Source organism: Corynebacterium sp. p3-SID1761, from assembly GCF_055862885.1.
This window is the reverse complement of sequence record NZ_JBSQBJ010000015.1, coordinates 1-49,888: the sequence shown is the minus strand read 5'-3', so window position 1 is coordinate 49,888 and position 49,888 is coordinate 1. Positions and strand designations below refer to the sequence as shown.

Annotated in this window: 41 protein-coding genes and 2 pseudogenes; 27 read left to right on the top strand and 16 right to left on the bottom strand. The window is 58.8% G+C overall.

Annotated elements, in window-relative coordinates; all coding sequences use genetic code 11:
- On the top strand, window positions 1–1,022 hold a 1,022-nt coding region (locus tag ACWXWJ_RS08060), incomplete at its 5' end, for a TIGR00730 family Rossman fold protein (protein WP_473964081.1).
- 66 nt (window positions 1,023–1,088) lie between these two features.
- Here the strand turns inward: ACWXWJ_RS08060 and ACWXWJ_RS08055 are convergent.
- Window positions 1,089–1,691 (bottom strand): DJ-1/PfpI family protein, encoded by a 603-nt coding sequence (locus ACWXWJ_RS08055; protein WP_293791716.1) that lies wholly within the window; start codon window positions 1,689–1,691, stop codon window positions 1,089–1,091.
- Complete coding sequence (locus tag ACWXWJ_RS08050) at window positions 1,684–2,688, bottom strand: NAD(P)/FAD-dependent oxidoreductase (protein ID WP_293791715.1); 1,005 nt, start codon at window positions 2,686–2,688, stop codon at window positions 1,684–1,686. Before ACWXWJ_RS08050 ends, ACWXWJ_RS08055 begins: the two co-directional genes overlap by 8 nt.
- Window positions 2,689–2,736: 48 nt before the next feature.
- Between ACWXWJ_RS08050 and ACWXWJ_RS08045 the strand changes: the two genes are divergently transcribed.
- From ACWXWJ_RS08045 to ACWXWJ_RS08030, 4 genes are all read left to right on the top strand, one after another.
- The gene (locus ACWXWJ_RS08045) at window positions 2,737–3,240 is read left to right on the top strand and encodes an FBP domain-containing protein (protein ID WP_473964080.1); all 504 of its coding nucleotides are present in this window, start codon (window positions 2,737–2,739) and stop codon (window positions 3,238–3,240) included.
- A 160-nt stretch (window positions 3,241–3,400) separates the two neighbouring features.
- On the top strand, window positions 3,401–3,691 hold the full coding sequence (locus ACWXWJ_RS08040; RefSeq protein WP_293791712.1) for a hypothetical protein: 291 nt from the start codon (window positions 3,401–3,403) through the stop codon (window positions 3,689–3,691).
- Window positions 3,692–3,914: 223 nt separating this feature from the next.
- Window positions 3,915–4,505, top strand: coding sequence for a hypothetical protein (locus ACWXWJ_RS08035; protein WP_293791711.1), 591 nt, complete (start codon window positions 3,915–3,917; stop codon window positions 4,503–4,505).
- 261 nt (window positions 4,506–4,766) lie between these two features.
- A complete protein-coding gene (locus tag ACWXWJ_RS08030) occupies window positions 4,767–5,117 on the top strand; it encodes a transglycosylase family protein (RefSeq protein WP_293791710.1) in 351 nt (116 codons plus the stop codon).
- A 28-nt stretch (window positions 5,118–5,145) separates the two neighbouring features.
- On the opposite strand, the gene ACWXWJ_RS08025 is transcribed toward ACWXWJ_RS08030, so the two are convergent.
- Window positions 5,146–5,913, bottom strand: a complete 768-nt coding sequence (locus ACWXWJ_RS08025; RefSeq protein WP_293791709.1) for a PaaI family thioesterase — start codon at window positions 5,911–5,913, stop codon at window positions 5,146–5,148.
- Window positions 5,914–6,198: 285 nt separating this feature from the next.
- On the opposite strand from ACWXWJ_RS08025, the pseudogene ACWXWJ_RS08020 reads away from it, so the two are divergent.
- The 3 genes and pseudogenes from ACWXWJ_RS08020 to ACWXWJ_RS08010 all read left to right on the top strand — a co-directional run.
- A pseudogene (locus tag ACWXWJ_RS08020) lies at window positions 6,199–6,846 on the top strand (HNH endonuclease family protein); the annotation flags it as partial.
- A gap of 156 nt (window positions 6,847–7,002) precedes the next feature.
- Window positions 7,003–8,166 carry a cystathionine gamma-synthase gene (locus tag ACWXWJ_RS08015; RefSeq protein WP_473964079.1) on the top strand — a complete coding sequence of 388 codons (1,164 nt, stop codon included), beginning with the start codon at window positions 7,003–7,005 and terminating at the stop codon, window positions 8,164–8,166.
- 12 nt (window positions 8,167–8,178) lie between these two features.
- Complete coding sequence (locus ACWXWJ_RS08010) at window positions 8,179–8,604, top strand: hypothetical protein (protein WP_473964078.1); 426 nt, start codon at window positions 8,179–8,181, stop codon at window positions 8,602–8,604.
- A 9-nt stretch (window positions 8,605–8,613) separates the two neighbouring features.
- Here the strand turns inward: ACWXWJ_RS08010 and ACWXWJ_RS08005 are convergent, their stop codons facing one another.
- Both ACWXWJ_RS08005 and ACWXWJ_RS08000 read right to left on the bottom strand, forming a co-directional pair.
- A complete protein-coding gene (locus ACWXWJ_RS08005; RefSeq protein WP_293791704.1) occupies window positions 8,614–9,618 on the bottom strand; it encodes a flagellar basal body-associated FliL family protein in 1,005 nt (334 codons plus the stop codon).
- Window positions 9,619–9,774: 156 nt separating this feature from the next.
- Entirely contained in the window at window positions 9,775–10,782 is a 1,008-nt protein-coding gene (locus ACWXWJ_RS08000; protein ID WP_473964077.1) for a hypothetical protein, read from the bottom strand.
- 146 nt (window positions 10,783–10,928) lie between these two features.
- Here ACWXWJ_RS08000 and ACWXWJ_RS07995 point away from each other — a divergent pair, with 146 nt between their 5' ends.
- Window positions 10,929–11,705: an SDR family oxidoreductase gene (locus ACWXWJ_RS07995; RefSeq protein ID WP_473964076.1), complete on the top strand. Its 777-nt coding sequence runs from the start codon at window positions 10,929–10,931 to the stop codon at window positions 11,703–11,705.
- Between the two features lie 27 nt (window positions 11,706–11,732).
- On the opposite strand, the gene ACWXWJ_RS07990 is transcribed toward ACWXWJ_RS07995, so the two are convergent.
- Window positions 11,733–12,050: a YbjQ family protein gene (locus ACWXWJ_RS07990; RefSeq protein ID WP_448307946.1), complete on the bottom strand. Its 318-nt coding sequence runs from the start codon at window positions 12,048–12,050 to the stop codon at window positions 11,733–11,735.
- A 277-nt stretch (window positions 12,051–12,327) separates the two neighbouring features.
- Between ACWXWJ_RS07990 and dcm the strand changes: the two genes are divergently transcribed.
- Complete coding sequence (gene dcm, locus ACWXWJ_RS07985) at window positions 12,328–13,575, top strand: DNA (cytosine-5-)-methyltransferase (RefSeq protein ID WP_448307947.1); 1,248 nt, start codon at window positions 12,328–12,330, stop codon at window positions 13,573–13,575.
- Here the strand turns inward: dcm and ACWXWJ_RS07980 are convergent.
- The gene (locus tag ACWXWJ_RS07980; protein ID WP_448307948.1) at window positions 13,555–14,325 is read right to left on the bottom strand and encodes an Eco47II family restriction endonuclease; all 771 of its coding nucleotides are present in this window, start codon (window positions 14,323–14,325) and stop codon (window positions 13,555–13,557) included. The two genes, dcm and ACWXWJ_RS07980, sit on opposite strands and share 21 nt — an antisense overlap.
- 78 nt (window positions 14,326–14,403) lie before the next feature.
- On the opposite strand from ACWXWJ_RS07980, the gene ACWXWJ_RS07975 reads away from it, so the two are divergent.
- A complete protein-coding gene (locus ACWXWJ_RS07975) occupies window positions 14,404–15,234 on the top strand; it encodes an NAD-dependent deacylase (protein ID WP_448307949.1) in 831 nt (276 codons plus the stop codon).
- Between the two features lie 16 nt (window positions 15,235–15,250).
- Here the strand turns inward: ACWXWJ_RS07975 and ACWXWJ_RS07970 are convergent, their stop codons facing one another.
- Both ACWXWJ_RS07970 and ACWXWJ_RS07965 read right to left on the bottom strand, forming a co-directional pair.
- Window positions 15,251–17,650, bottom strand: coding sequence for an acyltransferase family protein (locus ACWXWJ_RS07970; RefSeq protein ID WP_448307950.1), 2,400 nt, complete (start codon window positions 17,648–17,650; stop codon window positions 15,251–15,253).
- Window positions 17,651–17,759: 109 nt separating this feature from the next.
- Window positions 17,760–18,171: pseudogene (locus tag ACWXWJ_RS07965) on the bottom strand (gamma carbonic anhydrase family protein).
- An 89-nt stretch (window positions 18,172–18,260) separates the two neighbouring features.
- Here ACWXWJ_RS07965 and ACWXWJ_RS07960 point away from each other — a divergent pair.
- The gene (locus ACWXWJ_RS07960; RefSeq protein WP_448307951.1) at window positions 18,261–18,770 is read left to right on the top strand and encodes an NAD(P)H-dependent oxidoreductase; all 510 of its coding nucleotides are present in this window, start codon (window positions 18,261–18,263) and stop codon (window positions 18,768–18,770) included.
- Window positions 18,771–18,776: 6 nt separating this feature from the next.
- Here the strand turns inward: ACWXWJ_RS07960 and ACWXWJ_RS07955 are convergent, their stop codons facing one another.
- Complete coding sequence (locus tag ACWXWJ_RS07955) at window positions 18,777–19,130, bottom strand: hypothetical protein (RefSeq protein ID WP_293791693.1); 354 nt, start codon at window positions 19,128–19,130, stop codon at window positions 18,777–18,779.
- Between the two features lie 134 nt (window positions 19,131–19,264).
- On the opposite strand from ACWXWJ_RS07955, the gene ACWXWJ_RS07950 reads away from it, so the two are divergent.
- The 3 genes from ACWXWJ_RS07950 (at window position 19,265) to ACWXWJ_RS07940 (ending at window position 21,260) form a co-directional block, all read left to right on the top strand.
- Entirely contained in the window at window positions 19,265–20,236 is a 972-nt protein-coding gene (locus tag ACWXWJ_RS07950) for an NAD(P)H-dependent flavin oxidoreductase (protein ID WP_473964075.1), read from the top strand.
- 117 nt (window positions 20,237–20,353) lie between these two features.
- Entirely contained in the window at window positions 20,354–20,737 is a 384-nt protein-coding gene (locus tag ACWXWJ_RS07945) for a DUF488 domain-containing protein (protein WP_473964074.1), read from the top strand.
- A 205-nt stretch (window positions 20,738–20,942) separates the two neighbouring features.
- The gene (locus tag ACWXWJ_RS07940) at window positions 20,943–21,260 is read left to right on the top strand and encodes a GlsB/YeaQ/YmgE family stress response membrane protein (protein WP_473964073.1); all 318 of its coding nucleotides are present in this window, start codon (window positions 20,943–20,945) and stop codon (window positions 21,258–21,260) included.
- A 41-nt stretch (window positions 21,261–21,301) separates the two neighbouring features.
- Here ACWXWJ_RS07940 and ACWXWJ_RS07935 read toward each other — a convergent pair whose 3' ends face one another.
- Window positions 21,302–21,631, bottom strand: coding sequence for a hypothetical protein (locus tag ACWXWJ_RS07935; RefSeq protein ID WP_473964072.1), 330 nt, complete (start codon window positions 21,629–21,631; stop codon window positions 21,302–21,304).
- Window positions 21,632–22,117: 486 nt separating this feature from the next.
- On the opposite strand from ACWXWJ_RS07935, the gene ACWXWJ_RS07930 reads away from it, so the two are divergent.
- On the top strand, window positions 22,118–22,786 hold the full coding sequence (locus tag ACWXWJ_RS07930) for a DNA-3-methyladenine glycosylase I (RefSeq protein WP_473964071.1): 669 nt from the start codon (window positions 22,118–22,120) through the stop codon (window positions 22,784–22,786).
- 8 nt (window positions 22,787–22,794) lie between these two features.
- On the opposite strand, the gene ACWXWJ_RS07925 is transcribed toward ACWXWJ_RS07930, so the two are convergent.
- Window positions 22,795–25,131 carry a 2,4-dienoyl-CoA reductase FMN-binding domain-containing protein gene (locus ACWXWJ_RS07925; protein ID WP_473964070.1) on the bottom strand — a complete coding sequence of 779 codons (2,337 nt, stop codon included), beginning with the start codon at window positions 25,129–25,131 and terminating at the stop codon, window positions 22,795–22,797.
- 352 nt (window positions 25,132–25,483) lie between these two features.
- Between ACWXWJ_RS07925 and gltB the strand changes: the two genes are divergently transcribed.
- The 5 genes from gltB (at window position 25,484) to ACWXWJ_RS07900 (ending at window position 33,614) form a co-directional block, all read left to right on the top strand.
- Entirely contained in the window at window positions 25,484–30,091 is a 4,608-nt protein-coding gene (gltB, locus tag ACWXWJ_RS07920) for a glutamate synthase large subunit (protein ID WP_473964069.1), read from the top strand.
- Window positions 30,092–31,630, top strand: coding sequence for a glutamate synthase subunit beta (locus tag ACWXWJ_RS07915; protein WP_473964068.1), 1,539 nt, complete (start codon window positions 30,092–30,094; stop codon window positions 31,628–31,630).
- Window positions 31,627–32,322 (top strand): LysE family translocator, encoded by a 696-nt coding sequence (locus ACWXWJ_RS07910; protein ID WP_293791679.1) that lies wholly within the window; start codon window positions 31,627–31,629, stop codon window positions 32,320–32,322. Before ACWXWJ_RS07915 ends, ACWXWJ_RS07910 begins: the two co-directional genes overlap by 4 nt.
- Before the next feature lie 20 nt (window positions 32,323–32,342).
- Window positions 32,343–32,723, top strand: coding sequence for an RNA-binding S4 domain-containing protein (locus ACWXWJ_RS07905; protein WP_293791678.1), 381 nt, complete (start codon window positions 32,343–32,345; stop codon window positions 32,721–32,723).
- 78 nt (window positions 32,724–32,801) lie between these two features.
- The gene (locus ACWXWJ_RS07900) at window positions 32,802–33,614 is read left to right on the top strand and encodes a VOC family protein (protein WP_448307960.1); all 813 of its coding nucleotides are present in this window, start codon (window positions 32,802–32,804) and stop codon (window positions 33,612–33,614) included.
- 4 nt (window positions 33,615–33,618) lie between these two features.
- On the opposite strand, the gene ACWXWJ_RS07895 is transcribed toward ACWXWJ_RS07900, so the two are convergent.
- Entirely contained in the window at window positions 33,619–35,739 is a 2,121-nt protein-coding gene (locus ACWXWJ_RS07895) for a M13 family metallopeptidase (RefSeq protein ID WP_473964067.1), read from the bottom strand.
- 219 nt (window positions 35,740–35,958) lie between these two features.
- Between ACWXWJ_RS07895 and ACWXWJ_RS07890 the strand changes: the two genes are divergently transcribed.
- From ACWXWJ_RS07890 to ACWXWJ_RS07880, 3 genes are all read left to right on the top strand, one after another.
- Complete coding sequence (locus ACWXWJ_RS07890; protein WP_473964066.1) at window positions 35,959–36,771, top strand: hypothetical protein; 813 nt, start codon at window positions 35,959–35,961, stop codon at window positions 36,769–36,771.
- Complete coding sequence (locus ACWXWJ_RS07885; RefSeq protein WP_448307962.1) at window positions 36,764–37,732, top strand: PrsW family intramembrane metalloprotease; 969 nt, start codon at window positions 36,764–36,766, stop codon at window positions 37,730–37,732. The genes ACWXWJ_RS07890 and ACWXWJ_RS07885 overlap by 8 nt, the downstream gene beginning before the upstream one ends.
- A 123-nt stretch (window positions 37,733–37,855) precedes the next feature.
- On the top strand, window positions 37,856–39,277 hold the full coding sequence (locus ACWXWJ_RS07880; RefSeq protein WP_473964065.1) for a glycoside hydrolase family 25 protein: 1,422 nt from the start codon (window positions 37,856–37,858) through the stop codon (window positions 39,275–39,277).
- Window positions 39,278–39,569: 292 nt separating this feature from the next.
- Here the strand turns inward: ACWXWJ_RS07880 and ACWXWJ_RS07875 are convergent, their stop codons facing one another.
- The 3 genes from ACWXWJ_RS07875 to ACWXWJ_RS07865 all read right to left on the bottom strand — a co-directional run bounded on the left by ACWXWJ_RS07875 (window position 39,570) and on the right by ACWXWJ_RS07865 (window position 46,702).
- Window positions 39,570–43,037 (bottom strand): arabinosyltransferase domain-containing protein, encoded by a 3,468-nt coding sequence (locus tag ACWXWJ_RS07875; protein ID WP_473964064.1) that lies wholly within the window; start codon window positions 43,035–43,037, stop codon window positions 39,570–39,572.
- 158 nt (window positions 43,038–43,195) lie between these two features.
- A complete protein-coding gene (locus ACWXWJ_RS07870; protein ID WP_473964063.1) occupies window positions 43,196–45,295 on the bottom strand; it encodes a galactan 5-O-arabinofuranosyltransferase in 2,100 nt (699 codons plus the stop codon).
- 48 nt (window positions 45,296–45,343) lie between these two features.
- Window positions 45,344–46,702 carry an NYN domain-containing protein gene (locus tag ACWXWJ_RS07865; protein ID WP_473964062.1) on the bottom strand — a complete coding sequence of 453 codons (1,359 nt, stop codon included), beginning with the start codon at window positions 46,700–46,702 and terminating at the stop codon, window positions 45,344–45,346.
- A 166-nt stretch (window positions 46,703–46,868) separates the two neighbouring features.
- On the opposite strand from ACWXWJ_RS07865, the gene ACWXWJ_RS07860 reads away from it, so the two are divergent.
- From ACWXWJ_RS07860 to ACWXWJ_RS07850, 3 genes are all read left to right on the top strand, one after another.
- Window positions 46,869–47,243: a GntR family transcriptional regulator gene (locus tag ACWXWJ_RS07860; RefSeq protein WP_293791666.1), complete on the top strand. Its 375-nt coding sequence runs from the start codon at window positions 46,869–46,871 to the stop codon at window positions 47,241–47,243.
- Window positions 47,240–48,190, top strand: coding sequence for an ATP-binding cassette domain-containing protein (locus ACWXWJ_RS07855; RefSeq protein ID WP_473964061.1), 951 nt, complete (start codon window positions 47,240–47,242; stop codon window positions 48,188–48,190). The genes ACWXWJ_RS07860 and ACWXWJ_RS07855 overlap by 4 nt, the downstream gene beginning before the upstream one ends.
- A 107-nt stretch (window positions 48,191–48,297) precedes the next feature.
- Entirely contained in the window at window positions 48,298–49,593 is a 1,296-nt protein-coding gene (locus ACWXWJ_RS07850) for an ABC transporter permease (RefSeq protein WP_473964060.1), read from the top strand.
- The last annotated feature ends 295 nt before the right edge of the window (window positions 49,594–49,888 follow it).

The following is a 49,888-nucleotide window of genomic DNA, read 5'->3' as shown; positions in this document are numbered from 1 at the left end:
TGCGGACACACTTTTCTTTACTTAACCCGTTGATTCGAACAGATTGTCCTAAACTTGCACGCATGCCTTCTTCTGATATTCATGTCAGCGCTGTTGTAGTGAGAAATTCGCGAGGAGAAGTTCTATGCGTGCGTAAGAAGGGCACTGCGTTATTTCAATTTCCGGGTGGCAAGCTCGAGTTTGCGGAGTCCTCGCTTGATGCGGTGATACGGGAAGTCAATGAAGAGCTGGGGATTTCGCTTGATGCTGCTCTCTTGGTTCCGATGGGAACATACCGTGCAGTTGCGGCTAACGAAGCCGGTAGCGATGTTGTTGCCGATCTTTTTTACTATTCAGATTCGGTAGAGCCCGTGGCAGCTGCAGAAATTGCTGAGTGTGCATGGGTAAACCCGTCTGTGTCGAACGTTAAACTGGCACCGCTTCTGAAGGATGAAGTGTTTCCGGAGTTGATTGCTAATCCTGTGCGTTCTGTAGCCGTATTTACAGGGGCGAGCAGTGGTCGCAACCATACCAATGCAATTCTTGCTGAAGCCCTAGGGGCGGGTCTAGCTGAGCAGGGCGTACGGATGATTTATGGCGGCGGCAGAGTCGGCCTTATGGGTGCTGTGGCGGATGCTTGTCTGGCTAACGGTGGCTGTGTAATCGGTGTGATGCCCCAGAATCTTGTCGATGGCGAACTTGCACATCCGGGTCTTTCGCACTTTGAGATTGTTGACACGCTGTATCAGCGTAAGCAACGGATGAGTGACCTGGTTGATGCCTATGTGTGTTTGCCTGGTGGCGCTGGAACGTTAGACGAATTTTTTGATGCGTGGACAGCTCAGCAACTCGGGCTTCATCGCAAGCCCATTGCCCTTTTTGGTTCAAGTTTCTGGGCGCCTACGGTATCGATGCTCAAGCATATGGCAGACGAGGGATTTATTCGTCAAGATGATGTCGACACGCTTATTGTTGCCGACACCGTTGATGAACTTCTCGTCGCGCTCAATTCTTGGGCTGCGCCGTGCCCCAAGTGGAATTAGTTTCTAAATTGTATTGCAGTAGGTACCGAGTAAAGCGATCTTTGTTGGCGTTTGTTGGGTTGAACGTTATACCGTGAACGGGTCGTGCTCGGGGTCGCTGTTAACTTGAATCTCTAGGTCATGGGCGATCTTCTCCGCAAGTGGAGCGCCGAAGAAGTGGGAGACGAAGGCGACGGCCATATCTATACCCGCTGCCACACCGGACGACGTCCAGCGATCTCGGTCGTGTACCCACCGGGCAGAGTTTTTCCAGTCGATGTCCTTGCCGAAAGACGTGGCCCAATCAAACGCAAGTTTATTGCTGGTGGCGGCGTATCCCTCCAGCAAACCAGCTGCGGCTAAAACAGCTGAACCCGTGCATATGGAACAGACAAGCGAGGTGCAGCTCGCCATTTTGTAGATGCGGGCCAGGAAATCCGCATTCTTGACGAGCGCTCGCGTTCCCTGACCACCGGGGACCATAACGGTGTCGCACACGAGGGAATCGAAGGTTGTGTCGGGGAGAATCTTCACACCTTGGGAGCTGGCTACAGGTTCTCCATCCGCGGATACAAACTTCACTTGAAGGCCAGGAACCTTGGAGAAAATCTCGGCAGGGCCGAAGACATCCAGCAGCTCAAATCCGTCGAAAACAATAAACGCTACCTGTTGTGGTTGTTCGTTATCCATGAGCCTGCCCTTGAATCTGCTGTAGCTCTTCGTCCAATAAGGACTGATCGATCGCAATTGCGGTGGCCACACCTGTGCCCATCGCCTGAGAAACTTGGTCGGGAGAGCTGGTGACATTGCCGGCTGTCCATAGTCCGGCTTTAGAGGTCTTGCCATTGGGGTGTCTAACTACCCAGCCGTTTTCGGATTCACAGTCAGCTGCTCGCAGCAGTTGATCGTTTGGATGGAAATCCGGGCCGGTGAAGCACGCCTCGAAGGCGCGGGTTGCTGAGGCGGAGTCGCCAGCTTCGTTGGGATCGGTGGTGCTCACCAGCACTCCCGTTTTCGATTCTGGGTCGGGCTGCACGCGGGAGACGGGGGCGTCCATAAGAACAACACCGCGCTTTTCGAACAGTGCGCGATCAGCTTCGCTAAGGGAAAGGCCGTTAGTGAAAAACGTGACGCGATCGGTCCACTTGCGCAACAAGTGCACCATGCGCGTCGTGAACCCGAGATTCCTTCCGCCGATGACGGCAAGGTTGCGCCCTCGGACCTCGTATCCGTGGCAATAGGGGCAGTGGAAAACTCGTGATCCCCAAAGCTCACTGAGTCCCGGGACGTCCGGCAGTTCGTCGGTAATGCCCGTCGCCATGAGTACTTGTCGAGCCGAAAACTGTCGTCCCTCAGCCGTAGTGGCCGTCCATGCGTTGCCTGTTTGCTCGAGAGAGGTGACCTCATCTTGGGTTACTTCACCGCCGAAAGTCATGAATTCGCTGCGCCCTTGGTCTAGTAGCTCCATTGGGTTAGCCCCGTCACGGCCCATAATGCCGTGAGAGTGGGCGCTGAAGCGGTTACGCGGTTTTCCGTTGTCGATGATTCGTACGGTTCGCTGAGCTCGGGCGAGGGTAACACCCGCCGCAGTGCCCGCAAACCCTCCGCCGATGATGAGTACGTCGAGTGGTTCAGTTATATCGCGTGTTATGATCTGCTCCCTTCGAGTATTGTTACACCTGGTCATCGTACCTGCATGTTTGGTGCAATTTGCGCGACGGAAAGGTGGAGTATCGTGCAGCCCTACTCTGAAAAGGCGATTCGGAAGAGCTTTATCAACTGCTCTAAGGGTGCCGCTGCGCGCATCAACATTCCGGCACACGTTCTGGGAGCGGACTGGGGGAGCCAGGTGTTTGTCAGCTGGACTGACCCCAAGGCGCCCCAGCGGGCATACCTCGTCGCGGAGACCGCGCAGGGTTTGCAGGGCCTCACCATGGAGATCCGTAAGGCCCCGGCAAGCGGCGGCGCACGTATGTGCCAGATTTGCCGCACGCTGCACCCCTCGAGTGGCGCCTCGCTGATGTCGATTACTACTACGAAGTCTGCACAGGATAACTACGGAAGCATCGGCACATACATGTGTAGTGACTTGGCGTGTGTGGATTATATCCGAGGGGCGAAAACTCCGGACGGAACCACGCAGATGACGGAGACGCTAACGGTGGAGGAAAAGGAAGAACGCGCACTCACCAACGTTCGTAGCCTTATCACCAGTGTGGAAAAACGCCTGAAGAAGTAATCCGGTGACCAGCGCGCACTGCTTCTAATCAATATTTAATGAAAACGTATTGACAACGCAGCAGGTGGAGTGCAGTATAGAAAGCGTCGAAGCAACCTACTGGCCCGCCTAACCCTAGGGAATTGGCTCCATGGTTGCCCTCAAATAAAAGGAGTTCATAATGAGCTGCACCACCCACGCCGACCACGATCACAAGCACGGACCGAACTGCGGCCACGTTGCCGTTCCGCACGAGGATCACGTTGATTACGTACACGATGGTCACCTGCACCGCGAGCACGATGGCCACTACGACGAGTGCGAGACCTCCGAGCACCACGTCCACGAGGGGCACGACCACCAGCACGGCCCTAACTGTGGCCACGTTGCCGTTCCGCACGGTGACCACGTCGACTACATCCACGACGGCCACCGCCACGCTCAGCACGGCGACCACTGGGACGATCACTAAACCAACCCCTCGTAGCAATGTTCGTTGTTGCGTAGTGAGATAGCGGCCGCACAAGTATCTACGGCACTTGCTGTATCTACTGTGTGGTCGCTTTTTCTTTGTGACGCCCAGCCTCCCCGGCCGTGCATAGTCCTTTGAGCCTTCACGGTGATAAAGGACGTGACTACCCAATAGTCACTCGGGTAACATTGGCCACCTAAATCGCCGGTGAAAGGAGTGTCGGGTGACCTACCCGCAAGGAAACGACGATCAGACGCGCATGTTCAACACGCAAGGCAACGGTGGCTATGGCGGTAACTATGACCGGGGCTATAGCAATCAGAACTACAGTAACCCGAACTACAGCAACCCGAACTACTACAACCAACCACAGCAAGATCCTCGCGAGGGGCTACTAGCCGGTCGTTACGACGGCAAGAAGGTTGCGATGAACCTCATCGTTCTTGCCGTGCTGGCTGCCGCGGTCACCTTTGCTGCGGTGTTCATCGTGGACCTTTTGGTGGGCTTTATCCCAGGTGAAGCGTCTTCGGGCGTAGGTCCCGCCGTACTGACTGGCGTGATTGCGGGCGTCATCGGTGTACTTGCCGGACTGCTGTACATTCCAGTTTCCGGCACAGGTAACGAGCATCTCTTTGGCATGGCGGTGATCGCGCTAGCCGCCGTTGCTGCGATTGCGTGGGTGTTGGCCGGTGGCTTGCTCAGCGGTGATTGGGGGACGTTGGTCACGCTGACAGGCATTGTCTGCACCGCAGCCATTGCCTATGTGGTGCCGACACGCATCGAGTCGGCAGCGGTGTACGGGCCGCGTCGCTAAAAGCCCTCGAGCAGTGAACTACAACCCCCGGGATGTCCCGGGGTTTCGTCGTGAACAGGGGCGGAAAGCCAGGTTTCGGGCAAATGCAGGATGATGGTGCAGATTGATAAGGAGTACCTGAGTATTCGTTATCAATTCGAGATTTTTTGCTGATTTAGGGCTTTTTCGTTTGACGTACCCCCGGGGAGGGTGCGTAAGTTAGCGACCTCAGTGGCAGATTGCCTCTAAACGAAAATCCCCTAAAAAGGAGTGTTCGACTACATGAAGAAGTCCGCGAAGACCGCTTTTGCCCGTATCGGTATGGCCGCAGGCCTGATTGCCGCCCCGGCTGCCGCAGCTGCAGCCGCTGCTCCGGCTGCAGAAGCCGCTCCTGTCAGCGCCTGGGATCAGGTCGCGCAGTGCGAGTCCGGCGGCAACTGGAAGATCAACACGGGCAACGGCTACTACGGTGGACTGCAGTTCAACGCACAGACCTGGGCTGGCTTCGGCGGAACGAAGTACGCACCGACGGCTAACCAGGCCACGAAGGCACAGCAGATCGAGATTGCCGAGAAGGTGCTGGCCAAGCAGGGTGCCGGCGCATGGCCCAACTGCGGCAAAGTGCTGGGATAACCAGCGACATGCCTGACCTGGGCGGGCGCTAAGCGTCCAGGTATTTTTCGGGAATATCCAGAGCCACCAAGTCCTCCCGGGACTTGGTGGATTTTTCTAGCGCAACCTTAACGACATGGCGCATCTGCTCCTCCGGGTCGGGGATGCGCCTCTGCTCGGACATGAGGACAGTCAGGATCTCCGGCTGATCCTTGAAGCAGTGCCACACTACGGCGTTGGCCAGCGATTCCAGCACCAAGCCCCGTGGCTGCAGAGCCTGCTTGGGGCGCTCGGCGCGCTTTCCGCCACCGCGAGGGCGCACGTGAAGGTCTTGTTGGCCGATACCAACGACGGAGCCATCTGTGTTGTAGATGATCGAGGTGTATGGCACATTGCAGTAACCATCTTCTTCGACGGTGGCGATAATCCAGTTGATCAGTTCGGGGCTGAGTTCTACGTCCATGTATGCCCCGCTGCGGCCTGGCTTGAGGAATTGGAAGGTGCCGGTGCGCGTCCACGCCTCATATTCGGTGCCAAGGCGGCGGGCGATAAGGGTGCCGAACAGCACGTCGGTCATGGAAAATAGCGTGCCGCCGAATGCTGCTCCGTGCATGTTCGCGTTCCACCAGCGTAGGTTCAGCACGATGCGTGCGAAGGACCAGTCGTCCGAGACGCGTGTCATCTTAATGCCGGAAAACAGCAGTGGTGGCCAGAGGTTCATCATTCGCCGCATGCGGTTCGGCTTCTTTGTCATCTTGTTGACGAAGCCCGGAACTGCTTTCATCTGTGCTTGGTAAATCTTCTTAAGTGGTTTCATGATGCGTTTATGCTACCGCGCCCGGTCACGGTGGGCAGGTATAAAAGTATTCTCTTTTTGTGACGCCACTACGTTCGCGCCGGGTCGCACGCGTGTTCGAAATTATAGGCGGATGCCAAACGGGTCTGTCTGGAGCGATTGCTAGCGTGATGAACCATGAGCAATAGGTTGAGTGGCGTCGGATTGGCGCTGATTGCGGGAGTGAGCCTGCTGCTAGGCAGTTGTGCAGAGGGAGCGGAGTTTCTAGAGGGCGCAAGTTCGGCGTCACAAACTTCGCACGCTCCCATAGAACAACCTGCCGAAACGGTGACAGCCGAGCCGGAGCAGCCGCAACAACCGCAAGAGCCGACACAATCAGAGCAACCGGTCACGCCCGAACGGTCGCTTCACCAGCAGAACATGCTCGACCTTCTGGAGACGTTGGCGGTGAAGGGACGTGCGCCGAAGACGGGTTATAGTCGCGACCAATTTGGCCAGCGCTGGAAGGATATCGACCGTAATGGTTGTGATCAGCGCAACGATATTCTTGCCCGCGACCTCACCAATGTGGAAGCTCCGAAGGGTTGCCGGGTGCAAAGTGGGGACTTGCAGGATCCCTACACCGGCCAGCTGATTCATTTTGTCCGTGGGCAGAACACCAGCCAGGCGGTGCAGATCGACCATGTGGTGGCGCTTGCCGATGCGTGGCAGAAAGGAGCGCAGCAGCTCACGCCGGAACGGCGCGAGGAATTCGCCAATGATCCGTTGAACCTGCTGGCCGTGGACGGGCCGTCCAATATGCAAAAAGGCGCTGGTGATGCCGCCACGTGGCTGCCGAAAAACAAGGGATTCCGCTGCACTTATGTCTCTACCCAGGTGCGGGTAAAAGCGGAGTATCAGCTGTGGGTCACCCCGGCGGAAAAGGAGGCTATTCAGCGCGAACTGGGGCGTTGCTAATAGAGCGCGGGCATCGCGACTGTGAGTTTCGATCTATCCATTATTGCCGCTAACTAGACTGCTTGGTCTATACTTGTTGAAACATTGCGCGCTGAATCGTCAGACGCAGCGCCACCTAAGCACTGACAAGCGATAGTTCGAAGAGGAGTTTCCATGGCCCACAACACAGATGCCATCCATGCAGGGTACGAGCCCGACGAGTTCATGGGCTCCATCAATATCCCGATCTACGCATCCACCACCTTCGCCCAGAACGCGCCGAATAACCTGCGCGGCGGATACGAGTACGGACGAGTAGCTAATCCAACCGTGGACTCGCTTGCCCGTACCATCGCAGCCCTTGAGGGCGGGGAGTTCGGCCGGGTGTATGCCTCTGGCATGGCCGCAACTGATCACCTTTTGCGGGTTTTGCTACGCCCCGGCGATCACTTGATTATGGGACACGACGCCTACGGTGGCACATACCGCCTGATTGCGACCGCTTTCAAGGACTGGAACGTGGACTTCACCGTAGTGGACACCACCGACGCAGAGGCAGTGCGCACCGCGCTGACCCCGCAGACGAAGCTGGTGTGGTTGGAGACTCCGACGAACCCGCTGCTCGCTGTGTCCGACATCACCGCCATCGCCGATGTTCTCGCCGATGAATATGGCGGCGACGCCCCCACACGCCCGAAGCTGATCGTGGATAATACCTTCTTTAGCCCCTACCTGCAGCGACCTCTAGACCTGGGGGCGGACGTGGTGCTGCACTCGACCACAAAGTACATTGGCGGACACTCCGATGTGGTGGGTGGCGCGATTGTAAGCAATGACGCGAAACTGGATGAAGATCTGGAGTTCCTGCTCGGTGGAGCCGGCCCCATCGCCTCGCCTTTCGATGCCTATCTCAATGCCCGTGGTTTGAAAACCTTGGGTGTTCGCATGGATCGTCACTGTTCGAATGCACAGTCCATTGCGGAGTACCTCGACGAACGCGCGGAGATAGCGACCGTTTTGTACCCTGGCCTGCCACAGCATCCGGGTCATGAGGTGGCCAAGCGCCAGTCCACGGGTAAGGGATTCGGCGGAATGATCTCCGTTCGTTTCCACTCGGAGGAGGCAGCGTTGAAGTTCTGCCAGTCCACCAAGTTGATCTGCCTGGCTGAGTCGCTGGGCGGAGTGGAATCTCTGTTGGAACACCCGGCGACTATGACTCACCAATCGGTGGCAGGGTCGCAGCTGGAGGTTCCCCGCGACCTGGTTCGCATCTCCATCGGTATTGAAGATCTGGAGGATCTGCTCGCAGATATCGCACAGGCTCTGGAGCAGCTCTAAACTATTGGACTTATGAGGATCCTTTCTTCTTCCAAGTCCCTAACCGCACTAGTCACCGCAAGCACCATCACCCTCGGCGCGGTCAGCGTCGCCGGCGCTGCCCCGGCGCAAGCGATCGCACCGTCGGAGGGCAGGGGTTCCAGCACCGCCCCGATTACTCAGCCGGTCGACCCGGATCACAACCCCACAAATCCGCAGGCAACCAACGAAGGTTCGTTGGCCAGCAGTGTGGAGTCGGCGAACCCGGGCGCAGAATGGCTGCTGAAGACCTTCCCCCTGGGTAGCACTGACCCGGCAGGTTCTTTGGGCAAAGAAGCGCCGCCGATCGCAGGCATCCTAGCCTGGGTCGGCGGCATCGTTGGCGCAGCTGCGCTGGGTGCTGCAGCGGTTGGCGGCTACCAGTACGCCGTGCAGCAGGGCTGGATCAAGCCACTCTAAGAAGTCTTATCACTTCTTGTACCCCAGCTGCTCCATCAGCTGCTCGGCTTCTTCGGTGTCGCCACCGAAGAGTTCAGACTCCATGGTGATGTGCTTGTCCTTATTGATGACAAAGACATAAATCTTGGCGGTTTCTTCGATGTAACCCGCGAATGCGTTCGGGTCATCGTTGATAATTGTCGCATTGTGGTCTTTGAGATCCTTTGCCTGCTGATTGGCGTACTCCGTGTCATCAACGAAGTCCACCGACCAATAAGCCCAAGGGCTGTCCTTTACGCCCTTACACTTCGAGCCCTTAACCTCGCGGTTGGACTTGGAGCTGTAGTCGTAGCGCAGGTTGAAAGTGCCAGTCTCGCACTTGTTGATCAGGTCGTTGATCTTTGTAGGCATTGCGCCCTTGTACGGCTCGGTGAGAGAATCGTCCGGGCCACCAATGTCGCCGCGTTGTGCCACAGTCGACGTAGCGGCACTGGAGCTGCTTGACGAGCTACTGGAAGAACTGCTGGTCTCCTCGGCGCCGTTTTCCTCAGAACTTGTCTCCGAACCCGGATCTTCCTCAGCGGTTGTGGTCTCGGATTCCTGTGCGCTGGTGTTTTCATCGCTAGAACCGTCATCCTTGGTCACGAAGAAGTAGCCACCTACTGCTAGGCCGATGACAAGGACGAGCGCAGCGATGATGCCAACGACCTTTCCGCCGCCTCCGCCGCCACTCGGGGTCTGGCCATAGGCGGTGGGCTGACTACCGGCAAAAGGATTCTGCCCCGGCTGGCCGGAAAAGCCGGGCGCAGCTTGGTTGCCTTGGTTACCCGGGGTGCCTTGTGAGCCGTAACCGTTCTGAGAAACGGGCTGGCCATAGCTACCGGGTTGGCCTGGCTGTTGGCTCTGTGGCTGTGCTTGGTTTTGGTTCCACTGGGTCGTCTCATTCGACGCGTTGGAACCGTTGCCGAAGGGGTTAAAGTCGCCATTGTTCTCACCCGGATTGGGGGTGTTACCGAAAGGGTTATTGTTCGTCATGTGGGTTAAATCCTTTAGACCTCATAGAAACGTATCAACCTTGTGGTCGCGCCTTTTTCAGCGCGTTCAGTAGTCGAATGCGTTTGGCTGCGTGCGATGTTCCGCGCTGGCGAACATCAGAGAGATAGGGGTAAACAACGGGGGTACGCGGAAGCGTTAGTTCTTCTTGTAGCCCAGTTCCGTCAGGACCTTTTCCAAATCGTCCTTCTTCTTCAGGGGCATCTTGGTCTCCATGACGATTCCCTTGTCCTTGTTGATGACGAAGACAATCGGCGAGATATCGCTTTCCAAGTATCCCGCGAAGTTATTCGGGTCATCGGACCAGATTTGCGCATCGTGGTTCTTCAGGTAGTCGATCTCATTCTTTGCGAACTTGGGATCGTTGACGAAGTCGACGAGCTTGAATTCCCAAGCGGTGTACCAAACGCCGTTGCACCGCATTCCGTCGACCTTGCGGTTGTTCTCTCGTGCAAGCTCAAAGCTTCCGGATTTGCAGTCTTGAACCATGTCCTTCATCTTCGCGGGCATCGCATCGGCGTACTTCTTCAGCATCGAATCATCCGGCCCGCCGATATCGCCACGCTTTGCCGGTTCTTTTGTGGAAGACGTCGAGGACTCAGAAGACTCAGAGGAAGACGACTCACTGCTGGACTCGGAAGAGCTGGAGGACGTCTCCTCGCCGGTGTCTTCTGACGAACTGGAGGTTTCAGACTTCGCGGTGTTTGAGTCGTCGCCACCATCGTCCTTATTCAGGAAGAAGTAGCCACCGATGACGAGACCGATGACGAGAAGTGCGGCGACGATGATGCCGATGATCTTGCCGCTGTTCCCATTGCCGCCGTTTCCACCGGAGTTATTTGGCTGGCCATAAGCGCCATAGGGCTGAGAGTTGAAAGGATTCTGAGCCTGCTGACCTGGCTGACCCTGTTGGCCATAGTTTGGCTGACCATATGACTGTTGGCCCGGCTGACCCTGTTGCCCATAACCCTGCTGGCCGTAGCCTTGCTGACCATACGGCTGTTGGCCTTGGTTCTGTGCTCCCGGGTACTGCTGTCCACCCTGAGGCTGCTGACCAAATGGGTTCTGGTTCGAGTTTTGGCCAGGGTTGTTCTGGGGGTTGTTGCCGGGATCCGGGAAGCCCCCGCCATTGTAATTGTTAGACATGGCAGATCCTTAGGGTTAATTAAACGCTACTTATTACCCAAGAGGTTAATGCATAGGTTAGAAACCCGCATTGCGTTGAATGAATCCCTAACACCCGTTATGGAATAACGCTTTCCCGGACTTTTCTAGCAGCTACATTGGAGCCTATGACCACTAACAATGCAGCATCCACGATCACCCCACCGTCTCACACTCGCATCGCTGTCGTGACCGGAGCCAGCGCAGGAATTGGCGAAGCTACTGCGAAGCTTTTAGCTGCAGATGGTTGGTACGTCATTCTGGCGGCTCGTCGCCTAGAAAAGCTCGAGGAAGTTGCGCAAGGCATCGCTCAGGAGGGCGGCAAGGCAACGCCTCTTGCGCTCGATGTGACGGATAAGGCGTCAATAGATAATTTCACCGCCGCCCTGGCTGAGCTGACGGGCTCCAAGCTGGATCTGCTGGTCAACAACGCGGGTGGCGCTCGCGGACTAGATCCGGTTCTCGAAGCTGACCTGGCGGATTGGCGCTGGATGTTTGAGGCGAATGTGATGGGCACGCTGGAGGTTACCCGTGCGCTTTTCGATCAGTTGAAAGTCGCAGAGGCGCCGCAGGTGGTCAATGTTGTTTCCGTTGCAGGTCGCGGCGCATATCGCGGTGGTGCGGGCTACAATGCCGCCAAGTTCGGACAAACTGCGCTGACCGACGTAATGCGCATGGAGTTCGCCGAAACGGGTGTGCGTGTGTGCCAAGTCGATCCGGGGCGGGTTGCCACGGACTTCAGTCTGAATCGCTTTAAGGGAGACGCCGAGCGAGCCGCAGAGGTATACGCCGACAAAATAAACTTGCAGGCCGAAGACATCGGCGAGGCTATTCGTTGGATTGCGGATCGTCCCCGCCACATGGACGTCGAATCGATTATGATCCGCCCGCTCGACCAGGTGTAAGCCCGGCTCGCACCGGGTTAAACGTCCTTACTGAAAAGTGACGGCAGTGCCGGTTGCGCTGACCATCACCATGCCACCCTGCCCCAGGGTTTCGTAGTCCACATCCACACCGACGATGCCGTGCGCGCCCATCTCCAGGGCGCGATCCACCATTTCCTTCAACGCGGTCTCGCGAGCCTGCAGGATCTCGCCCTCGTAGCTGGAGGAACGGCCACCGGTGAGGTTGCGGAAGCCCGCGCCGATGTCCTTGAACATGTTGATGCCGGCAACGGTCTCGCCCGAAACGATGCGCAGGTACTGGGCGATGCGGTGCCCCTCGACGGAGTTAGTGGTGGTGACGATCATGGTGTGTTGACCTTTCTGCGATTCTCTCTTAGTGGCTCTGTCCTCGTGACGCCCACATTTCCGCGGGCGCGCCTATGCCACCGACTATAGAGGACTGTGGTGGCGTTACGCTCTCAAAAACGTCACTTGGTGGTGGGGTGTTTTGTGAAGTAGCGACTCAGGGCGCGATTGGTCGATAGGTGATAGGGAATTTTCTGACGTCGACATTTGCTCGAAGGAATGTTGTTTGACTAGGGTTATGGTAACCATTGCATAGGTGAGGATGGGCAGACAGAGAATGAGCTTGATCCAGATTTCGGAAGCTGCAGCCAAGTTGGATGTGTCGGTGGACACCATTCGACGCTGGGAGAAAAAAGGCCTAGTGAAGGCTTATCGGAATGCCCGCGGACAACGAGAGTTCGACTTCGATGAGATCGAGCTACTGGCTAAGAAACTAAGTGGGGAATCTACTGGTCGGGGTTTTCAGGTCTTTAGGAATAGCCCTACTGGTCGAACTGCGATTGACCTTTTCGCTGGTGCTGGCGGTACGGCGTTAGGGCTAGAGAACGCCGGTTTTGAGCACGTCCTGGTAAACGAAATTGATAAGTGGGCGGCGAGCACCTTGCGGGTTAATCGACCGAATTGGAATGTCGTCGAGGGGGATGTTCACGAGCTCACTTTTGCAGATGAGTTTCCCGATCTCGACCTCGTAGAGGGAGGTTTCCCTTGCCAGGCATTCAGTTATGCAGGAAACAAGAAAGGGTTTGCTGACACACGCGGCACGCTTTTCCATGAGTTTGCGCGGGTTGTGGATGAAACACGACCTAAGGTAGCTATGGGTGAGAATGTTCGAGGACTTCTCCGACACGACAATGGGCGAACCTTGGAAACAATGATCGGGATCCTGCAAAACTTGGGCTACAAGGTGGCATACAAATTGTTGCGTGCCCAGTACCTAGATGTTGCGCAAAAGCGCGAACGGCTCATTTTGCTTGCGGTACGTGGCGATCTCGATATGCCGATACTTTTTCCGAAAGAAAAGAACTACACGCTTTCCCTTCGGGAAGTAATCTTTGATGTGCCAGCAGGGCCTGGGATGGAATACAACGACTGGAAATATGAGGTCATGGCACGAGTTCCGGAAGGCGGGAACTGGCGTGATCTTCCTGATGCTGTCCAGCGGTCTTATATGAAGGCTAGTTACTTTTTGGGAGGCGGTAAGACCGGGATGGCGCGCAGACTTTCCTGGGATGAGCCTTCTCTGACACTGACCTGTAATCCAGCTCAAAAGCAGACAGAGCGGTGCCACCCGACAGAAACTCGACCTCTGAATGTCCGTGAGTATGCCCGCATCCAGTCATTTCCTGACGAGTGGGATTTCCAAGGAAGCGTTTCGCAACAGTATAAGCAAATCGGGAACGCTGTACCGGTAAATTTGGCTTATCATGTTGGCGTAGGAATTCAAGCAATGCTCGATGGCCGAATTCCCGAAGGGTATGAAGAAGTGCAGCCTGTAGGAAAAGTTTTAACGACCGTCACCAATTAGAGCGGAACGAGCTGGAAGGCTCTGCTTAATAGACTGGTCGATATAAACATTCGTAATGAGGTTCGTTTTATCGATACCGCTTTCCTTGGATTCATCCATAATTTTTCCAAATACTTTTGGTAACGCATGAAGTAGCTGATTGAGAGCATCTGGTTCACCGGTAACAAGATGGTAAGCGGTAGTGCCATCCATGCATCGGACATAGGGAAGGGGACTTCGTCCGGACACCTTCCATGGACGATCGTATGCTTCTTGGGTCTTTGGAACGATTTGGATTAGGTAGGCAACGCACTGAGAACTGCCGCCACGCGAGTTAACCGCGTCTTTTAGTTTGTCCCATGTTTTTGCCTCATCAGATGCTTTGATGGTGTTGTAACGCATTTTCACTTCCGCTACAACATTGCGGTCGCCGGCAAGAGTGACCTTGTCATTTGAGTAAATGTCAAAAACTCCGCCATTGGCGCCGGAATCTGTCCATCCAGCGACTTCACCAAGAATGGCTTGATGGAAATTACCAATCGCGTTCTGCAGAGTTTTCACAACGGAGACATCGTCGGCAATGCGAATGACGTCTTTGTAAGGTAGATCTAGGAAGGAGCTCAGCGCGATAACGAGGGTAGGGTCTGTCTGAAGGTTTTTCTTTTGTTTTGCCTTCACACGCTTAATTATGCCCGCGAAACTCTTACGGGCAATGGTTTCTACCTGCTCTTCTGAAATCCAATCAATAGTCCAGCTAGCGGAATCTGTCACAACTACCTCCGATCCTCTCTCTTAGTTTAGTCGTTCTAGTTTGATCATGAGAGCCCATTATCCCGCTAGCCTGGGGGCATGGTCACAGTGATTACCAGCCCAGAATCCACCGCCGGGAGGGTCCATCCATTGCAAAAAGAGGATCTCCCGGAAGACCTCGTTGCGGTAGTCCGCGCAGCGAAATATGTAGAAGTATTCACCGGTGCGGGCATGTCCGCCGACTCTGGGCTGGATACCTTCCGCGATGCGCAGACCGGCATTTGGTCACATGTTGACCCACAGGCAATGGCCAGTTTGGATGCCTGGGCAAAAGATCCCGAGCCCATGCTTGCCTGGTACCTCTGGCGGGCGGTGCTTTGCCGCCGCGCCGACGCAAATGCGGGGCACCGAGCGATAGGTCAGTGGGCGGAACGAGGGGGCGTCACCGTACACGTAACCACCCAGAACATCGATGACCTGCACGAGCGTGGCGGCAGTAAGAATGTGGCGCACTTACATGGGAGCCTGTTTCGCTATCGCTGCAGCATTTGTAGCAAGCCCGCGCGGATGCCGGAGCTGCCCACAGAACAGATTGAGCGCGCAACACCCCCGACGTGCACGCTGTGCGGAAATCCGGTGCGCCCAGGCGTGGTGTGGTTCGGCGAGCCACTACCGCACCGGGAATGGGAAGCCGCGGAAGAGGCCATGCGGATGGCGGATTTGGTGGTGATTATCGGAACGTCCGGAGTGGTCTGGCCGGCTGCGGGGCTCCCCAGTATCGCAGCTCAGCGTGGCACCCCAATAGTGGAGATCTCTCCTGCGCGCACCGACCTGACGGATATGTGTACGTGGTCGCTGCGCACTACCGCGGCGAATGGGGCACCATTGCTGGCGCAGGCAGCCGAAGAAGCTAGAGGATCCGGCGACTAGCCCCGCTAATCCTCAGCTAGTTCTGCTGGTTCTGCGGGTTCGGCGGCTGGGGCTGCTTGGGCTTGAGCCCAACATTCATTGGGGGGATCTTGTGGTTCGGGTCGAACATCTGCGCTTCCATCTCCGGGGCGAGGGTCTCGGCGAAGATGTTGTTGAAGTGGTGCGCATCGCGGTAGACCGCCATGTTGCCGATGATGGACGGGCACCAATCCTCGCGGCAGATCGCGGCCGTCAGATCCATGAGGGTCACGTCCATACCCTTGTACGCCTCGATGGAGGGATCCACAGGCAGCAGGGAATCCCAGACGCTCTGGCCGCACTCGGCGTTGATGGCCAGCACCTCGTCGAAGTTCGGGCGGCCGGGGTTGGCCAGGCCGGGGAAGTCCTCATTCTCCGCAACCTCGCCTTGCTTGCCTTCCATCATCTCGGCAACGCAGGCGCGCATGTCGCGAGGTGCACCCTTGTCAGTGGTCTGCCACGGGTTATCGCGCATCAGCCAGCTGTGGATGCCCTGGTCCGTGAAGCTCTGCACTAGGTCCTTGTACTCCTGTGGCACCTGCTCCGGGCCAGCGCCGCCGATCGAAGTTGGGCGCGTACCGGTCATGAAGATGCCCTCTGTCGGCGGATTCTCCTTGATGTAGTCCACGACCTTCTCCGACCAACTGATACAGGAGGGGTACTCTTCGCCATTGACGCGCGTGATCTTGGCGTTTACCGGGCAGCCCATCTTCAGCAGCGGGATCATCTTCACGTGCCGGTTGCGGCCCACGATGTCCAGCGCCGGAATGTAGTGCTCGGAGTGCGAACCACCGATGACGTAGATCGTCTTATCGGAGTGAATATCGCCATAGGCGCACTCTTCATCGGAGCGGTTGTAGTTCTTCTTCAGAATCAGCGCATCGCTATCGAAGCCGATCTGGCACCCATCCGGTTGAGTCTGCGGCAGGAGGGAGTGGAAGTCCTCTAGCGGCGGAACCAGCGGCATGTTCTCCGGTACGGGGGCGTTCACCAGGAAGCTTGCCGCGCCTGGGTAGATGGCCTTGTCCTTGGCTAGATCCCACAGCTGTTCGCTGTTTACATCTTCGCGGTGTTGTAGATACTGGGGCGACGCCACCACAGCGCCAGCGATAACCAGAATCAGAACGGCGTAAACAGCCTTCGGCCAAGCGGACAGGGACTTAGCCCAGTATCGGGGACTAAACAGAATCCAGCTGCGCTCGGGCTTCTTACCCTGACGTAGCGGACGCTCCACCAGCTTGTTGGAGATCCAGGCCAAAACAACGCTGCCGGCGATCACCGCTGCGCCGAGGGCAGGCGTGACCTTGGGAACGTTGAAGTAGTAGACGCACAGCACCAAGATCGGCCAGTGCCAGACATACAGCGCATAGCTGATACGTCCCAAGAATTGGAATGGGCGAGTCAGCAGCAGTCGAGTAACACCTACCGGCTCGCCGGAGTGGCCGGCCAGTACAACCAGCAGTGCGCCGATGAGCGGAACGAGTGTCCACGGGCCGGGGAACTGGTCAGCACCGTCCAGGAACAGGCCGGTGCTGATGATCATGGCCAGACCCACAATGCCCATGATGGTGCGCGTCCAGCGACCCATGGGGCGCAGGACAGGATTGCCGTTCTCGTCGCGGCGCAGCAACAGCATGCCGAGCAGACCACCCAGACCGATCTCCCAGAAACGGCTCAGCGTGGAGTAGTAGTTGATGGTCTGGTCTTCCATGTGGAAGTACGTCGCGTAAGCGAACGAAAGCACAGTGGCAGCAGTTAAGACAACCAACAGTGCCTGGCGGGCGTACTTCCTGAAAATCAGGGCAAGTAGAGTCACTACCAGGAGAGATCCGACGTAGATCTGCAGCTGTGCGGACATGGACCACAGGTGTTGGAACGGGCTGACTGTGGTGCGAACGGAGGTGTACTCACGGCCGGAATATGCAAGCTGCCAGTTGATGTAGTAGCCCAGGGAAGCCACTGCATCCTTTGCCATCTGCACATGCACAAGCCGGTTCATCAGCAGCAGCGATGCCGCCAGCACGCTGGCGACAACCACCGCAAGCAGCGGGAAGAGGCGTCGAATAATACGAATCAGGGACTGCAGGAACGTGAGTCCCTTCGGGTTCTGTGCATTGCGCAGCTGGCTGCCGAAGAAGAAGATGCCGCCGAGCAACAGGAACACGTCCACACCAGAGCTGACCTTGCCAACAAAAACGTGGAAGATCACGACCAGGCCGATGGCTAGGCCACGCAGTCCCTCGATGTCGTAGCGCATCGTGGAAAGACGTGCGCCGGATTTACCGGAAGTGCCCGCTTTAGCAGCTTTCTCCGAGCCGCGGGGCTCCGTCGGTTTCTTGATTTTTGTGGAGTTCGACTGTTCGGTCGAATCGTCCGTCGAAGATTTTCCCTGTTCCATAACTTGGATAAGTCTATTGACCAGCGGGATAAAATTCGAAACGACTCACCCGGCGAGCCTAAAGGGAAGGCGTTAAGAGCCTCACAGTTTGTTATAGGTGCGTGGCGTGTTAGTCGAAGTACACGTCTTCCAGAGATAGCGCTTCAGCCGGATTTGCCTGGTTGCGCGCCGTTTCTACGTAGCGTGCCGCGTGGGCAATGAACCCTTCTCGCTCTTGCTCGGAGAGTTCGCGCCGTACTTTCGCAGGCAGGCCAGCTGCCAGGGATCCGGCGGGAATTTCTTGCCCTTCCAGCACCACTGCGCCCGCGTTCCACATGCATCACCGAGTTGTCTTGAACGTTTGTGCGCTCGCCAATGCGGATCGCTCCGACATCACCGCGCAGAACGCAGCCATAGAACACCGAGGAATCCGCCCCGATTTCCACATCTCCAATGATGGTCACGCCAGGGGAGATCATTGCGCTGCGGTGGATCCTTGGCGCCCTGCCCTGAAACGGAAGGATAAGCGGTGCTGCATTCATGTTTCTCATCCTAACTATTTATTGACGCCCCCACGCCCCCTTTCCCTGAATAGTCCACGCGGAATCACAGGATCTGTAGCGTTGGCGTCATGAGCGAAAACCCTGTGACCGCTAAGTCAGTAACAATCCTCGTCGTCCACCACAGCCCGACTGAAAAAGCTCAGAAGTTGGCAGACACAGTACTTTCGGCGGCGCGCGCCGCCGCCGACGAGGTGAATACAGAGCTCGACGGTGCTGCCGTGGAAATCGTGGAACGGCAAGCTCTAGAACCGGACGTGGAGGAGCTGCGCGGGGCGGATGCTGTCATCTTGGGAACCACCGCCAACTTCGGCTATATCTCCGGTGCACTCAAACACTATTTCGATACGGTGTATGTGCCCGTGCTCGAAGAGAAGAAAGCCACTCCGACTAGCTGGTGGATCCGCGGAGGCTACGACACGACAGGCGCGGAGAAGGCGATGCGCTCCATCCTCACAGGATTGGAATGGGACACAGTCGCCGAACCCGTCGAGTTCACTGGAGAAATTGAGCCCCATCTGGCGGAGCTGGAGGCGATGGCTCAAGCTGTGGTGGGCCAGGCGGTGGCGTCACAAATGTAGGCGCCTTTAACGCAGGTCGGATAGAACACAAGCGGCACCGGCAACCGCGGTGGTGACGGAGAGAACCGCAGGCCAGGGACCGATCTTCTTGGCGAGTGGGTGGGAGAGGCCAAACGCGGCGATGTATCCGGCAGTCAGCCCTGCAGCTACGCCCGCGCCTGCCTTCGCGTTCCACGAACGGGCAGCGTAACCGCCGGCGGCGGCCAGAATTACACCACCGAGGGGGCGGATGCCGGTCTCGCGGGCTGTCAGCCAGCCACCGATAAGGCCAGTAATGACGACGGATGCGGTGTTGACTTCCTTGGCGGGCTTCAGGGTGGAAGTGGGCTTAAGTTTATTCAGCGTGTTCTTCTGTGCCATGCTTTCCACCTTACGCGCGAGACTCTGTGAAGTTTTCGGCAATAACACAGAAGGACGACTAGGGTGGTGGCGGACAGATTATCCATGCCATGAGTCCAACGCCATGAGTCCAACGTCATGAGGAGGAAGATTTCATGATTGAACGCCTCGATACCCGACTGACCAAGCTCTGGGGAATCGACAAGCCAATCATCGGTGCTCCAATGGCGGGGCGCTCAGACGGCAATCTGGCTGCGGCCGTGAGCCGAGCTGGTGGCCTGGGAATGTTTGGCGTAGGCGCGGGCACTAAACCCGAGTGGATTCTGGAAAATGCACGCATCGCCGCAGAAGCCGGGCCTTATGGAATTGGCCTGATGGTCTGGGCGCTGGAAGATAACCCCGCGCAGTTCGACGCAGTGCTGGAGGCCAAGCCGACAGTAGTGAGCCTCGGCTTCGGCGATCCGAAGCCCTATGTGGATCGGGCCCACGAGGCCGGGATCTCCGTCGTCGCGCCGATCAACACTATGGCGCAGCTCCGCCAAGCACTGGCGGCGGGAGTCGACGCTATTTGTGTGCAGGGTACGGATGCTGGCGGTCACACCGGGCGTATCGGCACCCTGCCACTGATCCAGATTGTGTTGGAGTACATGCAGGTCAACGCTCCGGGTGTGCCGATCGCGGTTGCAGGTGGCATTGCTACGGGCCGAGGCGTGGCATCCATGCTGGTCGCGGGAGCGGATGCGGCGTGGGTCGGTACGGCACTGTTGGCTTCCCCAGAGGCTGCCGGTGCGCCGGAACTGCGGCAGGCTGCGATTAAGGCCACGGCCAGCCGGACCGTGCTGACCGACATCTACGACCGCGCCGAAAAGCAAAAGTGGGATACGGAGCAGTGGCCCACCCGCACCGTGCGCAATGCATTCGTCGACGTGTATCGCCCGCTGTCCGAAGCAGGGGAGGTTACCGACGAGGAACTGGTCGCGGCCCGCGCCGAGGGCGGAGACTTTGCAGGCGAGTTGAAGCTGCACGCGGGGCAAGGTGTGGAACTACTGCGGGCAGAGGTGCCTGCCGGTGAGGTCGTGCAGGGTATGTACGACGAAGCGCTGCACTGCCTCGGACGTTTCTCCTAAAACGTAAGCCCCGAAGCTAAACCTCGGGGAGCCCCAGAAAAAATCTTGGTGCTCGAGCTGGAGAGCTCTCGAAACTTCAAAAGTCTCAAAAGCTTCAAAGTCTAAGGAGGAAACCGCATGGACATCGACCGCGTATACAACTGGCGCGACCGACAGCGCCAAGGTCTGTATTTAGTGGACCGGTTGTGGCCTAGGGGCGTCAAGAAAGAAAGCCTAGATTTGGCCAGCTGGCCGAAAGAACTAACGCCCAGCAGCGACCTGCGCCGAGAGTTCCACAATGGCTTGAGCTTTGCCGAGTTCCGTGAGAAGTACGTGGCGGAGCTGGAGGAACGGAAAGTCGCAGGGGAGCTGGACGATGCCCTGGCCGAAGTGCGCGACTACCAGAAGCGGGCGACCGATGAAGGCGCTCCGGAGCTCCTGCTGCTGTATGCCGCGAAAGAAAAAGAGCACAACCATGCGGTTGTGCTCCGAGATTGGCTGGCGCCCCAGCTGGAAAGCTAAGGCGCCGGCTAACTAGCCGGTCGCGCTAGAGGCGCTGGCGGGAAGCCACAAGCGTTACGTCGTGCGTAGCTATTGACCAGGTCGCGGACAGCCATGTAGTGGGCACCGTTGTGGCGGTAGCTGCGTTAGGGAGCCCTGTGGGTTGTCTTCGCAACTTATCGATTAGCCATGGAGGAATGCTGGGAAAGTCGGTACTGTCGGGTGCATGACTACTGAAATCCTCGCCACAAATTCTTTCCTGCTTGCAGAAGGCTCTGCTGTCCCGCCGCTGGGCATGGTCGGGTGGGTCGTTATCGGTGGCCTGGCTGGCTGGATCGGTTCCAAGATCATGGGTACCGACGAGCAGATGGGCTTCTTCCTCAACATCATCGTCGGTATTATCGGTGGCTTCCTGGGCGGTTGGGTCCTCGGCCTGCTGGGTATCGGCAGTGGTGGCTGGTTCTGGAGCTTCCTGACCTGCCTGCTGGGTGCCTGCCTCCTGATCTTCATTGTGGGGCTTGTTACGGGCAAGCGAGGGAAGTAGGAACCTCCCGGATTAAAATCGGCACCGGCGACAGGCTGGTGCTAGAACAAACGTAAGACTGATTGCGCACCTTCACTGAAGCGTGCGCTTTCGTTTTCTAGGCCGTGGCCGAGCCATAGGACAAGAAGCAGAATGATCAGCGCGCAGATAATAAAGATCAGCGTGCCGATGAAAAAATAGGAACGGAAGAGGCCGATTTTGGCTTCTTCCTTTAGGGGCGCCTCGACGGACGGTCGGGCGTCCTTTTTGTTGATCTTCACGGCGGGTGCGCCCGATGCGTCTACGAAGCCGCCGTGCTGGACAGAGACAGCTCGTAGCGTGCCAGTATCGCGTTGCTGGTCTGCGTTACCAGCGTCGGTATGGCGTTCCATCGTTTCCTCCGGTTTTAGTATCCATGTGGTCGTGCGGCGTTAAAGCGGCAGAGTTCCAGGCTCTACTTCTGTGGTGCGAGCCGCGCGAGACCTCTGCGAGATACATGCAGGACTGTGTGGAGTCCTACAAGTACCTAAAAAGCGAGGAGGGGTAGGAGTCGAAAATTTTGGGTTGCTTTAAGTTTAGTATCACTGTCTCAACCTGCCGGAACTATCCCCGTTCCTGGGGGTGTAATGCCAGGTACGGATATCGTGTTCCACCCCCAAATAAGGGTTATTCACAGTCCGGGGAAATGTGGATAACCTCACCCTGTGGGAGGGGTGGAAGCCAACTCGCACAGAGCCTGTTCCGAGATTGAATTACAGTGATGAATGTCTGTCAGCGTTGAATTTTTACCAGCGCTCCAAGGCGCACAGCAAATCACTTGCCACATACTTCCCACCCCATGATCGCCTTGTTCGAGAAGGGGATCCGAAAGGAATTTAATGGACGGTACACGCCAGCTCCTAACGACCAGCACTGGTCAGCTTGTGGACGAATCCGGCGTTGCGCGCCCACCATGGGCGTATCGCAGCGAGATTGAGATGGATTACTACGACAACGAGTGGGGTCGCCCGGTCATCACCGAACACGGTCTGCTGGAGCGTATCGCCCTCGAAGGTTTTCAATCCGGACTGTCCTGGGCCACGATCCTTCGCAAGCGCCGGGATTTTCGCTCTGTGTTCTTTCTTTTTGACGCCCAGCGTATCGCTGAAATGAGTGAGCCCCAACGCCGTGCTGCCCTGCAGGACGAGCGTTTGATCCGGAATGCCCGCAAGCACGAGGCTCTATATGAAAACGCCCGGGCGACGATGGAGCTCCGGCGTGCGGAAGAGTATCAGGTGCTACCGGAAGACTCCCCGGCGCGGGAGGTGCTGGGCGGTGCAGCAAATAGACTAGCCCCTGGCCTCCCGGTGCTGATGTGGTCATTCACCCCAGCCGAGCACACTCGGCCACGGACGTTGGATGAGATTCCCTCGACATCGCCGGAGTCTAAGGCGCTAGCAAAGGAGCTCAAGCGTCGCGGTTTCCAATATGTGGGCCCCACGACGTGCTATGCAACGATGCAGGCGATTGGCATGGTTGATGACCGGGTGATGGAGCCGGAAAGCTAGCCCGGCAGCTAAATGCGAGCCGCTAGTTCCACCGCTTGGCGGATGGCACGCTTGGCGTCAAGCTCCGCGGCAACATCTGCACCACCGATGATGTGAACATTCGAAGCGCCTTCTTGTTCGGCGCCCTCCGGACGGATGGATTCCTGTCCCGTACAGAGCACGACGGTGTCCACGTTGATCACTCGCTGCTCGCGGTTTTCCTTGGTCTCGCGTTCGATCTGCTCCAGAAGTTCCTGCTTTTCCGCACGATCCAGGGTGCGGCCCTCGAAGGTGCCAGATTTAACCTGCTTGATCTTCTTTAGAGTGACCTGCGGATCCTCCACTGGCACGGTGATGTGCAGACCCTCGGAATCAATCTTTTCGTAGGTTACGCCCACGATCTGTTCCGTTCCACCCATAGCAACCGTTGCACGGTGGACCCAGCCGGTGGTCTTGCCCAGCGATCGGCCCATGCGGGTCGGCTTTCGCTGCAGCATTACAACTCGGCGTTGCGGGCGTTCAGGCTTGGGGGTGGAGAGGTTGCCGTGGACATCCGAGGCCTCGACCACGCCCCACTGGCTGTTCCAGGAGTTCAACGTCTGCGGGGTGCCCTGGCGATCCTCTAGTAGGAACTCCGCCACGTCGTAACCGATGCCTCCTGCGCCGATTACGGCTACGTATTCACCGGGGGTCTTTTCACCGGAGATCAACTCGGCGTAAGTCGCGACGGTCACGCCGTCGATCTTGCCCTCCAAGCCTTCAGTCACGCCTGGGAACTCCGGGATACGCGGACGCACGCCGGTGGCTACAACTATCTCCTCAAAGCCTTCGTCCTGCAGTTCCTTAGGGCTGACGGCCTTGCCAGTGGAGATGTTTACCTTCAGACCCTCGAGGCGGTTGACGACTGCATACAGAGCCTGAACGAACTCCTCCTTTCCGGGCACGCGCATTGCCAGGTTGAACTGGCCACCCAGAGTGTCCGCAGCCTCGAAGACGGTGACGTCGTGCCCGCGCAGTGCAAGCGCTTCCGCGGCAAAGAGGCCGGCCACGCCGCCACCAATAACACCGACTTTCTTGGAGCCCTGTGCAGGAAGTAGTTCCAGCTCGGTCTCGTAGGCCGCTCGTGGGTTAACCAGGCAGGTTGCCCGCTGATTGCCGAAGGTATGGTCCAAGCAGGCCTGGTTGCAGGCAATGCAGTGGTTGATCTCGGTATTTAGCCCGCGTGCGGCGCGGTTAACAAACTCCGGATCTGCCAGCAGGGGACGAGCCATAGACACCAGATCGGCCTGCGGGGTGCCAGCTGGCTGGCCATCGCCACCGTCCCAGGAGCCATCCAAAATGGCCTCGGCAACTTCCGGAGTATTAATGCGGTTAGAAGCCACAACCGGGATGTCCACGTGGTCGCGCACTTTCTGCGTGGCCCAGGCGAAAGCACCACGCGGCACGGAGGTAACGATCGTAGGGATCTGTGCCTCGTGCCAGCCCACGCCGGAACTCAGCATATCCGCGCCGGCCTCTTCGATCTTCTTCGCCAGCTGCAGAATCTCCTCTTGGCTCTGGCCCCCCTCGACCAGTTCCAACACGGAGATGCGGTAGTCGATAACGAAGTCCTCCGGCACCTTCGCACGGATGGCTTTGATGATTTCCATGGGGAAGCGCTGGCGGTTCTCCACCGAACCACCCCACTCGTCAGTGCGCTGATTCGTACGCTCTGCCAGGAATTGGTTAATGAGGTAGCCCTCGGAGCCCATAACCTGCACGCCGTCATAGCCCGCGTCGGCTGCGAGGGCAGCGGAGGTGGCGTAGGCGTCAATAAGCTTCTCGACCTCTTCTGCCGTCATCTCCCGGGCGGGGAAGGGGCTGATCGGCGACTGAGAAGCAGAGGCCGACTGCGCCATCGGGTGATAACCGTATCGGCCTGCATGCAGCAGCTGCAGCAGAATCTTCGCGCCACCGGCGTGTACGGCGTCAGTGATTTCGCGGTGGGCAGCAGCAATGTCCGGGGTGTTGAACGGGGTGCCATAGGGGGTCAGATTGCCTTCCATGACCGGCGGGTAGCCACCGGTCACCATTGCTGCGACACCGCCTTCGGCGCGGGCGGCGTAGAAGGCGGCGAGTTTCGGAACGTCTTCGATGGAGTCTTCCAGTCCGGTGTGCATAGAGCCCATGACGACGCGGTTGCGGAAGGTGGTCTTGCCGACCTGGATAGGGGAGAGGAGGGTCTTATACGCCGTAGCCGGGTCGTCGACCGGGGTGGCGGTGAGGCTTGTTGCCCCCGGAGCCGTAGAAAGGGGCAGAAGGGTACGGACAGAAGAGTCAGCAGAAGCTGTGTCAGCAGTGTTGTTCGTGGAAGGCTGGTTCGTCATGGGGGCAATTATCTCTAACAAAGCAAAAAGTTGTGGGGCTTTTTGAGAAACCAAGACCATACAGCCCATGCGGGCTAAAGTATGTATCAAAATGTGAGTAATGTAACTCAATCATCGCTGTTCAGAGTGGTTTCGATCACAAAGTGCTGGGAGGCTAGAAAGAGTTAGGCAAACCTAATTTTGTCTGCTCGCACCGCACGGTGCACTCTAGATAACCCATGACGAAACGATGTGATCGGAACTACAGCTGATTTCTGGCGGAGACCCACGTCACCAACAGAACTGCGAACCGATTGCAACTTTATTCGCATATGCAACTGCAGTACCTGTGACGAGAGTTAGGCCGTAAATCATGAAAAACTACCCTGCACGCCAGGGTCTTTACGACCCCCAGTTTGAGCATGATGCGTGTGGTGTCGCCTTTGTGGCTGACATGCACGGCCGCGCGACACGCGACATTGTGGACAAGGGCATTCAGGCCCTTGTGAACCTGGACCACCGCGGAGCAGCTGGAGCGGAGAAGAATACCGGCGACGGCGCCGGCATCCTTATCCAAATCCCCGACCGCTTTTACCGAGAGGAAATGGCCAAGCAGGACATCACCCTGCCGCCCGCCGGTCAGTACGCCACCGGCATCGCCTTCCTCCCGAACTCCCGCATGGCAGCACTCGACGCAGTGCGCGCCGTGGAAGCCATCGTGGAAGAAGAGGGCTTGAACCTTATCGGCTGGCGCGATGTCTCCGTCGACGATTCGAGTCTGGGCGCAATTGCACGCGATGCTGAACCGCTGTTCCACCAGCTCTTTATCTCTGGTGTTGACGCCGACGGTGAGCCCCTGGAAGGGCTTGAACTCGACCGTCGCGCGTTCTTCGTCCGCAAGCGTGCAGAGCGTGAGCTCGGCAGCAAGGGGCCAGGCGAGGGCTCCGGTGGAGATACCGTCTACTTCCCCTCTTTGTCCGCACGCACGGTTGTTTACAAGGGCATGCTGACCACCCCGCAGCTGCGGGAGTTCTACCTGGATCTGCAGGACGAAAGAATGGAGTCCGCACTGGCAATCGTGCACTCCCGCTTCTCCACCAACACCTTCCCGTCCTGGCCGCTGGCGCACCCCTACCGCCTGGTTGCTCACAACGGTGAGATCAACACCGTGCGCGGTAACGAGAACTGGATGCGCGCCCGCGAATCCCAGCTGCGCTCAGAGGTGCTGGGCGACCTGGATCGTGTACTGCCCATCTGTGATCCGGAAGGTTCGGATACCGGACGCTTCGACGAAGCCCTAGAGCTGCTGCACCTGGCCGGTCGCAGCCTGCCCCACGCCGTATTGATGATGGTGCCCCAGGCTTGGGAGCGTAACCCGCACATCGACCCGCAGGTTCGCGCGTTCTACGAGTACCACTCCAGCTTCATGGAGGCCTGGGACGGCCCCGCTGCTATTACCTTCACCGACGGCACCCTCATCGGCGCCACCCTCGACCGCAATGGCCTGCGTCCGGGACGCATCTGGATCACCAAGGACGGCCTCGTCGTCATGGCGTCGGAAGCAGGGGTGCTGGACATTCCGGACAGCGAGATCATCAAGCGCACCCGTGTCGAACCGGGCAAGATGTTCTTGGTTGACACCGCCCGCGGCTGCGTGGTCGAGGATGAGGAAATCAAGCAGGCTTTGGCGAACCAGCCTTACCAGCAGTGGGTAGAGGAAAACCTGGTTCACGAGTCCGACCTGCCTCAGGCTGAGCCGATCGGTATGAATCACGAGCGAATCGTGCTGCGCCAGCGCGTCTTCGGCTACACCGAAGAGGATCTGCAGACCCTGCTCCTGCCAATGGCCGCAAAGGGTGCCGAAGGCATCGGCTCCATGGGTACCGATACCCCCATTGCTGCCCTGTCCAACCGCCCGCGCCTGCTGTTCGACTTCTTCTCCCAGCGTTTCGCACAGGTGACGAACCCGCCGCTGGATAGCTACCGCGAGAAGATGGTCACCAGCATGTTCACCCAGTTGGGTGCGCAGGCGGATGTTCTTAACCCCGGTCCTGACGCCGCCCGCCGGATCCACCTGGACAGCCCGATTCTGGGTAACCAGACGCTGGCCAACCTGGCACATGCCGCGGACAACGCGGAGGCTGCCAGCAACGGCGTGGATCTCAGCGCCTTCAAGGCCGTCCGCATCCCGGGTCTGTACTCCGTGGCACACGGCGGTAAGGGTTTGCGCGAGGCCATCAAGCGGGTACGTCGTCAGGTCACCGACGCCATCAACGATGGTGCGACCATCCTGATCCTCTCCGACCGCGAATCCGATGAGCGCTACGCACCGATTCCGTCGCTGCTGCTAGCCAGCGCCGTGCACCACCACATGGTGCAGGAGAAGACCCGCACCCGAGCATCTCTGGTGATTGAGTCCGGTGGGGCTCGTGAGGTGCACCACCTGGCCATGCTCATCAACTTCGGTGCGGATGCCGTCAACCCGTACATGGCGCTCGAGACTGTACATGAGATGGCGAACAACGGACGAGTGGGCGTCAGTGCTGAAGAGGCCGAAGAAAACTACATCAACGCCGCAACCACCGGTATCCAAAAGGTCATGTCCAAGATGGGCATTGCGACGGTAGCAAGTTACCGCGGCTCGCAGCTGGCCGACGTGGTCGGACTGCACCAGAGCCTGCTGGACGAGTACTTCGTCGGAGCATTTAGCCCGATCTCCGGCATCGGCCTGGATGAGATCGCCGACGACGTGGCAAAGCGCCACCGCGAGGCCTTCCTGCCTCGCCCTGAGGAGCAGGCACACCGCGAGCTGGAGATCGGTGGTGAGTACAAGTGGCGCCGCGAGGGCGAATACCACCTGTTCAACCCGGAGACCGTGTTCAAGCTGCAGCACGCAACCCGCACTGGTCAATACCGTATCTTCAAGGAATACACCGAGAAGGTCGACAAGCAGTCCGAGCGCCTGGCTACACTGCGCGGCCTGTTCAAGTTCAAGTCGAACCGCCCCTCTATCCCGATTGCGGAAGTCGAACCGGTCAGCGAGATCGTGAAGCGCTTCGCCACCGGTGCGATGTCCTACGGCTCCATCTCCGCCGAAGCGCACGAGACCCTGGCGATTGCGATGAACCGCCTGAAGGGCATGTCGAACTCCGGCGAGGGTGGCGAGGACCCAGCGCGCTTCGAGCCGGAACCGAATGGCGATTGGAAGCGTTCCGCGATCAAGCAGGTGGCCTCCGGCCGCTTTGGCGTGACCAGCCACTACCTCAACAACTGCACGGATATCCAGATCAAGATGGCCCAGGGTGCCAAGCCGGGCGAGGGTGGCCAGCTGCCACCGGGCAAGGTGTACCCCTGGATCGCCGAAGTGCGCGTGACCACGCCGGGCGTGGGACTCATCTCCCCGCCGCCGCACCACGACATTTACTCCATCGAGGACTTGGCTCAGCTGATCCACGATCTGAAGAACGCCAACCCGGATGCGCGTATCCATGTCAAGCTCGTCGCTGAGCAGGGCGTGGGCACCGTCGCCGCCGGTGTGTCGAAGGCACACGCGGACGTGGTGCTGATCTCCGGCCACGATGGTGGTACCGGTGCCTCCCCGCTGACCTCCCTGAAGCACGCAGGTGGCCCCTGGGAGCTGGGCCTTGCCGAGACTCAGCAGACCTTGTTGATGAATGGTTTGCGCGACCGCATCACTGTGCAGTGTGATGGCCAGCTAAAGACTGGTCGCGACGTCATGGTGGCAGCCCTGCTGGGCGCCGAGGAGTTTGGCTTCGCGACCGCCCCGCTGGTGGTATCCGGCTGCATCATGATGCGCGTCTGCCACCTGGACACCTGCCCGGTAGGCGTGGCCACCCAGAACCCGGAGCTGCGCAAGCGCTACACCGGCCAGGCAGAGCACGTGGTGAACTTCTTCAAGTTCATCGCCGAGGAGGTACGTGAATACCTCGCCGAGCTGGGCTTCCGCACCCTAGAAGAGGCTGTGGGTCACTCCGAGTGTCTCACCGGCGGCAGCATGGAGGTTGAGCACAAGACCGCGGGCAAGCTGGACTTGGAGCCGATCTTCGCCCAGCCCGAAAGCCCCTTCATGCACCAGGACCTGCACCGCACCAAGGATCAGGATCACTCGCTGGATAAGGCACTGGACAACCAGATCCGCAAGGACGCGGAGGATACGATTCGCCGTGCCGCCGCGGGCGAGGATGCCTCCATCGAACTCAGCTACCCGATCACCAACGTCAACCGCACCGTCGGCACCATGACCGGCTCACTGATCTCCCGCGTAGCGGGCCGCGATGGATTGCCACAGGACACCGTGAACCTGCAGTTCACCGGATCCGCCGGTAACTCCTTCGGCGCCTTCGCCACGCACGGCATGACGCTGACCCTAAACGGTGACGCCAACGACTACGTCGGCAAGGGTCTATCCGGCGGTCGCATCGTCATCCGCCCGGCGGCAGAGGCCGCAGCCGAGGACATCACCACCGATGTCATCGCCGGCAACGTGCTGGGCTTCGGCGGTGTGCAGGGTGAGATGTTCATCCGCGGTACCGTCGGCGAGCGCTTCTGCGTCCGTAACTCCGGCCTCACCGCCGTCGTCGAAGGCGTGGGCAACCACGGCTGCGAGTACATGACGGGTGGTCGTGTGATCATCCTGGGCAAGATCGGCAACAACTTCGCAGCCGGTATGTCCGGTGGTATCGCCTACCTATTGGATGACGGTAGTGGCGTCACAGACAGAATCAACACCGAGCTCGTAGACATCGAAAAGATCACCGACGAGGAAGAGCTGCGATGGGTCGAACAGACGATCCAGACTCACCGCGACCTGACTGGGTCTACCGTGGAGGTCAACGCCGCGGACCTGATCAAGGTCATGCCCCGCGACTACGCGCGCGTGCTCAAGACGATCGCGCGCGCCGAAGCTGAGGGGCTCGACAAGGACGGCATCGCCGCCGCAATCATGGAGGAAGTGAACTAAATGGCTGATCCACGCGGATTTCTTAAGCACCGCCGCGAATCGGCGGCACACCGACCCGTCCCGCTGCGTCTGTTGGACTGGAATGAAGTCTACGAGGACTTCTCCGACGACAAGGTGCAGACCCAAGCTAGCCGCTGCATGGACTGCGGCATCCCGTTCTGCCACGATGGCTGCCCGTTGGGCAATATCATCCCCGAGTGGAATGACCTGGTGCGCAAGGGCAATTGGCGCGAGGCCTACGACCGCCTGCACGCCACCAATAACTTCCCGGAGTTCACTGGCCGCCTGTGCCCCGCGCCCTGCGAAGGTGCATGTGTGCTGGGCATCGGCGACGACCCGGTGAATATCAAGACGGTTGAATTCACCATCGTCGAGCACGCCTGGAAGGAGGGCTGGATCAAGCCGATCAAGCCCAGCTTCAAGACCGGCCAGCGTGTGGCCGTAGTTGGCTCCGGCCCCTCCGGCCTGGCTGCAGCCCAGCAGCTGACCCGCGCAGGTCACGATGTCACTGTCTTCGAGCGTGCCGACCGTATTGGTGGCCTGATGCGCTACGGCGTGCCCGAGTACAAGATGGAAAAGAAGTGGATCGACCGCCGCCTGGAGCAGATGGAAGCTGAGGGCACGAAGTTCGTCGTGAACACGTCGCCCACCGGCGAGGAGCTCAAGGAGTTCGACGGCGTGATCGTTGCCATCGGCTCCACCGTGGGCCGCGACCTGCCGGTGACCGGCCGGGACCTGAAGGGCGTCTACCAGGCAATGGAGTACCTGCCAGAGGCCAACAAGGTCTGTGAAGGCGACCGCGAGGAGTCCACCATCAACGCAAAGGGGAAGCGCGTGGTCATCATCGGCGGTGGCGATACCGGTACCGACTGCTTCGGTACCGCCCTGCGCCAGGGTGCCATTGAGGTCTCCCAGTTCGATATCACCCCGAAGCCGCCGAAGACCCGTGGTGCCTCCACCCCGTGGCCGACCTATCCGCGTATCTGGCGCGTGGCGTCTGCCCACGAAGAGGGCGAATACCGCGTGACCGGCAACGAGTCCGCAGACGAGATCGCCGCCCTGGGCCTGGCCGAGCGCCAGCCAGGGGACGAACTTGGCATCCGCCGTTACTCCATCAACACCGTCGAGATCACCGGCGATGGCGAGAAGGTCACCGGCCTGAAGGGCGCCGAATGCCGCTTCGGAGAAAATGGCCTGGAGAACATCCCGGAGTCTGACTTTGAGATGGATGCGGACCTGGTGCTGCTGGCAATGGGCTTTGTCTCCGTCGAAGAGACCCCGGTTGTTAAGGATCTTGGGCTGAAGGTCAACGACCGTGGGCGCCTGGAGCGCGATGGCACCTTCCGTGCTCAGACCACCAACGCGGAGTTCGCGGACATCCCGGTATTCGTCGCCGGCGATGCGGGCCGTGGCCAGTCGCTGATCGTCTGGGGCATTTCCGAGAGCCGTTCCGCCGCTGCGGAACTAGACCGCGTGCTGATGGGCGAAACCGCACTGCCGCGCCCGATCAACCCGACTGACGTGGCGATGCAGGCTTGAGCCTTGCCGCTTATCTAGGGCTGCTCGGTGCCTGGGTGCTGGCCATTACTGTGCCAGGCCCGGACACCGTGCAGCTCATTCGTTTAGGTGCCCGGTCGCGCCGCTCGGCGGTGTTCGCCGCCCTGGGGATCTGTACGGGCAATGTGCTGTGGCCCGTGGTGACGATGCTGGGCCTGGCTGCGTTGATCGCCGCCTTCCCGTGGATGCTGACCGCGTTGTACCTGTTCGGCGGCTGTTTCCTGGTGTACATGGGCCAAGGTGCCTTCCGTTCCGGCCATGCGGACTGGCGCAGCCGTGCGGCACTACCTGCTGTCTCTTCTTATGACGCCCCCACCGGGGAGTCCGGTGACCGTGGACCGCAGGGTACTGCGCTGGCGCCGCTGGGGGATTTTGCCTCCTGGCGCCTGGGTTTGGCAACGAACCTATCCAACCCCAAGGCGTTGCTGTTCTTCGGCTCGGTGTTCGCGCAGTTTATCCCCGTAGAAGCTACGCTGTTGGATCGATTGATCGTGCTGGTGCTGATGACTCTTGTGGGTCTGCTGTGGTTTTGTGGCTTTGCTTTAGCGGTGGCCGCAGGGGCAGAGAAGATCCAGCGCATCAATCCATTCATCGAGATGGTGGCCGGGGTTTTGTTTATGGTGTTGGGCGCGTTCCTAGCCTTGGAGGGCGTGCGCCTGCTGGTGGGGGTCTGAAGGTCGCTAGACTAAAGCGCATGGAGTTTCCTTTGGTCAGCATTCGTGATTCCGAGATCAAGTTGGGGCAGTTCATCAAGCTAGCCAACCTGGTGGAGACCGGCGGGGAGGCCAAGGAGGCCATCGCCGCAGGCGCTGTACAGGTTAATGGCGAGGTCGACACTCGCCGAGGCAAGGCGCTGCATCCGGGCGACGAGGTGACCCTGGTCGACGGAGAAACCGGAGAAGTGCTGGCAGGGGCGGTCGTTGCCAGTGCAGCCAGCGCTGATTCACCTTTGAGCGGCGAGAATGACGATGATCTCGGCGAGTTCTTCGACGAAGACACCGCGGACGATGACTTCGACCCGGAGAAGTGGCGCAATGTCCGCCTGGAGGATGTCCGGGAGGACAACGCGATCTAGGGCTTAAGAGCCTGAGGCGCCGGAGGACGAATCGGCGTCAATAAAGAGACACCAGAAGAAGAAAGCAGTGGAGGAACAATGCCTGCGATGATTGCCCAGCCCGGAATGCCCCTGTGGCTGGATTTGGCCAGCACCGACGCAGCTGCGGCGCGGAAATTTTATGGCGAGCTGCTGGGGTGGGAGTTCGAGCACCCGACCGAGGGCTACTCCGTGGCAAAGAAGCAGGGCATGCCGGTGGCTGGCATCGCGCAGATCCCGGAGGGTAATCAGTCTCTATGGGGGATGTTGCTGTACACCCCGGACGTCCAGCAGGCTCATGACAAGGCTGTAGAGGCCGGCGCCAAATCCGTGCTGGAGCCAAAAGATCTGGGCGAGCGCGGAGAGATGGCCATTCTGATTGACCCGTCGGGGGCGACCGTGGGGCTGCGTAATCCCGCCGACGAACATGCGCTGATCGCTGCCGGCGAGCCCGGAACCCCGGTGTGGTTTGAGCTGATGGTGGCGCAGAACTGGGATCCGACGTTGGAGTTCTATCACGAACTCGCGGGGTGGGATGTGAAGGTTACTGGTTCCGACGCCGACTTCCGCTACGCCACCGGTGAATTCGATGGCGCCGCCGTAGCCGGTTTGTGGGATACCTCCGCGCTGGACGTGCCCGGCATGTGGACCGTGTATCTGGGTGTGGCCGAGGTGGACGAGGCGGTCGCTCGCACGCCTGAGTTGGGTGGAAAGGTGATCCGTGAACCCTGGGAGTCCGAGTTTGGCCGCATGGCCACCATCGAGGACGCGACCGGTGCGCTGGTGAACCTCTGCGAGATCGAGGAGTTCGTCCCGGACGAGGATGCGCACGAGCCGGATCTGCTGGCCCCGGAGAACTTCCAGGCGTTCTAAAGCGCTACCAAATGCAGACGCGCTCGTCCTCGGCAAGCCACATGCTATCGCCTTCGCGCACATCGAAGGCTTCGTAGAACTCCGCAATATTGCTGGAGACCACGTTGCACCGGAACTCCGCGGGGGAATGCGGATCAATGGAGGCGTACTGCGCCGCCATCTGCGGGCGGATAGCGGTCTGCCAGATCCGGGCCCAGCGCAGGAACACTCGCTGCAGAGCGGAGTATTCGGTGGTATCCGGGTTGCCTTCAGCATCAACCAGTCCGTCGACCGGCAGCTTTTCTGCTGTCTCGAACGTCTGGCCTTGGTCAGCGAGATAGCGCCGCAGGGCAACGATGGCGATGCCCAGTCCGCCCAGGTCGCCAATGTTTTCGCCGAGGGTAAAGCTGCCGTTGACCTTGTGCTCGGTAATGCCACGCTGGCGCAGACCAGTCGGAACCAGGCCGTCGTACTGCGCGACCAGCTTGTCGGTCAGAGCGGTGAAGGCCTCCCGATCCTCCTCGGTCCACCAGGAGTTTAGATTGCCGTCGCCGTCGTACTTGGAACCCTGGTCGTCGAAACCGTGTCCGATCTCATGGCCGATCACCGCACCGATGGCGCCGAAGTTACCGGCCATATCCGCCGCCGGGTCGAAGAATGGCGGGCGCAGGATCGCTGCGGGGAAGGTGATGTCGTTTTTCACCGGGTTGTAGAAGGCGTTAACCGTCTGTGGGGTGGCGAACCAGGTTTCGTTATCACTGGGCTTGCCCAGCTTCTCTACCTCGTAGTTGTGGTTAAAGCGGCTGGCCGCCCAAACATTTGCCAACAGGTCCGCACCGGTCGAGCCGAACTCCAGGCCACTGAAGTCTCGCCATTTGTCTGGGTAGCCGATCTTCGCCTGGAACTTGTCCAGCTTCGCCAAAGCCTTCTCGCGGGTGGCGGGGGTCATCCACGCCAGTTCGCTAATGCGCTCGCGGTAGGCGGCGATCAGGTAATCCACCAGCTCTAGCATCTTCTGCTTGTGCTCAGGTGGGAAGTGCTGGGCGACGAACTTCTTGCCGACCTCTTCGCCCACGGCGCCTTCGACCAGTCCGACGCCACGCTTCCACCGCGCCCGCTGCTCCGTAGCCCCGGAGAGCGTGCGACCGTAAAACTCCCAGTTCCGCAGGTTCACTTCCGTCGGCAGGTAGGCCGCGTTGCTGAGGATGACTCGCCAATATGCCCAGAGCTTCCACTCGTCGAGGCCACTGACCTCTGGTTTATCGCCCTCGCCGGTGGCCATCGCAGCCACGTGCTCCAGGTAGCTTGGCTGGCACACGACGATGGTTGAGCCGCCCGGGCTCTGCGGATCCACGCCCGTGGCCGCAAGCCACTCGCGGAAGGGGAATCCCGTCGGCAGGTCGTCCACCTTGGTCGGGTTGTAGGTTTTCTCGGCATCGCGGCTGGTCACGTTATCCCAGTGTCCGCGTGCGAGCTCGGTTTCGAAGGCACAGATGGCATCGGCTGCTGCGGTAACACCGGCGTCGGCGTATCTGCCCGGCAGTTCTAGTTCGCTGACCAGCTGCAACATGTCTTCGACGAACTCCCGGTATGCCTCGCGGGTAGCTGCGTGCTGCTCTTCGCGGTAGTAGGCCTCGTCCGGTAGACCCAAGCCCGTTTGCACCAGGTAGGCACGCTCAACGTCCTGGCTGGAATCCTTTTCGATCCAATATCCGACAACACCTCCGGTGCCTTCCACGTCAAGCCTGCCAAGTACCTCGGCGAGGTCGCGCACTGAAGTGGCGTCACTAATTAGACCCAAAGGCTTGCGCAGGCCATTAAGTCCGGCGGCGGCAATGCCTTGAACGTCCATAAAAGAGGAATACAGTGCGCCTACCCGACCGTTCGGCTCATTGCTAGCTGCGGTCTCGACGATCTGGCGAACCTCTTGCTCAGCGCGGTCTCGCAGTTGGTGGAAGGTGCCATCCACGGGACGATCGCTGGGGATCTTGTGAGTACTGAGCCATGCGCCGTTGACATGGCGGTACAGATCCTGAGCAGGGGAAGGCTGGGTGGCAGTGCCCGCCTGGCCTTGCTCCGGCGCCTCGGAGATATCGTCCGGAATCGCTGCGGACGGGGTGTTGTCTTGCGCGTTGTTTTCTGTCATGCCCACCACCTTAGACATCGCCAGGCACCGCTGTGGACGCCGGTACGGACGGCGGTGTCGTGCGTAGTAGTTAGGCTATTGCGTATGTTCCATCATTCAGCACCCCAGGGGCGGCCACCTGGTCCACCGCCCGGACCTCCACTAGGCTCGCCGCATCGTCCAATGCCACAGCCAATGCCGGCGGTGCCGGCGATGCAGCCGATGCCAACCAGACAGCCTGTGCAACCCCCACCCACGGTGTACCGTCCTGCGCCGACTAATCCGAAACGTCGCGGAGCCTATTCCGCGTACCTTTTGGCGGCGCTGTTTTTGCTGGTCGGTAGCGCTTTTATTGCCGACGCCACCCTGGAAGATGAGCCGCAGGGTCTAACAGTCGCGGACGGGATGGCGGACTCGGTGCTTACTTATTCAGAGTGGCCGCTGCGGTTTTCGACGCTCGAAGAGTGCCATGATTCCGCTGGCCTGGGGCGCCCTGGAGTAATGGAGCTGGATTGTGATGGGGAAGACTATGGCGTGACTGGGTTTTCGGGAGTGGACGTGAAGGGGGACGCCGAGAACGTTGAGCACGCGATCAACCGTGCTGTTCGCGCCATTATTTTCCAGGACGGCGTGGAATTGAAGTCGACTGATGTGATGAACAAGCTTTCCGCGGAGGATCGAGCCACCTTAGAAAAGGCGGAGGTCAAACAGCTGCGCGTGACTCAGAGCTATTCGCGGGGAGACCAGAAATACGTGGGAGTTGCGTTTGTGCGCGATCCCGACGCAGCCAAGAAGACAAAAGACGGAGAAGGAAAAGAGGACAGAGAAGGGGCAGCTGACACGGAGCCTGGAAACGAGCTGGAGCATAGCCTGCAGCCCGATGGCAAGGTGCCGATGGTGGTGGTGCAGGTGCCGGTGAAGTCGGCGTCACTACAAGAACAGATGGAAGAAATCGGCGAGCTTGTGCGTGGTGTCCGCCTTGGTGGGGAGAGGGATAGCGACAGTGCAAAGAGCAACCATGGGGAAGAAAGCACGGGTGAAATAGATGTTTAAGGCTCGAAATTACCGTGTCTTCGAGGTGCCGCTGGAGTTTCACCTCAAACATGCGCCACATCAACGTCCAAAGCTGGGATTGTTTCGCGACGCCTGGATGGTCTTGTACTGGCTGATTCTGATTCCATGCTTGGGGATCTCACTGTTCCTGCTGATTGGAAATAATCCTTCTAGGGTGAGCCCCACGCTGGGTGTGGTGTTTGTGATGGGCATGGTGCATCTGGCGTTGGCGCTGTTGTGTGTTTGGGCGCTGCCTATATTTAAAGGCACGCCGAAGCGATTAACTGTACTGGCGCTGCTGTGGGGCGGAGCGGCTTCGGTTGTGCTGGCGGCAGCGGTGATCCAGCCGCCCGTGGTTAATACCGTGGACAAGCTGGGGTGGCATTCCGTGACCGCTAGCTTCGCAGGTGCCTACCCGGAGGAGATTGCGAAGGGGCTGGGCATTTGGCTGTTGCTGTGGATGGGGCGCACCTGGTGGAACCGGCCATGGCATGGCATCGTCGCTGGACTACTGGTCGGTTTGGGCTTTGAAGTGTTTGAGAACATGATGTACGCCATGATGTTGGCTGTGATGAATCCTGTCTCTGACCAGCAGGGTGCGATATCAATGTATTTACTGCGGCTGGTAGCGGGCCCTGCAAAGCACATGATGTTCAGCGCGTTGGTCGGGTACGGGATTGGCCTGGCAATGTACGTCGGCGCAAAGGCGGGAAAGCAGCGTTCCGCATTGTGGCGGCTGGGGGCGATTGTGCTGTGGGGTGGCCTAGGATTCTTGACGCACTTCGCGTGGAATGTTCGCTGGATGGATGAATCCGCGGGGTTCCAGTTGGTGTGGATGGCGCTGGTGTGGGTGCTTCTCGCTGCGTTGGTGGTGTGGCTCATCGTGTGGACCAGCAGGGAGTATAACCAGTGGAAGAAGCGGGGTGTTTGCCCAGCTGTGACGATATACCAGCGAGTGTGATTAAAATCACATATGGGTTTGATCAGGGGTTTTGTAGCTAAAGCTTTCGTGCGGTGAAGAGTGTTCTCCATGTTACCCGTGGGGACAGTGTGAAAGTTGTGGCTTTTGGGTATGGTGTGATTCATGATTTCACTGCCTTGGCGCCGCTCCACGCGCACGTCCGTACCTCAACGCCTCACCGCAACGGCACTCGCTGGCTCCGCTTTGACGGTGGCAGCACTCGTCGCCACCGATGTCGTTCCCGTCCCGTCATGGGCTCTGAACGGCATTGATGTCGCTTCTCACCAGCACCCCGGTGGTGCAGCTATCGACTGGACCGCTGTGAAGCAGTCCGGCCAGTCCTTCGTCTTTGTGAAGGCCACCGAAGGCACGGGATACACCAACCCGGCCTTCACCACAGACTCCGCGAAGGCACAGCAGGCCGGCCTCGTGCCGGGAAGCTACCACTACGCCCGTCCGGGTAACCGTGACCCGCGTGGTGAGGCCCGCCACTACGCTGCCGTGCTGGCAACTGGCGTGCAGCCTTCCCTGCCGCCAGTACTGGACCTGGAAGAAAATGGTGGTCTGAACCCGACTGAGCTGCAGAACTGGGTTCGTGAATGGATCGACGAGATCAAGACCCTGACCGGCCGCGATCCGATCATCTACACCTACTACAGCTTCTGGATCCAGCGGATGGCGAACACCACTGAGTTCTCTGAGTACCCGTTGTGGCTGGCTTACTACCGTGATTCCCTGCCCGAAAACATCCCAGGCGGTTGGGATCACGTGACCTTCTGGCAGTACTCCGGCTCCGGCAACGTTAACGGTGTACAGACCCAGGTGGATCTAAATAAGTACTACGGCGATGACGCCGCCTTGAATGCTTTGGCCTCTGGTATGCCCGCAGATTCCGCTGCAGGCCAGGCCTCCCAGGCTATGGATGCTCTGCGCCCTGCCGTGGATGGCGAGGCAGCAGTTGCTAACCAGATTGAGCACGCAACTGGTGTGAACGTCCCGCTGGCCTCGGACTTTATGATGCAGCTGCTGGGCGTTATCGGCGGTCGTGTACCGGCGGAGACGCTACTGACCCAGGGTGCAGCACAGATCCAAGGCATGGATCCCGCGCAGGTAGCCGGTTCCGCCGGTGGCCAGGGCCAGGGCGCACAAGTATCCGGCTCGATGAAGACCGCCCAGGAAGTACTGACTGCCTACACCGCACTGTCCGGTGCCCTGAAGGAGTTCAATACTGGTGGCAAGAAGCTGCCGGTTGACGCAATCCTGAAGCTGGTTCAGGGCGTAGCGCCGGGTGCGGGCGCCCAGGGTGGCACCGTGAATATCGGTCAGGTTCTGGATCTTCTGCAGAAGTTCGGTGGCATTTCTGACTGGAACGCCAAGCTGGAGAACGGCGAGGTTGCCCCTGATGCAAACGCCTTTGCCGATCTTGCTGACGCCGCTAAGTCCGCGCAGCTCGACGGACCCGTTCCGGCTGAGGCAGCTGCAGCTCCGGCTGCACCTGCAGCAGCGGTTCCGCCCGCTGCGCCAGCTCCGGCAACAGCTAACTAGGAGACTAAATAGGAGAGTCGTAGAGCTCCCACGCTGTTAGCATCGAAAAGCGCCGCCCTCGCTCAGGGCGGCGCTTTTCTTATGCGCACTTCCTTGTGTCTGCGTGCGTTCGGTGCCAGGTGCGTGGCTGTGCGCGTAAGTGCTGGGTGGCGGTGCTGTCTGCGCCCAGTACTGCGCTCAGCCCGCTCGGGGTTCTTGGCTACCTCAGTACTGCGCTCAGCCCGCTCGGAGTTCTTGGCTACTTCAGTACTGCAAACCCCCCGGGCTCGGGAGCCCGTCCCCCCACGGGACTCTAGTCCGAGAACTTCATCGGGCCGTTGTACCAGAGCCCGGAGCGCTTTTCCGTCTGGGTATCGAGCTTTACGGGCTTTGGTGCGTCACCGTTCGCGTTCGGGAACGCCGTCAGCTTATCCAGCACGCCCCAGTCGCGCTGCCAATCGTCCTGCAAGTAGGTCGGCACTTCCTCGGCCTGCGAGGTCATCTGCACCAGACCGTAGGATCCACCACCGGCGTAGTCCATCACTGGCGTGTGATTGCTGCGCACGTCGTGGTCAGGGGAAATACGGAACTTGGCTGGCTCTGCCACGCCCGCCCAGTGATCGTATGGCTTCTGGCAGGGGAATTGGAACGCAATGGTCCAGTCCAGCAGTGTCGGCGCCTCCGATCCGACATAGTCGTTCAGAGACTCCATCTCCGGCACTCGTGGCGGCGTGATGGCGATCCACTGTGCGGGCGTCAAGTTCGGATCATTGGCGACGATCCGCACAGAATCCGCATCCTGCGGCACCTGATCCATCGGGATGCGCAGGTTGCGCCACTCCGGTGCGTAGCCGGGATCCAGCGGAATGTACTCGCCGACCTTCTCGAAGTCATCGGCATTCTTGGATCCGCCGGACTTACCAAACTCGACCTTGATCTCCTGGCCGTACTTATAGATGCCATCCATGTCGAAGTGTCCGACCTGACCGGCCACGCTGAACACCAGCAGAGGCTTGCCATCGCGATCCTTCGGCAGGCTGTACCAGCTGGTTGTGGTGTTCGCTGGGACCTGCAGACCCTCGGTGTACGAGCCCACAACCGGCACCTTGTTCGGGTCGATTCCGAACGGCAGTACAGCATACGAGCCGTTCACGCCCTTGTCGGCGTGCAGGCCACCGGTGGTGCCGGAGGCATCGTTGCCGTTGTTGCTGCTGCTCTCTTCGTCCTTGGACTTCTTAGTTGCCTTATCTTGGGACGCCGAAGCCTGCGAGTCGTCGCTATCAGAGGACGTGTTGGAATCCGCAGAGTCCGAGCTCTCCTTCTTGAACTGGTCGGCCGAACCAACGGTCGACTGGGAGTCCCCGCTGGACTTGGAGTCAATCTTCGCGGGGATGTTGTTCGGCTTGAAACCGTGCCCACCACCGCTGGATAGGGAGTCCTTCAGCGACGTGCCGTCGGCGGGTTCCAGGAAAGACTCATTGGTGTTGGTCTCCACCAGAACATCGGCGGCCTGATTACAGCTCTTGCCTGCGAGGGCCATCACGTTGCCCTTGCCAACGGAATAGGCGGGCCATTGGCTGACCATTCCCTTTGCCAAGGAGGCCAGAGTAAACAACACAGTGATGGTCGTTAGAACGGCGATCGGAGCGGCCGTGAGGCCGCGGAAGCGGTTGACCTTTTTAATCTCAGCTCGTTCGATGTTCGCGACTTCGGATGCATTGGTAGCGCGCGCCTGCTTGGCGTCGACAAGAAAGCCTACGACGGCACCCCAGATGAGGACGACCACGGAAATAGCGAGCACCATGCTGCTGATGGTGATTCCGGCGATCTGTACGGGCTTGTCCCACCACGGTACGCCGTAGGAGGACAGGTACCACCAGCCGTTGGGGCCGGCGAGCGTGAAGGCGAACAGCATCAGGGTAGAACCCAAGAACAGGATCTGGTTGCGCCTCGTTTCTAGGGCGAAGCGCGATGCGGCCACCGCGGCCAATGCGGTGAGCGCTGCGCCGATACCGGCGAACACGCCGAAGTGGTGGGTCCACTTGGTAGGCGTGAACGTCATAAAGAACAGGGTGCCCAGGGTGACCAGCAGTAGACGAGTGGACGGGCTTTTCGCCGCGCCGGCGATGCGTCCGTTGCGCAGCATGGCAGCCACGACAATGCCGATGCAGAAGAACAGCATGACCATGGTGAAGCGACGCGGGAAGCTGCCGTCGACGGTCTGTTCCATGAGCGCCTCGTAGCGACGGAACTCGTCGTACCAGTGCATAGATGGACCGATTTCGCCGCGAAGCTTGATGGCTTCGGTGACAGTGCGAAGAGTCTGGTCAGCGAAAACGGCTGTGAGGATGGCAGTGCCCGCGGCCAAGAAAGGTGCGACCTGCGCCAGAATGGCCACGAAAACCGTCTTCTTGGGGGCGCCCTTTTCAGCGCCCAGCAGCGGAAGGCGGCGAGTGAGGATGCGGATCAAGGCACCCAGGGAAGCCAGCAGCGCCGATACAGCCATAAGGCCTGTCGGGCCGGCGCCCAGAGCCAAAGTGGCGATGATCGTGCCGACTGCGGCGGGCAGCAGGCGGTGCGTGGCAATGGCGCGCTCAAAGGAGACCCAGGCTAGCAAGGACAGTACGGCGATGATTGGCTCGGGTCGCGTGCCGTTGTTGAATGTCATCCAGAACAGCAGGAAAGTGGCGGCCATGGTCCAATGGGCGACCTTGCGCTGGTTGATTTTGGTGCCAAGGCGCGGCATGACCTCGCGGGAAAGTATGAGCCACGTGACGATTCCTGCGATAAGCGAAGGCAGGCGCATCCAAATGGAGGCGCTGCTGACGTGCGTCATCAGTGCAAGTAGGTCATAGAACGGGGAGCCGAAAGGAGACTCCGGCACGCCGAACCAGCGGTAGTAGTTGGCCATGTAGCCGGATTCGCCGGATACCTTGGCCATAGTCAGCAGGTAGCCGTCGTCCGAGGTATTGGCGCCAACAAAGTACCAGGCCAGCAGGATGAACCCCACTACGCCGTCCAGCGGGCGAGGCTTCCACCAGTTGCGGTGGAACAAGCGGCGGGAGGTAGTGCGCTTATCAAGGATGTCGATGCGGTATAGGCAGTACAGCGAAATCGCGGTGGCGACGATGCCTACGAAGATGGCCAGATATTTGATGACCGAGGGGGAGGACGTAAAGCGCGAATCGACGGTGACGCGTGCCTGGAAATCAGCGCCGATTGTGTCCTGCGAGTTCTTCTCGGTGTTCTTGATGTCCGTGTAGATACCAGTCAAAGCCGGGCGGACATCGTCATTGATGGTGGAATCGAGCGGGTAGTCCAGGGATTTTTCCGCGTTGGGAACCCAGGCGTGGGTGGTCTCGTAGTCCGAGGTGATGTGCAGCTTGGCGTCATCCGGCAGCTGCTTCAGGGCATCCTTATTGATGGTTAGTGGCACGATGTTTCGCACGACGACGTCAAGGCTGTCGTCTGTGGAGCGAACGAAAAGGCCACGCAGTGTAGCTTCCGTGGACTCTGGTGGCAGGGTCGACAGGATGTTTGTCGCTCCATTGTCCAGATCTCGGATCTGCTTGATGGGCACCGTGATGTCTACGTCTTGGGGGACATAGGAGATCAGTGGCGCCTGGACAGATGTGAGTTCTTCGTCCTGAGGCCAGTTAAAAGAGGACTGCACCTGGTTTACAGGCAGGAAAGGCAAAGAAAGGAACATGAATAAGCCGATGAGGCCCGAGACGATGGACGCTAACTTTAGTTTCCCTGTTGGCTGCTGAACTTTAGACACAACAGGTAATTGTAGGACACAAAGGAGCGAACGTAGAACTCAAACGGCCTGATTTCTGGGACTTCAGTCAATTAATGTTACGAAAATGATGTTCTGTGGCGCCCCTCAGGAAGTGGTCTGCGGTTCGACGCCCACATCTCAGTGTCTGAGCGAGGCGTTTAACGCTGGCGTACGGCGATGACGAACGGCCCCACCTGGTGCAGATTCCAGCCCCGAGCAAACGCGCTTGCTTCGAATTCGATGGGGCGGAAACGTACATTCGGCTGGTTGGGATAAAGGTCATCCGCTACCAAATAGGTGAATGTGCCATTTCCGGCCCCCTTCACCTTTGGAAGCGGGCGGTTGACCCGATCGGCATCAATTGCCTCGTTCTTAGCCTCCGCCTTGTTAGTCTCCTTTTCCTTGTTGTCAGCAAGGTCCAGCTGTCCCCGTACCAATAGTGCATCTGGCGCCTTCCAGCCATGAGCCTTTTCTGCCTCGTCCATAGCTGCCAGCAAGTCCTTGGGTTTGGTGATTTTCGCCCAGCGTTCGATCTCCTCGTTACGGCGGGCGAATTCTCCCATTGGGTTGGCGTAGTGCGCGGTAAAGGCCTGGTAACCGTGGTAGGGGTAGTAGGCCATGAAGCTCTTCTCGTCTGTGAGTAGCACCTTATCCGCCCGGCCACCGAGCTCTTCGGAAAGAACTTGATCCACCTTTTGGTAGTACACGGCGGAGTCGCCTGGGAGCTTGTCGCCGCGCTTTCCGTCCCCGTCGGTATCTGTATAGGCCGTGTCGATATAGCTTTCGTGGGCGGTAGGAATCTGCGTGGCGTAGTGAATGCCACAGATGGCCATCACGATGACCAACACGCGGCTTATCGAAACTGTGCCCCCGGCCTTCCGGAACTCTGGTGACAGCATCTGCGGCATGTACACCAGTCGCATATCCGCGATGGCAAGCACGCCGGCCACAGCAAGGATGATGCTGATGGGGACTGCCACGCGGAATCCCAGAAGCGTGGTGCCAAATACCGTCACAAGCAGTGACAACACAACCCATGCGTAGCACACGATGAGCCCGTAGGTCAGGGCGCGAACATCACCGTCTTTACGGCGGAGTACGAACCACATCAGCGCGATAAGCGAAAGAATGCCGATGGCGACGGATTCGAAGAAGGGAGTCGGCACCTGTGTAGCGACTTCCGGCAGGTAGTGCTGTGCGGTGCCCGTAGACCCATGGGGTTGGGTAAGAAGTGCCCAAAGGTATGGCGCCCATCCCAATAGCGCAATAGCCATGGAACCCATACCGATCATCACCAGTCTGATAAGTGGCTTTAGTGCGCGAGCGGTGACGGCACCGGCCACGGCCAGCACTATTACCGTCAATGCGGAAATGGCGGTGTACAGCGTGTAGAGGTTGGCCGATAGCCCGAGGTACAGGATGGATCCAACCAATGCGAAGCGACCGCCGTGTAGTGCGCGCCGGGCGATAATAAACGCCGGTGCCATGCCCATTGCCACGATCGCGGCGTAGGGTTCATCGCCACCCACGGTTAGCGTCACCGTGACAGTGACCAGTGCCAATGCGGCAGCGATCGGCAAGGACCCACAGATGCGCTGCCACACTGGCACCAACATACTGGCCGACATGGCCATAGTGATCAGTGCCCAGGGCTGCATTGCGACCCAGCCGGCGAGGCCGAACGTGCGGGCGAAAAGTCCGCCGCTAAAGAACCACAGTCCCGGATAGAACGAGGGCTGATCCAGGTATGCCATGTCCTCCCAGCCCAGGTGGTCCGTCATGCGTGTAAGGAACTGCGTACGAAACGCTTGGTCCACGCTGATGCCACCGAGATAAAGCTGCGTTGCTGCTAGCGGGATTCCCAAAGCTGCCAGTACAAGAACAGCAGGGGCGAGGTACATCACCAGCTGCAACACTATAGAGGCCCAGGGGCGTAGCTCAGGACGATCCGTGCCGCGAGATGCCTCCTTATTGGCACGCTTGCCGACCATCCACTTTGTTGGATAAGTCCACCAATAGCAGGCCAGGCCGGTTAGCACGACCACGATGACAATTGCGGCCGTCGTTAGGCCCCGCAGTACAAAACTACTTGTAAACGCAGGGAAGTTCGTCTTCGCCATGAGAAACCACCCCACGGTGGCTCCAGCGAAAGCAAGCATGCCGGTGATGGCCAAGCGTAAGAGAGTTTGGCGCGCCGACAGTGCGTCCTTGGTAAACGGTACTGTCCGGTCGGCCCGCGGAACAGAACTTGAGCTCATTGTTTCATTTTTACACACACCCCGGACAATCCCTGTTGCCCCACCGTTTTAGCGCAGCATGATTGCCCTAATGCCGGAGTGGAATCCGTCGCGCAGGCCTACGCGCTGAGCTTCGGAAAGCGTGTATTCGTGGAGCGTCTCGCAGGCGAATTGCAATAGCGGCCGATCGATTTCCGGGGGCAAGCCACCGCCAGAGAGCAGGTGGGCATTGTCGCGCTGCTCCTCGTTGGCCACGTTGTCAAACCACCACACGGCGTACTGCTGGCCGATATCCGAGGGGCTTTGTTCGCCCGCCGTTGCCCACACCTCATTCGGTAGGGGAACGTAGCGGCTACGCAGTTTGCGGTGTCGCGCCATCATGCCGGGGTTCGGGCGCGGCTTTGGCTTCGGTGCTTCGTCCGCTGTCTTTTCTGGTGACGCCACCGCCTCCGGCTTCTCCGCCTTATCAGTTGAACTGTCCCGCTCCGGTTCTGGCTCTGGGGTTCGCTCCGGCATGGAGTTCGGAGTAGGAGTCGGTGAAGGAGCAGACGTTGAGTGGGTGGCGGCGCCACGCGAAGTGGCGGCGGGGCCACTGCGCACGGGCGCCGGAATCTGTTGTGCGGGAGGTTGGTCTGTGCCTTCCTCTCCAGGTTTGTTCCCGGTCTCCTCAGTGGGGTTTTCCGCGCTGGGGGTGTCGCTGGCACCTTCCTCTTCGTTATCGTGCGTGTCATCCTTTGCGTTAGTACCGTCGCCTGTGCTGGCGCTGTCGCCGGGAACGTCTGCGGAGGTAAGCACGCAGGGGCTGGAGTCCGCTGGTGCTTCTGCATCGCCCAATGGCTTTTCTTCGGGCTGCTCTGGTTGCTCGCCGGCGGGCAGTGGGCCTTCCAAGATTTGCAGGCGCATCGTGTCCCGGAAGTCCTCGCGGGGATCCAAGATCGTCGTAGTATCGCAGGCGAATCGCAGTGCGGAGGACATGGAATCCCAGCCGAAGCCATAGAGGTGCACACGGATGCCCGCGGCGACTGCCTCTTCGACGCCGGGCAGCATGTCGGCGTCGCCAGAAACAAGCACGATATCCGAAACCTGACGCTTCATCGCAGCGATAACGAGATCCGCCACAAGCCGCGTGTCGACTGCTTTTTGTGTGCGACGGTCGCCCCATTCAATGAGCTGGCCAGCGCGCAGTTGCACGCCCGGTTCACTGCGGAGGGAACGTTGGTAGCGGTGTGGTCCGGAGTCGGGAATGCCGTCGTACCAAAACTGCCGGTGAATGGGCTGTTTCAGCTGGTCTTGGATCATCTGTCCAAGTACGGAGACGACCTCCGGAAGGTCGATTTCTAACTGGGCGCGGGCGCCTGTGTCCCAGGAGTTATAAAAGCTCGCAAGCAGGTAAGACGTGTCGACATAGACCTGTGTTCTTTCCAACATTGTTCATTGCTCTTTTCGTTTCGTTAGTAGTTTGTTCTTTCCCTCTAGCATGCCTGAAAACTTTGTTGTATGGTTAGTTACACAAGTAACCAACCGGCTAACCAAAGGTGTTATCTCTGAATGAAAGCTGGGGACTTGTTTAGACGCTCATCGAAGAAGGTGCCCCGTGGACGAATCATCAACACCGCTTTTCCAGCAGGTCGCAGACCTCATTGCGGATGCGATTGTGGATGGGTCACTTCCTGAAGGTGAACGCGCCCCCTCGACAAACGAACTCGCAGAGTTTCACAGCATCAACCCCGCCACCGCCAGAAAAGGATTGTCGCTGCTCGTCGATCAGGGCGTTTTATCTAAGCGTCGCGGTGTCGGCATGTTCGTGGAACACGGCGCTCGCGAGACAGTTCTGGCTTTGCGCAAGGAGGCCTTCGCAGCCAGCTATCTGGTTCCCCTCGTGGATGAAGCCGCCAAATTGGGCATGAATCGCACACAACTCAAAACCCTCATGGACAAAGTCGCAGAAAGTAGAGGACTGTACGAATGAACGGCGCTCAACCCACCGGCAGAACTACTGTCTCCGCTCCCGATATCGAGCTGCGAGATGTCCGCCGCAAGCTCGGTACCACCCGCGCTCTCGATGGTGCAACCTCTCACCTCGCAGGAGGCCGCGTATATGGCTTGATCGGACGGAACGGTGCAGGCAAAACCACCCTTTTGCGTGCCATCGCCGGCCAGCTAAGAATAAAAGGAGAGATCCTCATCGGCGGCCAGCCTGTCTTCGATAACCCCGCCGTGCTGAGTCGCCTCATCCTCGCTGGCCCAGATGTGCCCTGGCCTACGGAAATTAAGGTCAAGCAGTTACTCAGCGTGGCCGCTGCACGCTGGGAGACGTGGGATAAGCATTACGCCAATCAGCTCTGTGAAGACTTCGACATTGATACGCGCAAGACACTAGCCAAACTCTCGCGCGGCCAGAAATCCTTGGTTTCGATCGTCATTGGCCTGGCGGCACAGTGTCCCATCACCCTCCTTGACGAGCCTTATCTGGGCCTTGATGTGCAGAATCGCGAGCTGTTCTACAAGCACCTTCTGCAAGACGTTGAACGTAACCCGCGAACTTTCATCCTCTCTACCCACCACGTAGACGACGCAGCCCGCATCCTTGATTCCGTCGTCCTTCTCGACAAGGGACGCATCACCGGCGTAGGCACCCTCGAATCCATCACCGAGCGCATCGCGATCCTCTCTGGTTCCGCCATGGCTGTCGAAGCCACGCTCGGCGAGGTTGGGGCTGCTAGTTCCGTACTTAGTGACGCCACATCCTCCGGGCTGCGCCGCGTGGTGCTCGACACTCACAGGCTGAGGACCGACAGTGCTGACTGTATAAACAGCGTCCAGGATCTTTCCTCCCGAATCGAAGGTAGTGGCGTGCGCGTAGTCGGTGCGGATCTGGAGCAGGCTGTGTTGGCGCTCACCGGAAGGGAGTTCTGATCCCAATGCTTTCCCCGCTATCGCCTTCCCCACAATCAACGGTTGAATCCGCAAAAAAGAAAACCGCCTACCAACCCCTGCCGTGGCGGACGCATTGGAGGCTTGCCATGCGTCAGCTGCTGGCCAACGCCAGCAGTTTCGGCTTTAGCTTTGCTTTTACGATTCCCCTCATCTTCTTTGTTAGTGGTGGGGAGCAGCTCAACGCACTGCAGTTCGGTATCTACTTAATGTTCGGGCTTGCCCTGGGGCTTCAGCCGAGTACGACTGTCTGGGATAAATCGCAACTGCGGGCGTTAGGAATGGGAGAAGCGGATATCCGCCGCAATTACCTCATTCTGATGCCGGTTGTGTCCGCAATAGTCTGCTGCATGTTGGTCGCTTGCTACGTTCTGACGCGAGCGATCAACTGGCAAACCCCGTCATTCTGGATACTGCTTGCAACCGTCGTGGCCGTGAACCTGGCCTGCATCACCAGTGGCGTGGTGCGTGCGGGCGATAACAGTGAAGTGGTCGAGCGCACCACGGCCGAGGCTACCGATGAGGCCAACACTGTTGGTGAAGCCGGAGGGATAGCAAAGAGGTTTTCCGTAGTTCCCCTCGGTGCGCTTGAAGGAGTGTTGCGCGTGGAGACTAGGTGGCATCAGGAAGAAAAGAAGGTCAATAGCCCTAGCCCTAGCCCTACCGTGCTTGACTACTTCAGCACCTGGCGCATTGACAGGCACATGGTGTTGATCCACTTGGTCATGCTGGTGGCGATGACGATCGGAATGATCGGGTGGTGTGCAACGGGGTTCTCTCCGAGTGGGGCGATGTGGCTGTACCCGGGTGCGATGACCCTGCTGGTATCAGCGGCATACTTTGGGGAGACACTGAATGTAAATCTGTGCAAATGGCTAGTCTTTTCAGGTGATCGACAACGCTGGTATGCACAAGTAACACGTCGGCTGCTTGTTTGGCTGCCTAGCATTGCCCTGCTGATGCTTATTGGCGTAGCAGAGTTCCTGCTGCTTCACTTCCTATTTCCTAGCTCCAGCAACTTAGAATTGCATCTGGGTGGAGAGGAGCTGGCACTGGCCGTTCTATCTGCCATGATCGTAGCGATACTGGTCGAGTTGATAGCTATAGCGAGCTTTTGGGTCAATAATCGGTTCAGCGGGTGGCTGAAGTGGGTAATGATCGTTCTGTACTGCTTTGTCGTCTCCGGTGCGGTGAGTGGGCTAGCAATTTTTGTCGATGCCGACATAGAAGCTGCGGGGAACGGTGTCGGCCTAGTCGGAGTAATCACTGTGGCGCTGGCGGTCATACTGCTACTCATGCTGGCGGTATTGAGCCGGGGGATTAAGCGTTTCGATACGGCCAATGAGTCAATCAACGAGAACCTGGGGTTGAATGCGAAAGCTTAAAGTGACCCCTTAGGTGTGCGCGGTAAAAATAAGAAGAAAACGGTGCTGACCTGGTTGTTTGTGTTTGTGTTGGGGTGTGTGTACATTAATCCAAGTCAGCGCGACACGGCGCTGTGAGTGAGTAGCTTGCAGCAAGCCTTTGATGAGCGTGTCTGGCTAATCACTTTAGCTATAAAAACAGTCTTTGTTGTGTGCGAGTGCAACGGGTTGTTTACCGGGAATTTGCTTTTGATTCACGGTTGCTTTACACTCGTAATCCGTCGCAACGTGGCTGCCACTGTTGATGTGGTGTTGT

Coding starts and splice junctions, on each gene's coding strand:
- ACWXWJ_RS07865 (WP_473964062.1), bottom strand. CDS start 46,702: ATGTTGGAAAGAACACAGGTCTATGTCGACACGTCTTACCTGCTTGCG.
- ACWXWJ_RS07915 (WP_473964068.1), top strand. CDS start 30,092: ATGGCTGATCCACGCGGATTTCTTAAGCACCGCCGCGAATCGGCGGCA.
- ACWXWJ_RS07895 (WP_473964067.1), bottom strand. CDS start 35,739: ATGACAGAAAACAACGCGCAAGACAACACCCCGTCCGCAGCGATTCCG.
- ACWXWJ_RS07905 (WP_293791678.1), top strand. CDS start 32,343: ATGGAGTTTCCTTTGGTCAGCATTCGTGATTCCGAGATCAAGTTGGGG.
- ACWXWJ_RS07975 (WP_448307949.1), top strand. CDS start 14,404: ATGGTCACAGTGATTACCAGCCCAGAATCCACCGCCGGGAGGGTCCAT.
- ACWXWJ_RS07925 (WP_473964070.1), bottom strand. CDS start 25,131: ATGACGAACCAGCCTTCCACGAACAACACTGCTGACACAGCTTCTGCT.
- dcm (WP_448307947.1), top strand. CDS start 12,328: ATGAGCTTGATCCAGATTTCGGAAGCTGCAGCCAAGTTGGATGTGTCG.
- ACWXWJ_RS07930 (WP_473964071.1), top strand. CDS start 22,118: ATGGACGGTACACGCCAGCTCCTAACGACCAGCACTGGTCAGCTTGTG.
- ACWXWJ_RS07850 (WP_473964060.1), top strand. CDS start 48,298: ATGCGTCAGCTGCTGGCCAACGCCAGCAGTTTCGGCTTTAGCTTTGCT.
- ACWXWJ_RS07900 (WP_448307960.1), top strand. CDS start 32,802: ATGCCTGCGATGATTGCCCAGCCCGGAATGCCCCTGTGGCTGGATTTG.
- ACWXWJ_RS08030 (WP_293791710.1), top strand. CDS start 4,767: ATGAAGAAGTCCGCGAAGACCGCTTTTGCCCGTATCGGTATGGCCGCA.
- ACWXWJ_RS08025 (WP_293791709.1), bottom strand. CDS start 5,913: ATGAAACCACTTAAGAAGATTTACCAAGCACAGATGAAAGCAGTTCCG.
- ACWXWJ_RS08010 (WP_473964078.1), top strand. CDS start 8,179: ATGAGGATCCTTTCTTCTTCCAAGTCCCTAACCGCACTAGTCACCGCA.
- ACWXWJ_RS07995 (WP_473964076.1), top strand. CDS start 10,929: ATGACCACTAACAATGCAGCATCCACGATCACCCCACCGTCTCACACT.
- ACWXWJ_RS07955 (WP_293791693.1), bottom strand. CDS start 19,130: ATGGCACAGAAGAACACGCTGAATAAACTTAAGCCCACTTCCACCCTG.
- ACWXWJ_RS07970 (WP_448307950.1), bottom strand. CDS start 17,650: ATGGAACAGGGAAAATCTTCGACGGACGATTCGACCGAACAGTCGAAC.
- ACWXWJ_RS07945 (WP_473964074.1), top strand. CDS start 20,354: ATGGACATCGACCGCGTATACAACTGGCGCGACCGACAGCGCCAAGGT.
- ACWXWJ_RS07960 (WP_448307951.1), top strand. CDS start 18,261: ATGAGCGAAAACCCTGTGACCGCTAAGTCAGTAACAATCCTCGTCGTC.
- ACWXWJ_RS07885 (WP_448307962.1), top strand. CDS start 36,764: ATGTTTAAGGCTCGAAATTACCGTGTCTTCGAGGTGCCGCTGGAGTTT.
- ACWXWJ_RS08055 (WP_293791716.1), bottom strand. CDS start 1,691: ATGGATAACGAACAACCACAACAGGTAGCGTTTATTGTTTTCGACGGA.
- ACWXWJ_RS07935 (WP_473964072.1), bottom strand. CDS start 21,631: ATGGAACGCCATACCGACGCTGGTAACGCAGACCAGCAACGCGATACT.
- ACWXWJ_RS08015 (WP_473964079.1), top strand. CDS start 7,003: ATGGCCCACAACACAGATGCCATCCATGCAGGGTACGAGCCCGACGAG.
- ACWXWJ_RS07940 (WP_473964073.1), top strand. CDS start 20,943: ATGACTACTGAAATCCTCGCCACAAATTCTTTCCTGCTTGCAGAAGGC.
- gltB (WP_473964069.1), top strand. CDS start 25,484: ATGAAAAACTACCCTGCACGCCAGGGTCTTTACGACCCCCAGTTTGAG.
- ACWXWJ_RS08005 (WP_293791704.1), bottom strand. CDS start 9,618: ATGACGAACAATAACCCTTTCGGTAACACCCCCAATCCGGGTGAGAAC.
- ACWXWJ_RS08050 (WP_293791715.1), bottom strand. CDS start 2,688: ATGACCAGGTGTAACAATACTCGAAGGGAGCAGATCATAACACGCGAT.
- ACWXWJ_RS07870 (WP_473964063.1), bottom strand. CDS start 45,295: ATGAGCTCAAGTTCTGTTCCGCGGGCCGACCGGACAGTACCGTTTACC.
- ACWXWJ_RS07855 (WP_473964061.1), top strand. CDS start 47,240: ATGAACGGCGCTCAACCCACCGGCAGAACTACTGTCTCCGCTCCCGAT.
- ACWXWJ_RS08040 (WP_293791712.1), top strand. CDS start 3,401: ATGAGCTGCACCACCCACGCCGACCACGATCACAAGCACGGACCGAAC.
- ACWXWJ_RS07950 (WP_473964075.1), top strand. CDS start 19,265: ATGATTGAACGCCTCGATACCCGACTGACCAAGCTCTGGGGAATCGAC.
- ACWXWJ_RS07990 (WP_448307946.1), bottom strand. CDS start 12,050: ATGATCGTCACCACCACTAACTCCGTCGAGGGGCACCGCATCGCCCAG.
- ACWXWJ_RS07880 (WP_473964065.1), top strand. CDS start 37,856: ATGATTTCACTGCCTTGGCGCCGCTCCACGCGCACGTCCGTACCTCAA.
- ACWXWJ_RS08000 (WP_473964077.1), bottom strand. CDS start 10,782: ATGTCTAACAATTACAATGGCGGGGGCTTCCCGGATCCCGGCAACAAC.